Annotated in this window: 52 protein-coding genes (1 of these 52 running past the window's edge); 29 read left to right on the forward strand and 23 right to left on the reverse strand. The window is 70.3% G+C overall.

Annotated features, from left to right (window positions below; all coding sequences use genetic code 11):
* From flhF to G6N75_RS05535, 7 genes are all read left to right on the forward strand, one after another.
* On the forward strand, nt 1–1,018 hold a 1,018-nt coding region (gene flhF, locus G6N75_RS05505; protein WP_165347355.1), incomplete at its 5' end, for a flagellar biosynthesis protein FlhF.
* Nucleotides 1,005–1,895: a MinD/ParA family protein gene (locus tag G6N75_RS05510; protein WP_165347356.1), complete on the forward strand. Its 891-nt coding sequence runs from the start codon at nt 1,005–1,007 to the stop codon at nt 1,893–1,895. The genes flhF and G6N75_RS05510, both read left to right, overlap by 14 nt.
* Before the next feature lie 2 nt (nt 1,896–1,897).
* Nucleotides 1,898–2,623 (forward strand): RNA polymerase sigma factor FliA, encoded by a 726-nt coding sequence (locus tag G6N75_RS05515; RefSeq protein ID WP_165347357.1) that lies wholly within the window; start codon nt 1,898–1,900, stop codon nt 2,621–2,623.
* A 68-nt stretch (nt 2,624–2,691) separates the two neighbouring features.
* Nucleotides 2,692–3,486 (forward strand): flagellar motor protein, encoded by a 795-nt coding sequence (locus G6N75_RS05520; RefSeq protein ID WP_165347358.1) that lies wholly within the window; start codon nt 2,692–2,694, stop codon nt 3,484–3,486.
* A 4-nt stretch (nt 3,487–3,490) separates the two neighbouring features.
* Complete coding sequence (gene motD / locus G6N75_RS05525; protein WP_165347359.1) at nt 3,491–4,387, forward strand: flagellar motor protein MotD; 897 nt, start codon at nt 3,491–3,493, stop codon at nt 4,385–4,387.
* 199 nt (nt 4,388–4,586) lie between these two features.
* Nucleotides 4,587–4,997: a DUF2802 domain-containing protein gene (locus G6N75_RS05530; protein WP_165347360.1), complete on the forward strand. Its 411-nt coding sequence runs from the start codon at nt 4,587–4,589 to the stop codon at nt 4,995–4,997.
* A 39-nt stretch (nt 4,998–5,036) separates the two neighbouring features.
* Nucleotides 5,037–6,914: a tetratricopeptide repeat-containing sulfotransferase family protein gene (locus tag G6N75_RS05535; RefSeq protein ID WP_165347361.1), complete on the forward strand. Its 1,878-nt coding sequence runs from the start codon at nt 5,037–5,039 to the stop codon at nt 6,912–6,914.
* 70 nt (nt 6,915–6,984) lie between these two features.
* Here the strand turns inward: G6N75_RS05535 and G6N75_RS05540 are convergent, their stop codons facing one another.
* Nucleotides 6,985–7,641, reverse strand: a complete 657-nt coding sequence (locus G6N75_RS05540; protein WP_165347362.1) for a hypothetical protein — start codon at nt 7,639–7,641, stop codon at nt 6,985–6,987.
* A 105-nt stretch (nt 7,642–7,746) separates the two neighbouring features.
* Nucleotides 7,747–8,316, reverse strand: a complete 570-nt coding sequence (locus G6N75_RS05545) for a hypothetical protein (protein ID WP_165347363.1) — start codon at nt 8,314–8,316, stop codon at nt 7,747–7,749.
* A gap of 100 nt (nt 8,317–8,416) precedes the next feature.
* On the opposite strand from G6N75_RS05545, the gene G6N75_RS05550 reads away from it, so the two are divergent.
* The 4 genes from G6N75_RS05550 (at nt 8,417) to hemN (ending at nt 14,491) form a co-directional block, all read left to right on the forward strand.
* Nucleotides 8,417–9,448, forward strand: coding sequence for a class I SAM-dependent methyltransferase (locus G6N75_RS05550; RefSeq protein WP_165347364.1), 1,032 nt, complete (start codon nt 8,417–8,419; stop codon nt 9,446–9,448).
* A gap of 397 nt (nt 9,449–9,845) precedes the next feature.
* Nucleotides 9,846–12,506 carry a TonB-dependent receptor gene (locus tag G6N75_RS05555; protein WP_165347365.1) on the forward strand — a complete coding sequence of 887 codons (2,661 nt, stop codon included), beginning with the start codon at nt 9,846–9,848 and terminating at the stop codon, nt 12,504–12,506.
* A gap of 91 nt (nt 12,507–12,597) precedes the next feature.
* Nucleotides 12,598–12,981, forward strand: coding sequence for a hypothetical protein (locus G6N75_RS05560; protein WP_165347366.1), 384 nt, complete (start codon nt 12,598–12,600; stop codon nt 12,979–12,981).
* 112 nt (nt 12,982–13,093) lie between these two features.
* Nucleotides 13,094–14,491, forward strand: coding sequence for an oxygen-independent coproporphyrinogen III oxidase (gene hemN, locus G6N75_RS05565; RefSeq protein WP_165347367.1), 1,398 nt, complete (start codon nt 13,094–13,096; stop codon nt 14,489–14,491).
* Here hemN and G6N75_RS15250 read toward each other — a convergent pair.
* The 3 genes from G6N75_RS15250 to glgA all read right to left on the reverse strand — a co-directional run bounded on the left by G6N75_RS15250 (nt 14,488) and on the right by glgA (nt 17,404).
* Nucleotides 14,488–14,988 carry a DUF192 domain-containing protein gene (locus G6N75_RS15250; protein ID WP_206202952.1) on the reverse strand — a complete coding sequence of 167 codons (501 nt, stop codon included), beginning with the start codon at nt 14,986–14,988 and terminating at the stop codon, nt 14,488–14,490. The two genes, hemN and G6N75_RS15250, sit on opposite strands and share 4 nt — an antisense overlap.
* Nucleotide 14,989: 1 nt before the next feature.
* A complete protein-coding gene (locus G6N75_RS05575; RefSeq protein WP_165347368.1) occupies nt 14,990–15,532 on the reverse strand; it encodes a hypothetical protein in 543 nt (180 codons plus the stop codon).
* A gap of 390 nt (nt 15,533–15,922) precedes the next feature.
* The gene (gene glgA / locus G6N75_RS05580; protein WP_165347369.1) at nt 15,923–17,404 is read right to left on the reverse strand and encodes a glycogen synthase GlgA; all 1,482 of its coding nucleotides are present in this window, start codon (nt 17,402–17,404) and stop codon (nt 15,923–15,925) included.
* Between the two features lie 124 nt (nt 17,405–17,528).
* On the opposite strand from glgA, the gene glgC reads away from it, so the two are divergent.
* Genes glgC through G6N75_RS05595 form a run of 3 tightly spaced genes read left to right on the forward strand, consistent with a single transcriptional unit; the run spans nt 17,529 to nt 20,038 of the window.
* Nucleotides 17,529–18,785, forward strand: a complete 1,257-nt coding sequence (glgC, locus tag G6N75_RS05585; RefSeq protein ID WP_165347370.1) for a glucose-1-phosphate adenylyltransferase — start codon at nt 17,529–17,531, stop codon at nt 18,783–18,785.
* Nucleotides 18,785–19,603, forward strand: a complete 819-nt coding sequence (locus tag G6N75_RS05590; protein ID WP_165347371.1) for a dienelactone hydrolase family protein — start codon at nt 18,785–18,787, stop codon at nt 19,601–19,603. The genes glgC and G6N75_RS05590 overlap by 1 nt, the downstream gene beginning before the upstream one ends.
* Nucleotides 19,604–19,606: 3 nt before the next feature.
* Nucleotides 19,607–20,038, forward strand: a complete 432-nt coding sequence (locus G6N75_RS05595) for an MAPEG family protein (RefSeq protein ID WP_165347372.1) — start codon at nt 19,607–19,609, stop codon at nt 20,036–20,038.
* A gap of 9 nt (nt 20,039–20,047) precedes the next feature.
* On the opposite strand, the gene G6N75_RS05600 is transcribed toward G6N75_RS05595, so the two are convergent.
* Genes G6N75_RS05600 through G6N75_RS05615 form a run of 4 tightly spaced genes read right to left on the reverse strand, consistent with a single transcriptional unit; the run spans nt 20,048 to nt 24,160 of the window.
* Complete coding sequence (locus G6N75_RS05600; protein ID WP_206202953.1) at nt 20,048–20,743, reverse strand: N-formylglutamate amidohydrolase; 696 nt, start codon at nt 20,741–20,743, stop codon at nt 20,048–20,050.
* Nucleotides 20,740–21,972 (reverse strand): glutamate-cysteine ligase family protein, encoded by a 1,233-nt coding sequence (locus tag G6N75_RS05605; RefSeq protein WP_165347373.1) that lies wholly within the window; start codon nt 21,970–21,972, stop codon nt 20,740–20,742. Before G6N75_RS05605 ends, G6N75_RS05600 begins: the two co-directional genes overlap by 4 nt.
* Nucleotides 21,969–23,441 (reverse strand): RimK family protein, encoded by a 1,473-nt coding sequence (locus G6N75_RS05610; RefSeq protein WP_165347374.1) that lies wholly within the window; start codon nt 23,439–23,441, stop codon nt 21,969–21,971. Before G6N75_RS05610 ends, G6N75_RS05605 begins: the two co-directional genes overlap by 4 nt.
* Nucleotides 23,438–24,160 (reverse strand): hypothetical protein, encoded by a 723-nt coding sequence (locus G6N75_RS05615; RefSeq protein ID WP_206202954.1) that lies wholly within the window; start codon nt 24,158–24,160, stop codon nt 23,438–23,440. Before G6N75_RS05615 ends, G6N75_RS05610 begins: the two co-directional genes overlap by 4 nt.
* Before the next feature lie 109 nt (nt 24,161–24,269).
* Here G6N75_RS05615 and G6N75_RS05620 point away from each other — a divergent pair, with 109 nt between their 5' ends.
* From G6N75_RS05620 to G6N75_RS05635, 4 genes are all read left to right on the forward strand, one after another.
* Nucleotides 24,270–25,313: a hypothetical protein gene (locus tag G6N75_RS05620; protein WP_165347375.1), complete on the forward strand. Its 1,044-nt coding sequence runs from the start codon at nt 24,270–24,272 to the stop codon at nt 25,311–25,313.
* Between the two features lie 41 nt (nt 25,314–25,354).
* A complete protein-coding gene (locus G6N75_RS05625) occupies nt 25,355–26,377 on the forward strand; it encodes a hypothetical protein (RefSeq protein WP_165347376.1) in 1,023 nt (340 codons plus the stop codon).
* Entirely contained in the window at nt 26,374–27,225 is an 852-nt protein-coding gene (gene rlmJ, locus G6N75_RS05630; RefSeq protein ID WP_165347377.1) for a 23S rRNA (adenine(2030)-N(6))-methyltransferase RlmJ, read from the forward strand. The genes G6N75_RS05625 and rlmJ overlap by 4 nt, the downstream gene beginning before the upstream one ends.
* Nucleotides 27,226–27,305: 80 nt before the next feature.
* Nucleotides 27,306–27,869: a protein-tyrosine phosphatase family protein gene (locus G6N75_RS05635; RefSeq protein WP_165347378.1), complete on the forward strand. Its 564-nt coding sequence runs from the start codon at nt 27,306–27,308 to the stop codon at nt 27,867–27,869.
* 7 nt (nt 27,870–27,876) lie between these two features.
* Here the strand turns inward: G6N75_RS05635 and nhaC are convergent, their stop codons facing one another.
* Nucleotides 27,877–29,379, reverse strand: a complete 1,503-nt coding sequence (gene nhaC, locus G6N75_RS05640; protein WP_240900962.1) for a Na+/H+ antiporter NhaC — start codon at nt 29,377–29,379, stop codon at nt 27,877–27,879.
* A 227-nt stretch (nt 29,380–29,606) separates the two neighbouring features.
* On the opposite strand from nhaC, the gene G6N75_RS05645 reads away from it, so the two are divergent.
* Nucleotides 29,607–31,001, forward strand: coding sequence for a lysine 2,3-aminomutase (locus G6N75_RS05645; RefSeq protein WP_165347379.1), 1,395 nt, complete (start codon nt 29,607–29,609; stop codon nt 30,999–31,001).
* Between the two features lie 10 nt (nt 31,002–31,011).
* Here G6N75_RS05645 and G6N75_RS05650 read toward each other — a convergent pair whose 3' ends face one another.
* From G6N75_RS05650 to G6N75_RS05660, 3 genes are all read right to left on the reverse strand, one after another.
* Nucleotides 31,012–32,349, reverse strand: coding sequence for an AarF/ABC1/UbiB kinase family protein (locus G6N75_RS05650; RefSeq protein WP_165347380.1), 1,338 nt, complete (start codon nt 32,347–32,349; stop codon nt 31,012–31,014).
* Between the two features lie 456 nt (nt 32,350–32,805).
* Nucleotides 32,806–33,840: a GTPase gene (locus G6N75_RS05655; RefSeq protein WP_165347381.1), complete on the reverse strand. Its 1,035-nt coding sequence runs from the start codon at nt 33,838–33,840 to the stop codon at nt 32,806–32,808.
* Between the two features lie 9 nt (nt 33,841–33,849).
* Nucleotides 33,850–34,638 carry a DUF2189 domain-containing protein gene (locus tag G6N75_RS05660; RefSeq protein ID WP_165347382.1) on the reverse strand — a complete coding sequence of 263 codons (789 nt, stop codon included), beginning with the start codon at nt 34,636–34,638 and terminating at the stop codon, nt 33,850–33,852.
* Nucleotides 34,639–34,785: 147 nt separating this feature from the next.
* On the opposite strand from G6N75_RS05660, the gene G6N75_RS05665 reads away from it, so the two are divergent.
* Complete coding sequence (locus tag G6N75_RS05665; protein ID WP_165347383.1) at nt 34,786–36,966, forward strand: hypothetical protein; 2,181 nt, start codon at nt 34,786–34,788, stop codon at nt 36,964–36,966.
* Nucleotides 36,967–36,973: 7 nt separating this feature from the next.
* On the opposite strand, the gene G6N75_RS05670 is transcribed toward G6N75_RS05665, so the two are convergent.
* Nucleotides 36,974–38,485 (reverse strand): GGDEF domain-containing protein, encoded by a 1,512-nt coding sequence (locus G6N75_RS05670; protein ID WP_165347384.1) that lies wholly within the window; start codon nt 38,483–38,485, stop codon nt 36,974–36,976.
* Nucleotides 38,486–38,664: 179 nt separating this feature from the next.
* Between G6N75_RS05670 and G6N75_RS05675 the strand changes: the two genes are divergently transcribed.
* From G6N75_RS05675 to G6N75_RS05690, 4 genes are all read left to right on the forward strand, one after another.
* Nucleotides 38,665–39,249: a glycine zipper 2TM domain-containing protein gene (locus G6N75_RS05675; protein ID WP_240900963.1), complete on the forward strand. Its 585-nt coding sequence runs from the start codon at nt 38,665–38,667 to the stop codon at nt 39,247–39,249.
* Between the two features lie 69 nt (nt 39,250–39,318).
* The gene (locus G6N75_RS05680) at nt 39,319–39,642 is read left to right on the forward strand and encodes a PepSY domain-containing protein (RefSeq protein ID WP_240900964.1); all 324 of its coding nucleotides are present in this window, start codon (nt 39,319–39,321) and stop codon (nt 39,640–39,642) included.
* Nucleotides 39,643–39,687: 45 nt separating this feature from the next.
* Nucleotides 39,688–40,374, forward strand: a complete 687-nt coding sequence (locus G6N75_RS05685; protein WP_165347385.1) for a response regulator transcription factor — start codon at nt 39,688–39,690, stop codon at nt 40,372–40,374.
* Between the two features lie 53 nt (nt 40,375–40,427).
* Nucleotides 40,428–41,741 carry an ATP-binding protein gene (locus G6N75_RS05690; RefSeq protein WP_165347386.1) on the forward strand — a complete coding sequence of 438 codons (1,314 nt, stop codon included), beginning with the start codon at nt 40,428–40,430 and terminating at the stop codon, nt 41,739–41,741.
* A gap of 22 nt (nt 41,742–41,763) precedes the next feature.
* Here G6N75_RS05690 and G6N75_RS05695 read toward each other — a convergent pair whose 3' ends face one another.
* The 5 genes from G6N75_RS05695 to G6N75_RS05715 are packed head-to-tail and all read right to left on the reverse strand — an operon-like array spanning nt 41,764 to nt 46,736.
* On the reverse strand, nt 41,764–42,009 hold the full coding sequence (locus G6N75_RS05695; RefSeq protein ID WP_165347387.1) for a hypothetical protein: 246 nt from the start codon (nt 42,007–42,009) through the stop codon (nt 41,764–41,766).
* A 52-nt stretch (nt 42,010–42,061) separates the two neighbouring features.
* Complete coding sequence (locus G6N75_RS15445; RefSeq protein ID WP_165347388.1) at nt 42,062–42,724, reverse strand: DUF2064 domain-containing protein; 663 nt, start codon at nt 42,722–42,724, stop codon at nt 42,062–42,064.
* Nucleotides 42,721–43,422 carry a glycosyl transferase family 2 gene (locus G6N75_RS05705; protein ID WP_165347389.1) on the reverse strand — a complete coding sequence of 234 codons (702 nt, stop codon included), beginning with the start codon at nt 43,420–43,422 and terminating at the stop codon, nt 42,721–42,723. The genes G6N75_RS15445 and G6N75_RS05705 overlap by 4 nt, the downstream gene beginning before the upstream one ends.
* Nucleotides 43,407–45,557: an FAD-dependent oxidoreductase gene (locus tag G6N75_RS05710; RefSeq protein WP_165347390.1), complete on the reverse strand. Its 2,151-nt coding sequence runs from the start codon at nt 45,555–45,557 to the stop codon at nt 43,407–43,409. Before G6N75_RS05710 ends, G6N75_RS05705 begins: the two co-directional genes overlap by 16 nt.
* A gap of 57 nt (nt 45,558–45,614) precedes the next feature.
* Nucleotides 45,615–46,736, reverse strand: coding sequence for an HDOD domain-containing protein (locus G6N75_RS05715; RefSeq protein ID WP_165347391.1), 1,122 nt, complete (start codon nt 46,734–46,736; stop codon nt 45,615–45,617).
* A gap of 112 nt (nt 46,737–46,848) precedes the next feature.
* Here G6N75_RS05715 and G6N75_RS05720 point away from each other — a divergent pair, with 112 nt between their 5' ends.
* The gene (locus G6N75_RS05720) at nt 46,849–47,835 is read left to right on the forward strand and encodes a WYL domain-containing protein (RefSeq protein ID WP_165347392.1); all 987 of its coding nucleotides are present in this window, start codon (nt 46,849–46,851) and stop codon (nt 47,833–47,835) included.
* Nucleotides 47,836–47,935: 100 nt separating this feature from the next.
* A complete protein-coding gene (msrA, locus tag G6N75_RS05725; RefSeq protein ID WP_240900974.1) occupies nt 47,936–48,544 on the forward strand; it encodes a peptide-methionine (S)-S-oxide reductase MsrA in 609 nt (202 codons plus the stop codon).
* 12 nt (nt 48,545–48,556) lie between these two features.
* Here the strand turns inward: msrA and G6N75_RS05730 are convergent, their stop codons facing one another.
* The 3 genes from G6N75_RS05730 to G6N75_RS05740 form a co-directional block, all read right to left on the reverse strand.
* Nucleotides 48,557–49,270, reverse strand: coding sequence for a hypothetical protein (locus G6N75_RS05730; RefSeq protein WP_165347393.1), 714 nt, complete (start codon nt 49,268–49,270; stop codon nt 48,557–48,559).
* 114 nt (nt 49,271–49,384) lie between these two features.
* On the reverse strand, nt 49,385–51,262 hold the full coding sequence (locus G6N75_RS05735) for a hypothetical protein (protein ID WP_165347394.1): 1,878 nt from the start codon (nt 51,260–51,262) through the stop codon (nt 49,385–49,387).
* Between the two features lie 61 nt (nt 51,263–51,323).
* Nucleotides 51,324–52,700, reverse strand: a complete 1,377-nt coding sequence (locus tag G6N75_RS05740; RefSeq protein WP_165347395.1) for a sodium-dependent transporter — start codon at nt 52,698–52,700, stop codon at nt 51,324–51,326.
* A 146-nt stretch (nt 52,701–52,846) separates the two neighbouring features.
* Here G6N75_RS05740 and G6N75_RS05745 point away from each other — a divergent pair, with 146 nt between their 5' ends.
* Nucleotides 52,847–53,467, forward strand: coding sequence for an NAD(P)H-dependent oxidoreductase (locus G6N75_RS05745; RefSeq protein WP_165347396.1), 621 nt, complete (start codon nt 52,847–52,849; stop codon nt 53,465–53,467).
* A gap of 6 nt (nt 53,468–53,473) precedes the next feature.
* On the opposite strand, the gene G6N75_RS05750 is transcribed toward G6N75_RS05745, so the two are convergent.
* Nucleotides 53,474–54,034 carry a DUF882 domain-containing protein gene (locus G6N75_RS05750; protein WP_165347397.1) on the reverse strand — a complete coding sequence of 187 codons (561 nt, stop codon included), beginning with the start codon at nt 54,032–54,034 and terminating at the stop codon, nt 53,474–53,476.
* A gap of 130 nt (nt 54,035–54,164) precedes the next feature.
* Here G6N75_RS05750 and G6N75_RS05755 point away from each other — a divergent pair, with 130 nt between their 5' ends.
* Together G6N75_RS05755 and G6N75_RS05760 are read left to right on the forward strand one after the other, a co-directional pair.
* Nucleotides 54,165–55,721, forward strand: a complete 1,557-nt coding sequence (locus G6N75_RS05755; RefSeq protein WP_165347398.1) for a L,D-transpeptidase family protein — start codon at nt 54,165–54,167, stop codon at nt 55,719–55,721.
* Nucleotides 55,722–55,824: 103 nt separating this feature from the next.
* Nucleotides 55,825–56,144 carry the 5' portion of a 5'-nucleotidase C-terminal domain-containing protein gene (locus tag G6N75_RS05760; RefSeq protein ID WP_165347399.1) on the forward strand. It continues 1,432 nt past the right edge of the window, so 320 of the gene's 1,752 nt are visible here — the first part of the coding sequence; it begins with the start codon at nt 55,825–55,827; its stop codon lies beyond the right edge, outside the window.

The raw sequence follows: 56,144 nt of genomic DNA on the forward strand, positions 1-56,144 counted from the left end.
CGCTCCGGCCGCTCCGCCCCGGGTCCCCGAACCCGCGCCGCCGGCCGAGCGCCCGGCGCCGCCGCGGGTGGAGTGGGCGCAGGATCCCGCCCTGTCCGCGATGCGCGAGGAACTCAAGTCCCTGCGGGCCATCCTGCAGGACCAGATGGCCCGCCTGGCCACCTCGGACTACGACCGCCGCGAGCCGGTCCGGGCGGAGATCGTCCGGCGCCTGGCGCGGGCCGGCTTCGACGAGGCCGTGGCGCGCGGCATTGCCGCGGGCACCACGGACCTCGCCACCCTCGGCGAGGCCTGGCAGGAAGCCCTGTTCGGCCTGGCCCGGCGCCTGCCGGTGGTCGCGACCGACCCGCTCGAGCAGGCCCGGGCGATCGCCCTGGTCGGCGCCACGGGTGTCGGCAAGACCACCACCGCGGCCAAGCTGGCCGCGCGGGCCTGCCTCCGCTACGGCAGCAAGTCCGTGGCCCTCATCAGCACCGACGACTACCGGGTCGGCGCGCAGCGGCAGCTGGCCTCCTTCGGCCTGCTGCTCGGCGTGCCGGTGCGCCAGGCGCGCTCCAGCAGCGAGCTGGCCGATCACCTGGCCGAGTTCGGCAGCCGCCGCCTGGTGATCGTCGATACCGCCGGCCTGGGCCAGCACGACCTGCGCCTGCTCGAGGAGAGCCGCAGGCTCAGCGAGCTGGCCGACCTCGAGAGTTATCTCGTGATGTCCGCCAATGTGCAGCGGGAGGTGATGGAAGAAGTCGTCGATGCCTTCGGCCGCGAGCGGCTGGCCGGCTGCATCCTGACCAAGCTCGACGAGGCGGCTCGCCTCGGTCCCGCGCTGTCGACCCTGCTGGCGCGCCAACTCCCCGTGGCGTTCGTCAGCGAGGGCCAGCGCGTGCCGGAAGACCTCCGGCCGGCACGCGCCCGGGACCTGGTGAGCCAGGCGCTGGCGCCGCCGGCGCGCGGGGCCGGCCCGGCCAGGGCCAGGCAAGCGGCAGCCGGACCGGCCCTGGAGGTGCGCCATGCGTCAGCCTGAACTGGCCGGCCAGGCCCAGGGCCTGGCCCGTTTCCGTCGTCCCCGTCCGGTCCGCGTGCTGGCGGTCGCCAGCGGCAAGGGCGGGGTCGGCAAGACCAACGTCTCGGTAAACCTCGGCGTCGCCTTCGCCGCCATGCAGCGGCGCACCATGCTGCTGGACGCCGACCTCGGGCTGGCCAACGTGGACGTCCTGCTCGGCCTCGAGGTCCCGTACAACCTCTCGCACCTGCTCAGCGGCGAGCGCGAGCTGGAGGAGATCGTGGTTCCCGGGCCCGGCGGCCTGAGAATCGTGCCTGCCTCCTCCGGCGTGGCGCGCCTGGCCGATCTCACCCTTGCCGAGCACGCCGGCGTGATCGCGGCCTTCAGCAGCCTGGCGGAGCCGGTCGACATCCTGATCGTGGACGTGGCGGCCGGCATCAGCCCGTCCGTGCTGCAGTTCTGCGCCGCGGCCCAGGACGTGATGGTCGTGGTCTGTGACGAGCCTTCGTCCCTGACCGACGCCTATGCCCTGGTGAAGGTGCTGGCGCGGGACCACGGCGTGCGCCGCTTTCACACCATCACCAACCGGGTAGACTCCGCCGCCCACGGCCGGCGGCTCCACGGCAAGCTGCAGGCGGTCTGCGACCGCTTCCTGGACATCCCGCTCCAGCACCTCGGAGCAGTGCCCGAGGACCCCCTGCTGCGGCGGGCCGTGCAGATGCAGACGCCGGTCGTGTCGGCCTACCCGACCAGCCCGGCGGCGCGGGCATTCAAGGATCTGGCGCGCCTGGCCGATAACCTCCCCGAGCCCCGCGGCATGAGCGGCAGCATCGAGTTCTTTCTCGACCGGCTGGCCGATCCGGGCCAGCGGGAAGAAGCGTTCGAGGCGGCGGTCTGACCATGTACGGCGCCGCGCGACAACTGGATAGCGAGAGGCTGGTCGAGGAGCATCTCGGCCTGGTGAAGCGGATCGCCTGCCACCTGCTTGGCCGGCTGCCCGCGAACGTGCAACTGGAGGACCTGGTCCAGGCTGGAACGATCGGATTACTGGAAGCGGCGCGGCACTTCGATGCCGGCCAGGGCGCGAGTTTCGAGACCTATGCCGGGATCCGGATTCGCGGGGCGATGCTGGACGAAGTGCGACGCAACGACTGGACGCCCCGCTCGGTCCATCGCAACGGGCGCCGCGTTTCGGCGGCGATCAAGGCGGTAGAGAACGCGACCGGCCGGGAGGCGCAGCCCCGCGAGATCGCTGCCGCGCTGGAGGTGGATATCGATGAGTATCACGCGATGGCGCGGGACACGGTGGCGGCGCGGCTTTTCAGCCTCAGCGAGCTGGCCGAGGACGGGGGCGGCTTCGAGGAGCGCCTGCCGGGCGACGAGGTCGGACCGGCCGGGGCCTTCGATCGCGAGTCCTTCGGGCGCGACCTGGCCGTGGCCATCGACAGCCTGCCCGAACGCGAGCAGCTGGTGATGTCGCTGTATTACGAACAGGACCTGAACCTGCGGGAGATCGGCGCCGTGCTCGGCGTCACCGAGTCGCGAGTATGCCAGCTGCACGGCCAGGCCCTGGCCCGGGTGCGGGCGCGGCTGGCGAGCTGGGTCGAAGACGGGGGCCTGGGCTGAGCAGGCCGGGCCCCTAGGAACATGGCGAGGAGCGAGTGAGCGCAACCGGTCAATCTGTCGGTCAGGACGTGGAAGCACAGGGTGGCGAGGACGCGGCCCCGTCCGGTCGCGGCCGCCTCGATGTTCTCAGCGTCGCCGGGCTGGCGCTCGGCCTGGTCGCGATCCTCGGCGGCAGCATCCTCAAGGGCAGCGGGCTGGCCGCGCTGTGGAACGGCGCGGCCTTCGTCATCGTGATCGTCGGCACGTTCGCGGCCACCCTGCTGCACGTGCGCCTGGAGACCTTCAAGCACGCGATGAAGATGCTGGCCTGGATCTTCCAGCCGCCGCCGCACGATCCCGCCGAGGCGATCACCAAGATCGTCAACTGGAGCCAGGTGGCCCGCAAGGAGGGCCTGCTGGGACTCGAGAGCATGGCGGAAGAGGAAACCGACGCCTTCATGCAGAAAGGCCTGCAGCTGCTGGTCGACGGCAGCGAGCCGGAGACCCTGCGCAGCATCCTGGAAGTGGACATCGGCAGCCGCGAGGATTACGACACCCGCGGCGCCAAGGTGTTCGAAAGCATGGGCATCTACGCCCCGACGCTGGGCATCATCGGCGCCGTGCTCGGCCTGATGGCGGTGATGCAGAACCTCGCCGACCCGAGCAAGCTCGGCGCCGGCATCGCCGCGGCCTTCACCGCGACCATCTACGGCATCGCCAGCGCCAACCTGTTCTTCCTGCCGGTCGCCGCCAAGCTCAAGACGGCCGTGGCGGAGGGCACCACCTACCGCGAGATGCTGGTAGAGGGCATGGTCTCCATCGCGCAGGGCGAAAACCCGCGCAACATCGAGACCAAGCTCAAGGGCTACACGAGCGCTGGTTGATCCGGTGGCGCGCAAGAAGCACAAAGAGGAGCACGCCAACCACGAAGCCTGGGCCATTCCCTACGGCGACCTGGTCACGCTGCTGCTGGCCTTCTTCGTCGTGATGTACGCGGTCTCCTCGGTGAACGAGGGCAAGTACCGCGCGCTCTCCGATTCCCTCGTCGCCGCCTTCCGCGGCGCGCCGCGCACCATGGAGCCGGTCCAGGTGGGCGCTTTCCAGGTCCGCGCCGACCAGGAGCTCGAGACGGGCCTGCCGCGCACGCTGGTGCCGTTCGAGGTCGACGCGCCGACCAACATGGTCGGGACGGACATGGAAACCACCCGCTACGGCGAGACCGGCGTGGGCCCGGGCGACGGCACTGGCGCCGACGATGCGGCCTGGATCCTCATCGAGCGTCTCGAGGACGAGGTGCTGGCGGCGATGGCGCCGCTGATCGACGCCGACATGATCAAGGTCCGCCGGGTGTCGTACTGGCTCGAGGTCGAGATCAACACCAGTTTCCTCTTCGCCAGCGGCAGCGCCACGGTGGCGCCGGACGCCGTGCCGGCGATCCAGCGCCTGGCGGTCCTGCTCAAGGACGCCGGGGTGCGGCTGCAGGTGGAGGGCCACACCGACTCCGTGCCGATCAGCACGGCCCAGTTCCCGTCCAACTGGGAGCTGTCCGCCGGCCGCGCCGCCAGCGTCGTGCACCTGCTGGCGGGGTACGGGATCGACCCGTCGAGCATGGCGGCCGTGGGCTATGGCGAGTACCGGCCGGTCGCCAGCAACGAGACCCTCGAAGGCCGCCGCCAGAACCGGCGCGTGCTGATCATCGTGATGTCCGGCAAGAACGAGGACCGGGAGCTGGCGGGTGCCAGCGCGGGCGCCGACGCCGCGCCGTCCGCGGAGCCGGCCACGTGAGCGCTTTCGGCCCCCTCAAGCCGATCGAGCCGGTGTGGCCGCGGCGGCCGCCCGGGGAGCGGCGCGAACGGGACCAGGGCAGGTCGCGGACGCCGGAACCGCCCGCGGAGCGGGACCCCGCTGGAGGGGAACCCTCGACTGATGGACAATCGGGCGACGGGAAGCCGCCGGCCCGGGGCGGTATCGTGGATGAATACGCATGAACGATCACCAGGTATACGCCGCCGTGGCCGTGCTCGTGGTACTCGCCATGGCGCTGTGGCTGTCCTTGCGTGCGCTCCGCCGCATCGAGCAGGCCCACGCGCGCCAGGCGGATCTCGAGGCCGGCCTGGCCGCAGCCCGGGAGGCGCAGGCCGCCGCGGAGGCCGCCGCGCGCGAAGCGGCGGCGGAGTTCGCCCGGCGCCAGGCTGAGGCCGAGGCCCGGTTGGCGGGCATCGAGGAGCAGCTGGAACAGCTGCGGCTGATGGAGGAGGGCGACGGCGACTATGGCCGGGCCATCCGGATGGCGCGCCAGGGCGCGACTGCGGAGGACCTGGCCCGGGATTTCGGGCTCAACCGGGGCGAGGCGGAGCTGATCGTCTCCCTGCATGGCAGCCCCGGCGGGGCCTAGCGGGTCGGCCGCGCGGCGCCCGGACCCGGATTCGCAGCCATGATGAGCCTCCTGCAGAGCCGCTCGATCAAGAAGACCGGACGGCGGGTCGCCGTCGACCTGCAGAAGGCCGAGCGCGCCTTCAAGGACGGCCACCTCAGGGAAGCCGAGCAGCTCTGCGGCGAGATCCTGGAAGAAAGCCCGGGCAACTGCCAGGCGCGGCTGCTGCTGGCCGAGCTCTGTTACCGCGAGGAACGCTTCGAGGAGGCGGAGAGCTGGGTCAGCCGGGCCCGCGAGATCGAGCCGGACAACCCCCGCGGGCTGAACCTGCAGGGCCGGCTGCTGCTGCGCGCCGGCGACCTGCCGGGCGCCGCGACCGCGTTTCGCCAGGCGACCGAGGGCGCGCCCGACTATGCCGACGCGCGGGCGAACCTCGGCCATGTGCTGCGCGAGACAGGCCGGATCGAGGAGGCGGAGCAGTGCTTCCTGCAGGCTATCGAGCACGACCAGGAACACGGGCTGGCCAATCTCTCGCTCGGGCGGATGTATTACGAGCAGCGGCGCCCGGGCCATGCCGTGGGCTACCTCCAGGCCGGCATCCAGCGCGAACTGTCCCACCGCGAGGGCCAGCACACGCTTGCCGTGGCGCTGTGGGAGCTGGGTCGTTACGACGAGTCGATCACGGCCTTCCGCCGCCTGGTGGCTGCGGGGGACGAGGATCCTGACGTCTACTGCGGGCTGGCCCGCGCGCTGGCGGCGATGGGCGAGCTGGACCAGGCGCTGGCTGCCTACGAAGCCGCGCTCGAGTTCGATCCGGGGCATGCCGCAGCGGCGGCCGGGCTGACCGACGTCCTGCTGGCGCTGGGGCAGGCCGCGGCGGCCCTGGCGTTCGTCCGGCCCCGGGGCGAGGACGGCGCCTCCGCGCCCTGCCTGCAGGTGGCCTGTGCCCGCGCCCTGCGCGCGACCGGGCGCCCGGCCGAAGCGCTGTTGCAGCTGGCGGCCCTGGTCAAGCGGTTCCCTCCCGGCGAGGCGCTGGCGCCGGCCCATCGGCTGCTGGGCGAACTGCTGGATGCGCGCGGGGAGTACGAACGGGCCTTCGCCCAGCTGCGCCAGGCCCACCGGCTCGGCCCGGCCCGCTTCGACGCGGCCGCCCACGAGGCCCTGGTGCAACGCCTGATCGACACTTTCGACCGCGACTTGCTGGACAGCCTGCCGCGGGGCTCCGCTTCAAGCGTGCCGGTGTTCGTCCTCGGCCTGCCGGGCGCCGGCACGGGACGGGTGGCGCGGCTGATCGCCGGCCATGAGCATGCCGCCAGCGCGGGCGCCCTGCCGCACATCGACCTTGGCGCGGGCCGGCTGGAACGCTACAACAGCGCCGGCCTGGCCTACCCCGAGTGCCTGCAGCTGATGAGCGAGCGGGAATTGCGCGAGCTGTCGGCCACCCAGCTCGCTCGCCTGTTCGTGGCAGGCGAGGGTGCGCGCCGGATCGTGGACTCGATGTGGCTGAATTTCCTGCACGTCGGCCTCATCGAGCTGATGTTCCCCCAAGCGCGCCTGATCCACTGTCGCCGCGATCCGGTCGATGTCGGCCTGGGCTGCTACTTCCGCGCCTTCGAGGGGGTGCCGGCGAGGTTCTCCGGGGAGCTGGAAGACTTCGGGGCTTACCACGCTTCCTACCTGCGCCTGATGGCGCACTGGCGCGACACCACGCGCCTCCCGCTGCTCGAAGTCGACTACGACACCTTGTGCCGCGACCCGGCCGCCGAGGGGCTGCGCATCATGGAGTTCCTCGGTCTCGACCCGGCCGGGCTCGGCGCCCCGGCGCCGGACCCCGGTGCGGCTGCCGAGGGCCGGCCGGGCTGGCATCGGGCCTACGCTGAGTGGCTGGAGCCGCTGCGCCGCAGCCTCGCGACCGCCGGCGGCACGGACCCGGCCTGAGCCTGGATGAAAGAAGGGGCGACGGCCCGCCAGGGTCGTCGCCCCTCTCCGGTTCCCCCGTCAGGCCCGCTCAGCTGGTGGTGGTCTTCTTCTTGCTGACGGCCTTTTTCTTGCTCGCAGCTTTCTTCTTGCTGGCTGTTTTCTTTTTGGTCGCAGGCCGCTTCTTCGCGGTGGTCTTCTTCTTCGCCACCGGCTTCTTCTTGCTCGCGGCCTTCTTTTTCGCCGCCGGCTTCTTCTTGCTTGCAGCTTTCTTCTTCGCGGCGGCCTTTTTCTTGGTCGCCGGCTTGCGGGCCGCGGCCTTGCGCTTGCGCGCGGGCTTCTTCTTCGGCGCCGTGCCGGTGCGCTTCGACCATTCTTTCTCGACCGCGGCGACGGCCTTGTCGATGCCGCTGACCCGGCGGAAATAGTCATAGGCCTTGGTGGCCTCGGTGCGCAGCCACTTCTGGTCCTTGGTGACGGCGTCCAGCTCCTTGCGGGCGTCCGTCAGCATTCTTTCAAGCCGCTTGGCCTGGGTGGCGGCGGCCTTCGAGCCCTCGTCGACGGCCTTCTGGGCCTGCTCCTGCAGGCGCCGGGCCAGGTCGTTGACCCGTTCCGCCGTCTTGTTGGCGCGTGCCGTCAGCTTGTCGAGCTCGCGCCGCAACCCATCATAGGTGCGCTGCGCGGCGTTGATCAGTTCCTGCCGTGCGTCCTGGAAGGTTTTCTCGATTTCGCTCAGCTGTCTGTCCATCAGTTTTTCCTTCACGTGCGTGCCCAGGCGCGCAGCGCGCCCTTCTCCGCGCACTATAGTGCAGCGGGGGGAGCTGTTCCAAAGAAAACGCGCTTCGGATTTCCGCTACTTGATGCGCTGGACCCGTACCGTCCGGTTGAGGCCTTCGGGCTGCAGCGAGAAACTGCCGAGAAAACCGCGGGTGATGATGACGGCCCGGTCCTGGCCGCTGTACTCGTAACGCCCCGTGCCGGTCTGCTGCCAGACCTGGCCGTTGTCGAGCTCGAAAACAGTGTCGCCGGTCCAGCCTTGGAAACCGCCGACGACGCCGGCCTTGATCGACGCGGTCTCTGCCGCGCGCTCCTGCTCCAGGCCGAATTCCTCTTCGGGGGTCGGCGCCGGGGCCGCCGGGGCCGCGGCTGCAGCGGCCGGCGCACCCCGCTCGCCCGCGGCCTCCGGCAGGGCCAGCCCGAACTCGATGACCGCGACCGCCATCCGGTCGTAACAGGCCAGGCGTTCCGTGGGATCGCGCAGCTCCAGGCACTCGATGAACCCGCGCGTCGCGTCCCGGGCTTGTCCTGCCTCCTGGGCCGGCGCGACGGCGGGCAGGAGCAGCGCCGCCAGGCACCACCACGCGCGGCGCCCCGCAACACGAATCGGCAGGTGGACGGAAGACAGCGGGGACTCCATGGGCATGGGGCTTCTCCGTGGCGCCGTGGAACGGGCGCTGCGCTCGGGCTGGACAGTCGATTACCGGTTATTCTACTTGAGGGCCGGCAAGGTGCAGAGTAACAGCATGGGGCAGCAATCCGCGGGCGGTACGCGCACGCGCCTGGATGCCGAGGAGTGGAGCCGGTTCTGGGAGCGCGGGACCGTCACGACCTTCGAAGGCCACTTCCGGGGCAATTACGACGCCGAGATCCGCGACTTCTGGCGGGCCGCCTTTGCGCCGCTGCCCGCCGGGGCGGCCGTGGTGGACCTGGCGACCGGCAACGGCGCTGTGGCCCTGCTGGCCGCGGAATTCGCCCGTGCCGAGTCCCGGCCCCTGCAGGTCGTCGGTCTCGACAGCGCCGCGATCGACGCGCAGCGGCTCGAGGCGGCGCGCCCCGAACTCGCCGCCGACCTGGCGGCCGTAACCCTGCAGGGCGGGGTGCGGCTCGAGGCCACCGGACTCGAACCGGCGAGCGTCGACCTGGTGACCAGCCAGTACGGTTTCGAATACGGCGACACTGCCGCCGGCAGCAGGGAGATCGCCCGCATCCTGCGGCCCGGCGGCCGCGTCGCCATGGTGATCCATCACGACGGCTCGGCCATCCTGTCGCAGGCGCGCGAGGGGCTGGCCCAGGTCCGCATGTGCCTCGAGGAGGAGCGCTTCCTCTACCTGGGACGGCGGATGATCAAGCTGTTCCGGGGACTCAAGCCCGGCCCGCAGCGGGGCGGCGTGCAGTGGACGCCGGGGGCAATCCGGCTGCGCGAGGAATTGATGGCGGCGGCGGCGCGGCTGCAGCAGCACGCCCGCCGACCGGAAGTCCGCCGCGCGGACGCCGGCTTCCTGGAGTTCATCGTGCCGGCAGTGCTCAAGCTGCTGGAGCAGAGCCGCGCGCTGTCGCCGGCCGCGCTGGAGCAGGCCTGGGGCGAGATCGAGGGCGAGGCCGAAGCCTACCGCCTGCGCATGGCGGACCTGGTCTCGGCGGCCTGCAGCGAGCGGGACATGGCGCGCATCGGCACGGAATTCGCGGCGGCCGGGCTGGAGGACGCGGCCTGGGTGCCGCTGCTCTACCGGGGTGAGTTGCTGCTCGGCTGGACGCTGGCGGCGCGCAAGCCCTGACCCCCTGCTGTTGCCTGGGCGCAACAACCTGGCGCCGCCGGCTGTTGCTAAAACGACACAAAAATCGACCGGGGCGACGGCCGCCGGACCGGCTCGCAGGCGGCCGGCGCGGCCCCGCGCAAAGACAATGAATTTGGACAGAATCCAGATCCGCGCATCGAGCCGCCGGTCATTTCGCCTGGGTTTCGGAACCTGCGTTAAACCGAAATAAAATCGCCGGCGGGTGTTGGCATCGGGCAACAAATTGAGCTAGTCTCCGGCGACGGGTGTTCAGGCCGAGTGGCTTTTTCGCACATTGCGGCCGCCAGACACTTGCTAAGGGGAGTCCGTCTCACGGGTCTGTGCTCGGTCGCAGCGCGCGAGCGGAAGCTTTGGAAACCTAGGAGGAAACCTTCCGATGAGAAACAACCAGCTCAGGCTTGCGGTGCGCTACGCGCTCGCGGCCGGCGCCCTGGCCACTACCGCCACCGCGCCGACTGCGTTTGCGCAGGAAGAGGAAGCCGCCGATCTGGAACGCGTCCAGGTCACCGGCTCGCGCATTAAGCGCACAGACATTGAGGGCGCCCTGCCCGTAACCGTCATCGATCGCGAGACGATCGAACTTTCCGGCGAGGCGTCCGTCGCGGACCTGCTTCGCAACCAGCCGATCAACAGCGCCGGTTCCTTCCGGCCGCAGTCCGGCAGCTCGGCCCAGTCCTTCGGCGGCATCTCGCTGCGCGCCCTGGGCGAAGGCCGCACGCTGGTGCTGATCGACGGCCGTCGGGCGCCGATCGCGCCGAACGTCGGCCAGGGCCAGGACCTGAACGCCATCCCGCTCGCCGCGGTTGAGCGCATCGAAATCCTGTCCGACGGCGCCTCGGCCATCTACGGTTCGGACGCCATCGGCGGCGTGGTGAACATCATCACCCGCAAGGACTTCACCGGCGCCCAGGTCACCGTCGGCGTGGGCAACCCGACCCGCGAGGGCGGCGACACCGAGGACGCTTCCGCGATCTTCGGCGCCGCCAGCGCCAACGGCCAGGTCATGGCCGGCTTCAACTACTCGAAGCGCGACATCGTCTTCCAGCGTGACCGCGAGTGGTCCGCCGGCGGCGCGTCGATTTTCTCGAACAACTTCCTGGGCTCGGATCCGTTCCGCTGGATCGGCCCGGATGACGGCCCCAACCTCGCCGGCCCGGCCGTGCCCGGCGGTTGCGCCGACCCCGGGTACTTCGTGGACGGCGGCTTCTGTTTCTACGACTTCACGCTGCAGGCCGCCGACGAGGCCGAGGTCGAGAACCAGTCGATCTTCAGCCGCGCCCGCTACGACATCAACATGGACTGGAGTGTCATCGGCAACTTCAGCGTGAATCGCGTGAAGTCCTTCGGCCGTTACGCACCCGTCCCGTCCTCGCCGTGGCTGGTGGGCGGCTTCGGCAACATCCTGCTGCCAATCGGCTCCCCGAACCATCCGGCGACTGCGCCGGCCGACGGCGGCCTGAACCCCGACTGGGCGGACTACCAGGGCGTCGCCGACGAGCTGCTGCTGCTGCGGCACCGCTTCGCGGCCAACGGCCCTCGCGATACCACCGTCGACGCTCCGACCTATACCTTCGAACTCGGGTTCGAAGGCCGGGTCGCCGACTGGGATCTCGAGGGTGGCATCCGCCGCGTCGATTCGCAGTACTTCGAACTGGGCCGGAACTACATCGTCTCGGCCCTGGCGCAGCCGCAGATCACCTCGGGTGCCTATAACATCTACGATCCGACCGGCAACTCGCAGGATGTGCTGCAGTCCTTCACGGCGACCATCAACCGGGACGCCCGGTTCGTGTCCCGCGAGGCCTACGCCCTGGCGTCGACCGACCTGTTCGAGATGGCGGCCGGCCCGGTGGGCTTCGCCTTCGGCGCCGAGTATCGCGACGAGGACTACAAGGACATCTACGACGACCTGCAGGCCAACGGCAACATCACCGGTTCCGCCGGCAACTCGGCCTTCGGCTCCCGTGACCAGTGGGCGGCCTTCTTCGAGACCCTGGTGCCGATCACCGACGACCTCGAGGTCACGATCGCCGGTCGTCATGACGACTACAGCGATTTCGGCAGCGAGTTCTCGCCGAAGCTGGCCTTCCGCTGGCAGCCGTTGGACGAGGTCACGGTCCGTGGCTCCTGGGGCCAGGGCTTCCGCGCCCCGACCCTGGACGTCCTGTCCCAGCAGCCGTCCTTCTCGGCTGACGCCGTCCGTGATCCTCAGACCTGTATCGCCTTCGGCCAGGCGGCCGACTGCCAGACCCAGATCACCGGTTTCGTCATTGCGAACCCGAACATCGGTCCCGAGCAGTCCGACCAGTACAGCTTCGGCGTGGCTTTCGAGCCGCTCGACTGGCTGAACGGCTCCGTGGACTACTGGGTCATCGAAGTCGAGGACCGGGTAGCCGCCATCGGCGCGCAGACGATCATCAACTGCCTCGCCGGCACCACCCAGAACTGCCCGCCGGGGCTGAGCGACCTGTCGGCGCTCGGCACTTCGCCGCCGTACCCGGATGCGGGCCTCGGCATCGCGCGCAACCCCGACGGTTCGATCCGCTTCCTGCAGCGCGGCTTCGCCTCGCTGGGTACGATCGACGTCTCCGGCCTGGACTTCAACCTGCAGACGAACTTCGACTTCGGTACGTACGGTCGCCTGACCAACGAGCTGCTGGCGAACTACCTGCTGAACTACGAGGTTGACAGCGGCGCCGACATCACCGGCGACGTTGGCCTGCCCGAGTGGCGTGCCATCCTGCGGAACGTCTGGACCTGGGGCGACTTCAACGTCGCATACAACATCAACTACATCGGCGGCCAGGATACGGCCCTCTCGTCGTCTCCGGACTTCGAGGACGGCCTGCCGTCCTGGACCACCCACGACATCCAGGTGAACTACTTCACCCCGTGGGACGGCCGAGTCACGGTTGGTGTGGACAACATCGGCGACCGGGATCCGGTCGTGGATCCGGGCGAGGGCCGGGGTTACAACAACTCGCTGTACGACGCCTACGGTCGTATCGTGTACTTCCGGTACATGCAGAACTTCTAAGTCCTGCCGGACCTGGAGTTCCAGCAGCCGGGGGCCCGCAAGGGCCCCCGGTTTTTTTGGCGCCGCGCCCGCGGACCGGTAGAATCGCGCCATGAAGACCTTGCGCCTGTACTGCCTCCTGCGCCGTCTCGGCCTCGCCGTCGCGGTGCTGGTCCTCGGTGGCGGCTGTGCGGCGGTGGAGGACCGGACCGACTATCATCGCCACTCCATGAGCGACCTGCGCGAGGACTGGCAGCGGCCCGGCATCTTTCTCTTCGAGACCACCACCTCCAGCCTCTATCCGGCCGACAGCGACGAGGCGGAGGCGAAGCGAATGGAGTGGCTGGCCGGCTGGATGAAACGCCTCGGCTATTGCCCGGGAGGCTGGGAGGTGGCGGACCGCTACCCGGTGCCGCCGGCGGAGCAGCGCGGCGCGCGCCACGACCTGCGCTACGACGTGCGCTGCACGGCCGCCCCCGCGGGCGGGGCCAATTGAGGCAAACCACGATTCCCCGCGCCGGCGCGATCAGGAATCATTCCCAGTCCATGGCGGCCGGAAGATGGCGGAACGCACCGCCGGCGCCCGATAACAGAACATGCGGTGACCCATGACGACCAAGACGGCAGAGTTCGATCTCGACCTGATCAAGCGCTATGACGGCCGCGGGCCGCGCTACACCTCTTATCCGACCGCCGTGCAGTTTCACGACGGCTTCGGCGAGGAGGATTACACGCGGCTCGCGCTGGCCAGCAACGCCGGCGACCCGGTGGCCCACCCGCTGTCGATCTACGTGCACGTGCCCTTCTGCCATTCGCTCTGCTACTACTGCGGGTGCCACAAGATCATCACCCGCCACCAGCACAGCGCCGATCCCTACGTCGAGCACCTGGTGGAGGAGATGCGCCTCCAGGGGCGGCTGTTCGACCCGCGCCGGCGCGTGGACCAGCTGCACTTCGGCGGCGGCACGCCGACCTTCCTGAACGACGCGCAGTTCACCAAGGTGATGGAAGGCCTGTTCAACAACTTCGGCCTCCACCACGGCGAGGAGCGCGAGTACTCGATCGAGATCGACCCGCGCAGCGTGGACGAGAGCACCATCCCGCGGCTGGCCGAGCTGGGCTTCAACCGGCTCTCGCTGGGCATCCAGGACTTCGACCCGGACGTCCAGCAGGCGGTCAACCGGCTGCAGGACGAGGACTGGACGCTGTTCCTGATCCGCCAGGCGCGCGAGCACGGTTTCCGCGGCGTGTCGGTCGACCTGATCTACGGGCTGCCGAAGCAGACGGCCGACAGCTTCACCCACACGCTGGAGTCGGTGGTGCAGGCGAAGCCGGACCGGATCGCGGCCTACAGCTACGCCCACCTGCCGGAAATGTTCCGCGCCCAGCGCCTGATCCGCAACGAGGACATGCCCTCGGCTGCAGAGAAGCTGGCGCTGCTGACGCGCACCGTGGAGTTCCTCACGGAGCGCGGCTACGAGTACATCGGCATGGACCATTTCGCCCTGCCGGAGGACGACCTGGTCAAGGCGCGTAACAACGGCACCCTGCACCGCAACTTCCAGGGCTACTCCACCCACTCCGAGCTCGATCTCATCGGGCTGGGCGTGAGCGCCATCGGCAAGGTCGGCCACAGCTACTCCCAGAGCATCAAGCTGCGCCACGACTACTACGACGCCATCGACGCGGGCCACATCCCGGTGCTGCGCGGCGTGGAGCTTACGCCGGACGACGTGCTGCGCCGCGAGGTCATCCACGCCCTGATGTGCGGCGGCGTGGCCGACATGCGGCAGATCGAGGCCCGCCACGGCATCGACTTCCCCGCGTACTTCGCGCGCGAGGTGGGCGAGATGAGGAAGCTGGCTGAGGACGGGCTGGTCGAGGTGGACGCGGACACCATTCGCGTCACGCCGAAGGGCCGCTTCCTGCTGCGGCCGATCGCGATGCCCTTCGACGCCTACCTGGCGGCGCGGCTGGCGGAGCAGCGCTTCTCCAAGGTGATCTAGGGGACTGTCCCGGGGACTGTCCCCAAAACCTCAAAAATGCGGTGCACCACCCGGTCGCCCGGCCGGATGCCGAGCGCCTCCGCGCGCCCGCCGCGGATCTCGAGCACGGCCCGCACCGGCTGTCCGGAGCGGATGAGGTCGGTGGAAAAGGGCCGGGTCTGCGCCGCGATGCGCACCACCTGCCCAGCCGGGTCGATGAACAGCATGTCGAGCGACAGCGGCGTGTTCTTCATCCACATCCCGACTTCGCGCGTCGTGCCGAAGTCGAACAGCATGCCGGCGTTCGGGTCCAGCGCAGTCACGTACATCAGGCCGCGCGCGCGCGTTGCCGCAGTGTCGGCCAGGTGCACCTCGAACATGTGCCGGGTGCCGTCGGCGACCTCGACCTCCACGCGTTCCAGCGGGAGGTCGTCGAGCGAAGCTGCGGCCAGGGTCATGGTATGCAGCGCCACGACCAGGGCGATCACGCACAGCGCGGGAAACAGGTAACGGCGCACGTCAGTCAGCCTCGTCTTCGAGCGGCCAGGCCGCGATACCGGTGAACTCGAAGGGACTGACGCGGATCTCGCCCTCGCGGGCCACGGCCTCGATCGGCGCCAGGCAGCGGCCGGCGCCACGGATGCGATACACGTCGGCCGACCCTGCGAGCACGGCGTTCTCTGCCACGTCCACCAGGCACGCATCGGCGCCCAGGGTGCCGAAGAACTCGGCCCGCCCCTCGCGCACGACGGTGAGGTTGGCCGGCAGTCCCTCGCCCGTGGCGCCGCGCTTCAGCCCGGTGATGCCGATGACGACGAGCAGCGACTCATCGGGCCGGTTGAACATCAGCCGCAGCGCGTCGCCGCCGGGGCGCGGGCCACCCGCGCACGTGGTGCCTTCGTTGTCCCAGTCGACCGTGGCAGCGAAGTGCCCGCTGATCGTCATCTGCAGCCGGCCGTCGCCGTCCGGTATGCAGCCGGCCCCCTCGTCGGCCGGGGCCGGGAGGGCGAGCAGCAGGGCCGGGACGACCCAGGCGAGGCGAGTGGCGGAGCGCATGTTCATGGGCCGGCACAGAGCAACGGGGAGGGCCGCGAGAATAGAGCTTTGTTGCGGTGTGTCAAGAGTGCATTTCGCCGATCCGGCCGCCTGGAAGCGCCGATTTTCCTTCCTGGTAGACGAACTAGAGTTCATAACCATATGTTTTTATTGATGTTGATTTCGAGCCGAAACAGCGGCCTAGGCATCGCCGCAGGATTCGGGCTATGCTTCGTCTCCGCGCCGCCACCCCCGCTCGGGGAGGCCACCGGTTCCAGGCAGGTCGGCCGCGGGCGTCCCGGGTCAAGGGTTCGCACTCAAGGCGATAAGCGCCGCCAGACTACGCGCATCGCGTGGCTCCAAGGTTGCCTTGTCTCCGTGGACCCGGAATGCCCTGGCCGATCTGCCGACCTGTCCTCAGTCTCCGTTCCGGCGCTGCGCGAGCGCCTCGCGGTAGACCTCGGCATAGCCCGCCGCCGGCCGGCCCCAGCCGAACTCGTGGCGCATCCCGTTGGCCTGCAGCCGCGCCCAGCCCGCCCGGTCGTCCCGGTACATGCTCACGGCGGCGTCGAGCGCCTGCGCCAGCGCCGGCCCGCTCGCATCGTCGAACAGGAAACCGGTGCCGCTGCCGTCCTGCACACTGGCGGCGGTGGCCTGGACGACGCTGTCGGCCAGCCCGCCGGTGCGGCGCACGACCGGGACGGTGCCGTACAGCTGGCTGTACATCTGGGTCAGGCCCGAAGGCTCGAACCGGGACGGCATGGCGAATACGTCCGCGCCGGCGATGAGCACATGCGACAGCGCCTCGTCGTAACCGAGGCACAACCCGACGCTGCCGGGATGCGCCGCCGACAGCTGCGCCAGGCTCGCTTCGAGTTCGCGCTCGCCGCCGCCCAGGAGCGCCCACTGGACCTGACGGGGAGCGAGGGCCTCCACCGCCTCCGGCAGCAGGTCCCAGCCCTTCTGGGAGGTCACGCGGCCCACCATCCCGATCAGCGGCAGGTCCGGCCCGCGGACCAGCCCGAAGCGGTCCTGGAGCTCGAGCTTGCAGCGCGCCTTGCCCGCCATCTCCGCGCTGGAGTAGCGGGCCGGCAGCAGCTGGTCCGTGGCGGGGTTCCAGGCCAGCTCGTCGACCCCGTTGAGGATGCCGGTCAGGGCGCCTGACCGGGCTTGCAGCACCCCGGCCATGCCCTGGCCGTACGTCTCGGTCACAACCTGCCGGGCATAAGTGGGACTGACCGTGGTCAGCCAGTCCGAGTACCAGAGACCTGCCTTCATGAAGCTGAGCTGGCCGTAGAACTCCAGCCCGTCCGGCTGCATGGCCGCCGCGGGCAGGCCGACCACGCCGGCAGTGGCGGCAGGGAAATTGCCCTGGTAGGCGAGGTTGTGGATGGTGAACACCGTGGCTGCCGTCACGGCCGGGTCGAAGCGCGCGTAGGCAGGCAGCAGGCCCGCATGCCAGTCGTGGCCGTGCAGGACGTCGGCGCGCCAGCCGTCCAGCCCCCGGGCGGTGCCGAACATGGCGCCGACCTTGCCCAGCAGGGCGAAGCGCAGCGCATTGTCCTCCCAGTCCCGGCCGTCCTCGTCACTGTAGGGGCCGCCGGGGCGGTCGTAGAGCGGGGCGCAGTGCAGCAGCCAGGTCGGGATTTCGTAGCCGGGCAGTCGGCCGCGCAGCAGGCGGGCGTGCGGCAGATCCGGCAGCACCTCGAAGGCGCGCCCGGCCGGCTTGCCGGCGAAAGCCTCCTCCACTTCCCGGTAGCCCGGCAGCAGCAGGCGCACGTCGTGGCCCGCATCGACCAGCGCGCGGGCCAGCGCGGGGACCACGTCGGCGAGGCCGCCGGTCTTGACCAGCGGCCACGTCTCGGCAACGACGAACAGGATCCTGAGTTGGGCAGGCATGGGGGCGGGGCACGCGGGAAACTCGCGCGAATGTAACACAGCGGCGCCTCGACCCGGACGGTGGCGGGAGGCCCTTGTACTGCTATCGTATGGACAGGACTTCCCGGCAGATTGGGGCAGCGTCATGAAGACACGAAGACCGGGCCGCTACGTCAGCAGCCTGACCCGCGACACCGTCGCGCTGATCCTCGCCGGCGGGCGCGGCACGCGGCTCAAGGCGCTGACGCTGAAACGCGCCAAGCCGGCGACGCCGTTCGGCGGCAAGTACCGCATTATCGACTTTCCGCTGTCGAACTGCGTCAATTCTGGCATCCGCCGCATCGCGGTGCTGACGCAGTACAAGGCGCACGACCTGATCGTCCACCTGCAGCGCGCCTGGGGTTACTTCCGCGGCGAATTCGGCGAGTTCGTCGAGACGCTGCCGGCGCAGCAGCAGATCGACTCCTCCTGGTACAAGGGCACCGCCGACGCGGTGTACCAGAATCTCGAGTACCTCCGCCGCCAGGAGCCCGAGCTGGTGCTGGTCCTCGCCGGCGACCACATCTACAAGATGGACTACGGCCTGATGCTGGCCGAGCACGCCGAACGCGGCGCGGACGTCACCGTCGGGACGGTCGAGGTCCCGGTGGAACGCGCGCGCGAGTTCGGCATCGTGACCATCGACGAGCAGAACCGGATCAACCGCTTCGTCGAAAAGCCCGAGCAGCCGGAGCCGATGCCGGGGCGCGAAGGCATCGCCCTGGCCTCCATGGGCATCTATGTGTTCAACGCCGACTTCCTGGAGCGCGTGCTGTGCGCCGACGCCGAGAACGGGGCGTCCGCCCACGACTTCGGGCGCAACATCGTGCCCGGCTGCATCGAAGCCGGGAACAACGTGCACGCCTACGTGTTCCAGGACGCCGAGACCAAGGTGCAGCTCTACTGGCGCGACGTCGGTAACGTCGACGCTTTTTACGATGCGAACATCGAGCTCACTTATGTCTCGCCGGAACTGAACCTGTACGACCGGGACTGGCCGATCTGGACCTACCAGGCCCAGCTGCCGCCGGCGAAGTTCATCCTGGACGACGACGAGCGGCGCGGCGAGGCAATCAACTCGATGGTGTCGGGCGGTTGCATCGTCTCGGGCGCGGTGATCCGCGAGTCCGTCCTGTTCAGCAACGTCCGCGTGGCGGAACAGACGACGGTGGAGCGATCCATTATCCTGCCCGACGTCGAGATCGGCCGGAAGTGCCGCATCGTCAAGACCATCATCGACGAGGATGCCGTCGTGCCCGACGGCACGATCATCGGCGTCGACCCGGACGAGGACCGGCGGCGCTTCTTCGTGACCAGGAACGGCGTCGTGCTGGTTACCGCTGACATGCTGGAGGTCCTGTGATGCTGAAGACACTGCTGACCGCGTTCCTGCTGCTTGGCGCCGCGACCGCGCTCGCGGCCGAGGCCGAGGAGAGCTACACCGACGCCATGGCCCGCGAGCACGCGGGCGACCAGCCGGTGGCCGGCGCGGCGGGCGGCACTGCCGCCGAGGGCGTGGTGGGCGAGGCGGTCGACTACGGTCCCGGCCGCGGCTACCTGGCGCGGCCGGCCGGCGCGCCGCGGGCCGGGCTGATCGTCATCCACGAGTGGTGGGGCCTGAACGACAACATCCGGGAGATGAGCAACCGCCTAGCGGCGGCCGGCTACCTCGCCCTGGCGGTGGACCTGTACGAGGGGGAAGTCGCCGCCGAGCCGGGCGAGGCGCGGGCGCTGATGCAGGGCCTGATGGAGGACGAGGAACGGGTGGCGCTGCACCTCGGCGCCGCCTTCGGCTGGCTGGAACGCGAGGGCGGCGTCGAACAGGTGGGCAGCATCGGCTGGTGCCTCGGCGGCGCCATGTCGTTGCGCACGGCCCTGATGCTGCCGGAGGAGCTGGACGCCGCCGTGATCTATTACGGCCGGCTGGTCACCGATCCCGCCGAGCTGGCGCCGCTCAGGATGCCCATCCTCGGCATCTTCGGCGGCCAGGACCGCGGCATCCCGGTGACGTCGGTGCGCGAGTTCGAGACCGTGCTCCAGGCACTGGGCAAGACCCACGAGATCGTGATCTACGAGGACGCGGACCACGCCTTCGCCAACCCCTCCGGCACGCGCTACCAGCCCGAGGCCGCGGCGGACGCCTGGGAACGGACCCTGGCGTTCCTGGCGGAGCACCTCTAGGCCATGAGCGCGACCGCGATGTTCTGGCCCATGCTCGGCATGGCGACGCTGACCGCCGTCGCCTGGGCGGTGATGGGGCGGCGCCGGCAGGCGGCCCTGCAAGGCAAGGAGATGCGGTTGGACGACTTCTCCGGCCGCGGCGAAGTGCCCATGACCGCGCCGGTGTCGGTCTCGACGCGGCATTTCGCCAACCATTTCGAGGTCCCTCTGCTGTTCCACGTCATCGGCGCGGTCCACCTGGCGCTCGGGGTGGCCAGCGTGTTCGCCGTGGCGGTGGGCTGGGGCTTCGTGCTGCTGCGCGCGCTGCACATGCGCGAGCATCTCGGCCGCAACCGGATCATGACCCGCTTCAACCTGTACGTGGCCAGCACCGCGCTGATGTGGCTGCTGTGGCTGCACCTGGCGGCCCAGCTGCTGCTCGGCGGCCGGGCCTAGGCTCCCGGCTCAGCGCGCCGGGAACGTCTGCACCAGGTCGCGCAGCAGGGCCTCGCGCCGGGCGGGGAACAGCGCCTGGTTGAGCTCCAGCTCGACGCCCGCGTAGCCCGGGCCGAAGCGGCGGCGCAGCGCGGTGGTGTGGCCGTCGGCGATGCCGCGATAGGGATAGTTGCGCCGCACCCGCCAGCCGCGCTGCCGCAGGCCCTGCAGCCAGTCGCGGCAGAAATCCACCTCGGCCTGCCGGCGCGGGTCGTACAGCAGCCCGATGTCGGCGTTGCGGACCTCGACCCCCAGCACCGGGGTGAAGCTGTGCACGGAGACGTGCCGCACTTCGGCGCCGGCCGCCAGCCAGCGCTCGATGGTGGCGACCACCGACTCGCGCCATGGCTGCCACCAGCGCGCGGCGATGTCGGCGCGCTCGCCTGGGGACAGTCCCCGGCTGCGGGCGGAGAAGGCCTGCGGGTGATGCAACGAGCGATTGAGGTCGACCAGCAGCCGGCTCGTCGTGGCAGCGAAGGCCGCGTCGCCGTGCGCCGCGGCCAGCGCATCGAAGGCCTCCAGTGCCCCCGGGTCCCAGCCGCGGTGGGAAGCGAGTTCCGCCGCGGCATCCTCGAAGACCGCCGCGAACTCCGCCGGAATTTCGCGCCCGCCGTGCTCGCAGGTGAACAGCCGGCGCAGCGGCGCCCCGCTCCGCGTCCTGGTCACAGCAGCCGGTTATCGGCCAGGCAGCCCGCCAGCTCCCGGTAGGCCGCGTGGAGCTGCGCCCGGTCCGGCGTCATGCCGACGGCGGCTAGCAGCCGTCGCGCCAGGGGCCCCCGCGCCAGAATCCGGCCCAGGGCGGACCTCGTAGCGAGATCGAAGTCGTCCCGGGCCTGTTCGCACACCCGGCGCCAGGCCTCGCCGGCCGTCATGCCGCGCTCCTTCAGGCCCAGCATGCGCAGGTAGTCCGGGTCGGCGATGCGCGCCTGGTCGCCGTCGCGGGCCACGGCCAGCAGGAGGTCCGCCAGCAGGTCCTCCGGCCATTCCTGCTGCACGGCGAGCGGTGCAGTGGTCTCGGCGGCCAGCCGCCGCAGCAGCGCCACGATCGCGGCCGCCACCGCCACGTCCGCGGCGGGACACTCCTGGATGTCCACCACGCGGATCTCGATGGCATTGCGGTCGAAGCGCGCGATGGCGCCGCGCGAGTTGAGGAACAGCGGATTCAGCACGCCGTCGGGGTCGTGGGGCCGGATGTCGGCGGCGATGCGCTCGAACAGCCCGCGGTAGGCCGCCTCGGTGAACAGGCGCTCCGGGATCACCCGGCCCGTGATCGAGGGGATGCGCCGCTGGTTGTGGCGGTAAGTCTCGAGACGGGCGTCCAGGTAGCCGGTGAAGCGCCCGTCGAGGAAGGGCGAGCTGGCCGCCAGCGCCGGGACCAGCGGCAGCACCAGCCGGACGGCGGCGTGCAGCCGGCCGAACTCCTCGTCGCCGGCGAAAGGCAGGTTGAGGTGCGTGCTCTGCAGGTTGGACCAGCCGTGGCCCTGGCAGCCGAAGATGCGGTCGTAAGTGTCGTAGATCTCGGCGCCGCCATGGGGCCAGATCCGGGTCTCCGTGGCCGGGTCCATCCAGGGATGCGCCCCGGTGCCGAGCAGCATGGCGTCGTGCCCGGCCAGCAGCGCGTTGGCGGCCTGCACGTCGGCATGGAAGGCCCGGTCCAGGCCCGCGAGCGTCGCGGCCGGCCCGTTGGTCTTGAGCTCGACGAGGTGCGAGACGATCTCGTTGGACCAGCCGATCGCACCCCGCTCGATGTCCTCGACCCAGTCGTCCGCGCCGGCCGCGGCGCGCAGCAGGACATCGGCGAGCGGGCGCACGGCCAGGGTGCCGCGATCGACGATCATGTACTCCAGCTCGAGGCCGAACACCTCGAACAGGCCCCAGCGGCGGCCGGCGCTCATCGCGCCTCGCCCTCGCGCCGCGCCTCTACGCGCCGCCGCAGGGAGGCGATCACGGCGTCGTACAGGCCGGGGCCCAGCACCTTGTCTTCCACGTCCGACTCGACGCTGGGATTGTCGTTGATCTCGATCACCACGGGCTTCCCATCGAGTTCCTTCAGGTCGACGCCGTAGAAACCGTCGCCCATCAGTCGTGCCGCCTTTACTGCCATCTGCACCACGGCTTGCGGCGCGTCCGCCACGGCGAGAGTCTCGTACTGGCCCGAGACGTCGCGACGGCGGCGACTGGCCCAGTTGTAGATCTGCCAGTGGCCCCGCGCCATGAAGTACTTGCACACGAAGAGCGGCTCGCCTTCGAGCACGCCGACGCGCCAGTCGAACTCCGTCGGCACGAATTCCTGGCCGATGACCAGGTCCGAGGCCTCCAGCATGCGGTCGGTCAGCTCGAGGTACTCGGCCTCGGTCGTGGCCTTGGCGACGCCCTGGGAAAAGGAGGAATCGGGCACTTTCAGCACGCAGGGCAGCCCGAGGCGGGCGAGCGCCGGGCGGCGCTGGCCGCGCTGGATGATCTCGGTGCGCGGCGTGGGAATGCCGGCGCCCTTCAGCACTTCGGCCAGGTAGACCTTGTTGGCGCAGCGCAGGATCGAGTCGGGGTCGTCGATGACCGCCAGGCCCTCCGCCTGGGCGCGGCGCGCGAAACGCCAGGTGTGGTGGTTGACGGCGGTGGTCTCGCGGATGAACAGGGCGTCGAACTCCGCCAGCCGCGGATAGTCGTCGCGGCCGATCAGTTCGACCCCGAAGCCCTGGCGCCGGGCCGCCTTGACGAAACGCTGCAGCGCCTGGCGGTCGGAGGGCGCTTCGCGCTCCGCCGGGTTCACGAGGATGGCGAGGTCGTAGCGCGAGCGGTCGCTGCGCTCCGGGGCATAGCGCTTGCGGCTGAAGTAGCGCTGCGCCGCCTGGTGCATGAAATCCAGGTGCTGGGGCGGGATCTCGTCCAGCGACAGCGCCCGCACGCCGCGCAGGTTCCACTTCTGGCCCCGCCCGAACTTGGCCCGCAGGAACGGCGCCGGGAACAGGCGGAACAGGGCGCGGGCGAGGGCCTGGTGCTGGGCCGCCAGGTTCTCGCCGAAGTAGATCGACAGCACGAAGTCGTCCGACTTGAGACGGCCCAGGCTCTTCTGCACCAGTTCCTCGACGTCGGTCGGAATGAAGCGGACGAAGCCGGGCGCGTTGAGGTCCTGGATGGTGCGCACGTCCGGGATCACCCGGTGCCCGCGCGCTTCCGCCAGCAGCGAGACATAGTAGCCGCGCGTCTGGTAGCCGTAGGAGCGCGCGAGGTTGAACACGCGCACGCCGCGGCCGGGCCAGGGCTCCGCCGGCGCCAGGTACTGGGAGACCGGGATGACCTCGCCGTCTTCGGCGCGAGACAGGGGCCAGTCGGCCGGGTTGTCGACCACGATGAGGCGTTTCATGGCAGCGGGGCTTCCCCGATCACGAGCAGGTTGGCGTCGTACGTCATGACGCCGAGCAGGATGGCGCGAATCAGCCGGTCCACGCCGACGTCGTAGTAATGGCTCTCCTCCGCCAGCGGATTGCCGATGAAGGGATCTGCCACGCGGACTTTGCGGCCTTCGCGGCCGCACAGCACCACGAAGTGGCCGGTGGGCTCGCCCCGCAGGTCATCGTAGACCGAGCGATCGTGCCGGTTGGTGTATTCGCGGCAGCTGTCATAGAGATAGGTGGCGCTCAGGCCGGTCAGGACCGGCAGGCCGGCGTCGAAAGCGTGGTCGAGGAGCCGGGGCCGCAGGTCGTCGAAAGCGATCTCGCCGCCCAGCTCGAGAAACCGGATATAAGCGCGGCTCGCCGCCCCGAATTTCTTGCCGTGCTTGTGCTGCAGCTGGGCCTCCAGCTTCGCTACCAGCCCGGCCGAGTCCAGGTCGCGCCAGGTCGGGTCGAAGATCTTGAGGTGATAGCTGTACAGGCGGGCCCGGTACCCGAGCCGCAGGGCATGGTTACCCAGCGAGACCGCCAGCGTGCCGCCCTCGGGCAGCCCGGGCACCTCGCGGATCAGCTGGGGCAACTCCATCCGCCGCCCGAGATGGCGGTACACCGCCTGCAGGCAAGTCGGGCCGCAACTGATGTCGTCGGGCTGCGGCTGCATGCGGATGTCGAGGTAGGGATGCGGGCTCACGGTGGCGCCAGGGCTCGGGAAACGGCGCTATCTCGCGCCTTTTTTTGTTGCCGGTCAAGCCGGGCCGGGTGCTGGCGGACGCCCGGCAATGGCAGGCAGAATGCCGCCCATGGAAAGGCCCGACGACAGCCCCGGCGCCGCGGCGCCCCCGGACTGGCGCCGCCTGGCGCCGCCGGCACTGGGCATCCTGGCGCTGGTGCTGTTCCTGGCGCTGGCGCGGCCGCCGGGGGACGCCTATGGCTGGCGCACGCTGTTCGAGCTCGGGCACATCCCGCTGTTCGGCTGCGCCGCCCTGCTGATGCTGCGCCTCGTCCAGGTACTGCGCGGCAGTACGGCGCCCGCGGCGGTCGATCTCCTCATCGCCCTGCTGGCCACGACGGTGCTCAGCCTCGCCACCGAGGCGCTGCAGGTGTTCCAGCCGGGCCGGGACGCCAACGTGACGGACGCCGCCAAGAACCTGGTGGGCGTCGTCTCTTTCCTGGCCATCGTCGCGGCCCTGCGACCCGCCCTCTGGCAGGGCCTGGGGAAGGACGGCCTGGTGGCGGCCAGGCTGGTGCTGGCCGGCGCGGTTCTCACCCTGTCGCTGGCGCTGGCGCCGCTTGCCGGGGTCGCCTGGCACTACGCGCAGCGGGCGGCGGCGCTCCCGGTGGTGGCGGACTTCACGCAGTCCTGGCAGCAGCCGTTCCTGAGCCTCGGCCGGTCGGAGCTCGAGCGTACGCTCGCCCCGGACGGCTGGCGCGAGATGGAGGGCAGGCAGGTCAGCCGTCTCACCTTTCTCGACGCGCCCTGGCCCGGGGTCACGGTGCGCGAGCCGTATCCGGACTGGTCCGGCTACCGGGCGCTGCAGTTCCAGGTCTGGTCGGCACTCGAGCAGCCGGTCGAGCTGGTGCTGCGGGTCGATGATACGCATCGCCGGCGGGCCCACGCGGACCGCTTCAACGGCAGCTTCATCGTGCTGCCGGGACTGAACGATTTCTCCGTGCCGCTGGACACCATCGCGAGCGGCCCGCGCGAGCGCGAGCTGGACCTGCAGAACATCAGCCAGTTCATCATTTTCAGCCGCCGTCCCGGCGAGCCCTTCTCGCTCTACCTCGGCCCGTTCCGTCTGACGGGCGAGGGCGAGAGGATTGCCGGGGCCGGCGCTGCGGATTAGGGTAGGCGCGAGCCGTTGGCCGCCCCTGCCGGAGCATTGCGTTGAATCCAGCCGAACCGACCCAGGTCCCCGATCGCGAGCCCGTGCGCGGGAGTCGCCGGGGACCCGGTGCGCGCCTCATGGTCCTCTACGGCGCCATCGTGCTTTCGCTGCTGACGGTGTTCGGCCTGACCAAGCCGCGCGGCCTGCTGGAAGAGACGCTGCAGGACCTGCGGGAGATCTTCTTCTTCGGCTTCGCCGCCCTCATCATCCTCGAGATGACGGCGCTGATCGGCCGGCGCTGGATCCGCAAGCGCTCCCTCTACTATGCCGTGGCGGTGGTCGCCGTGGCCGGGCTGCTGGCGGGCTACCAGCTCATCCTCGGCGGCGACCCCGAGTCCACCGTCACGCCGCTGCAGACGTTCGTCGGCGCCTTCGGCTTCCTCGCGCTCAGCGCCGCGCTCGACCGGGGCCTGAAACGCGAGCATGCCTGGTTGCGCGGCTGGCCGCGCCGCTCCATCGGCATCCTCGGGGCCCTGCTGGTCGCCGCCGTGCTCAGCCCGCTCGGCCCGGTGCTGGCGTCCTATGCCGGGCGTGCCGGCGCGTTCCCCGAGGTGGTGGACCTCGCCGCCATCTGGCAGGAGCCCTTCGTCGAGCTCCACGATGCCGAGCTCTTCGTGGGCAAGGGGCCCGAGAAGTGGCCGCTGCGCACCGGCAAGCGGGTCGCGCTGCTGCTGCTGGACGGCGCTCCGGGCGCGGGCGTCATGGTGCAGGAGCCGTTCAAGGACTGGACCGGCTTCGACGTGCTCAAGCTCAACCTGTTCTCCACCGCCGCCGAGCCGATCACCGTCAACCTCCGGCTCGAGGACAGCTCGCGGATACTGCCGCCGGAAGAGCGGATCACCTATCCGTTGCGGGTGATGCCCGGCGCGAACGATTTCTTCGTGCCGCTGGAAGCGTTCCGCACGGCCCCCTCCGGGCGCGAGATCGACCTGTCGACGGTGCGCCGGATGGGCTTGTTCCTGGCCGAGCCGAGCGAGCCGCTGCGCCTTTACGTGCACCGGATTCGTCTCGCCGAGCGATGAACTACCGGCATGCGTTCCACGCCGGCAACTTCGCAGACGTACTGAAGCATGCCGTGCTGGCGGCGCTGCTGCGGCACCTGCAGCGCCGGCCCAAGCCGCTGTGTTATCTCGAGACTCATGCCGGGGCCGGCCTGTTCCGGCTCGATGCTGCGGAGGCGCGCCGCTCCGGGGAGGCAGCGGGCGGTATCCGGCGCCTGCAGGGACTGGCGCCCGCGTCGCCGGCGCTGGCGGCCTACCTGGGCGTGGTGCGCAGGCTGCCGGGCAACGAGGACGGGATTCGCTGCTACCCGGGCTCGCCGCTGGTGGCGGCGAGCCTGCTGGGTGCCGCCGACCGGCTGGTGCTCACGGAACTGGTGCCGGCCGCGGCGGAGGCGCTCCGGCGACTGTTCCGGGGGGATGCCCGGGTGGCGGTCCATTGCCGGGACGGCTGGGAGGCCCTCGGCGCCCTGCTGCCGCCCGCGCCGCGCCGCGGCCTGCTGCTCATCGATCCGCCCTACGAGGCGGCCGACGATTTCGACCGCGTGGCGGGCGGGCTCGAGCAGGCCCATCGGCGTTGGCCGGTCGGGGTGCTGGCCGCCTGGTATCCGGTCAAGGACCGGCGCGCCCTGCGGGCTTTCATGCGCCAGGTGGCGGCCGCGCCGCTCGGCACCGGCGGGGTGCTCGCCGCCGAACTGTCGGTCCGGCCGGATGACAACCCGGCGGGCCTCAACGGCAGCGGCATGCTCCTCGTGGGGCCGCCCTGGGGCTTCGAGGAAGAGCTGCGACCGCTGCTGGACGAGGCCTGGGCGGCCATGCGCGAACCCGCGGCGCCACGGCCCCGCCTGGAGTGGCTGCGCCGGCCCGCCTGAGCCCGCCGTCGATACGAGAACTGCGTCACGTCCCGGCAACCTGGCGGTTGTTACGCTGCGAACGTCGGGAGGACCGCGTGATGAGTAACGTACAGCCGATCAACGAGAGCTACTGGGTCGAGCCCGGCCTGCTGCTGGCTGGCGAGCACCCGGGCCACTGGGAGGATGCGGTGATGCGCCGGCGCATGTCGCGCCTGCTCGATGCCGGCATCCGCCTGTTCGTCGACCTGACCGACCGGAGCGACCTCGGGCGCCCCTATCGCCCGATGCTGGACCGCATCTGCAGCGACCGCGGCATCATCGCGGAGTACGTGAACCTTCCGCTGCCCGTCGATACCGTGCCCGAGCGCGCCGATGCCATGGCGGACGTACTGACCGCCATCCGTGACGGCCTGGGCCGTGGCGCACGCGTGTACGTGCATTGCAGCGACGGCGTGCAGCGCACCGGCATGGTGATGGGCTGCTGGCTGGTCGAGCGCGGGCTGGAGCCGAAGGACGCCCTCGAGGAGCTCGGCCGTCGCTTCATGTCGATGGGCAAGTCGCAGATGTTCCGCAGCACGCCGACCGATGCCCCGCTGGTGGAGTGGGTGGAGAACTGGCAGCCGCAGCTGGACATGAAACAGCTGCGGACCTGGGCATCCTGAGCATTCTTCAGGCGCGGGCCGCGCTGTCGATTTCCGGCATCTCCTCGCCCTCCGGCGCCCGCTCGATGGTGATGCCGCGGAACGCCAGCAGCGCTGCGACGAAGGGATTCACCAGGTTGAGAAAGGCCCAGGGCAGGTAGGCCAGCGTAGCCACGCCCAGAGTCGTCGCCATGTAGGCGCCGCAGGTATTCCAGGGAATCAGTGCCGACGTCAGCGTCCCGCCGTCCTCGATGGTGCGGGAGAGGTTGCGCGCCTTGAGGCGGCGGCGCCGGAACTCCGCGCGGAACATGCGGCCGGGGACCACCAGCGCCATGTACTGGTCGCCGGTCACGATATTCGTGCCGAGGGCGGTGAGCAGCACCGAGGTGATCAGGGCGCCGGTGCTCTTCGCCGCGCGGATCACGCCCTGGATGATCCGCTGCAGCATGCCGGCGTGCTCCAGCACCGCACCGAAGGTCAGTGCCGAAATGATCAGCCAGACCGTGGTCAGCACGCTGCTCATGCCGCCGCGCGAGAGCAGGCTGTCCACCACTTCGTTCCCGGTGTCGGCCGCATAGCCGTCGATCAGCGCCATCCACGCGCCCTTCACCAGGGCCAGGCCGAAGCCGAGCTCGCCCGCGCCGCCGTAGGCCGCCACCAGGTCCGCCTGGAACAGCACTGCGAAGATCGCGCCCAGCAGGGCGCCGCACAGGATCACCGGCAGTGCGTGGAAGCGCGCGATGGCGAGCCCCAGCACGACGAACAGCGGGATCAGCGTCCACCAGCCGAGCCGGAAATTAGACTGCAGCACGCCGGCGACCTCGGCCAGGTCCGCTTCCTGGTCCGTGCCCGTGCCCAGCAGCGCCACCACGGTGAACCCGCCGAGGGCGATGAGAAAGGACGGCCCGGTCGTGTAGACCATGTGGCGGATGTGGGTGAAGAGCTCGGTGCCGGCGACGGCCGGCGCCAAATTGGTGGTGTCGGACAGCGGCGACATCTTGTCGCCGAAATAGGCGCCGGAGATGACCGCGCCGGCGGTGATCTCCGGCGACAGCCCGAGTCCCTGGGATACGCCCATCAGCCCGATGCCGATGGTGCCGGCCGTGGTCCAGCTGGAGCCGATGGATACCGACACCAGGGCGCAGATCAGGCAGGCCGTCGGGTAGAAGATCGTCGGCGACAGCAGCATGCTGCCGTAGTAGATCATCGCCGGCACCGTGCCGGACATGCTCCAGGTGCCGATCATGGCGCCGATGGCGAACAGGATCAGCAGGGCGCCCATGGCGGTGGAGATGCCCCGTACGATCGCCTCCAGGATCTCGCTCCAGCGCTCGCCATTGTAGATGGCGATCACGGCGGCGACGGCAGCGGCGATGGTCAGCGCGACCTGGTTGGCGCCTTGCGAGGAATCCGCGCCGAACAGCACGATCGACAGGGTCAGCAGCCCCGCCATCACCACGATCGGCGTCAGCGACTGCAGCAGGCTGGGCACGCGCACGGCCTTGCCGGCGGGGCGGGCGTCTGCGGTCAAACCGGGTGTCCTCGGTTGCTGGGCCAGCGCGCAGTATAGACGAGGGTGCGGTTTGACATGCCGGGAGGGGTGCGGCAAGGTGATGAGGCTTCGAGGCCCGTGTTGTTACCGGTCGCGCTTGCATCGCGAGCGCTTGACCCGACGGGCTGTCCGGATCCCTGATCCATGGCGCCCGGGCGTTGTTCGCCCACTGTGTCCGCGCCCCAAAATACAGCAGCTGACGCCTTATGTTCGACAACGAGACCATTGGCCGGGACGCCGCTGCGCGTCCCGAATCGGTATTCACGCCCCGCCCGGCGCCGAAGCCCCGTCGCTATCGCGCCGTGACGGCCGCACAGCTGGACCAGCCCCTGCTGCGGAACCGGCTGGACGAAGCCGCGCGCTTCGAAATGCGCGTGGTGGCGAGCGTGCTCCCGTTCCGCGTCAACGAATACGTGATCCGCGATCTCATCGACTGGTCCCGGGTGCCGGACGACCCGGTCTTCCGCCTCACTTTCCCGCATCGAGACATGCTCGAGCCGGAGGCTTTCGAGCGCCTCGCCGAGTTGCACCGCCGTGATGCCCCGAAGGCGGAGCTCGCCGGGCTGGTGCAGGAGATCCGCGCCGACCTGAATCCGCATCCGGCCCTGCAGATGGAGCTCAACCTGCCGCGGACCGACGCGGGCGAGCGCATCAACGGCCTGCAGCACAAGTACCGCGAGACCGTGCTGTTCTTCCCCAAGAACGGCCAGGTGTGCCACGCCTACTGCACCTTCTGTTTCCGCTGGGCCCAGTTCGTGGGCGACAAGGACCTGCGCATCGCGGCCTCGGATGCGCGCCTGCTGCTGGACTACCTGCGCGGCCACCGTGAGGTCACCGACCTGCTCATGACGGGCGGCGACCCGATGATCATGCGCACCGCCAACCTGGCGAACTATCTCGAGCCCCTGCTGGCGCCCGAGTACGACCACGTCCAGCATGTGCGGATCGGCACCAAGGCGCTGACCTTCTGGCCCTACCGCTTCGTCACCGATCCGGACGCCGACGAGTTGTTGCGGCTGATCGAGTCTCTCGTCGAAGCCGGCAAGCACGTCGCCCTGATGGCGCATTTCAACCATGGCCAGGAGATGCGCACGCCGATCGCCCGCGAGGCCGTCCGGCGGCTGCGCGACGCCGGCGCCGAGATCCGGACCCAGAGCCCGCTTCTGCGGCACATCAACGACTCCGCCGGGGCGTGGGCAGACATGTGGCGCGAGCAGGTGCGCCTCGGCATGATCCCGTACTACATGTTCGTCGAGCGCGATACCGGCGCCCGCCGCTATTTCGAGGTGCCGCTCGCGCGCGCCTGGTCGATCTACCGCGAGGCCATGCGCGGCCTCTCCGGCCTCGCCCGCACCGCCCGCGGCCCGTCGATGAGCGCCGGGCCGGGCAAGGTAGAGGTGCAGGGCGTGGCCGAGATCGCCGGCGAAAAGGTCTTCGTGCTGCGCTTCATCCAGGGCCGCAACCCCGACTGGGTGCAGCGTCCCTTCTTCGCGCGCTACGACGAGCAGGCGACCTGGCTGAACCACCTCGAGCCGTGGGGCGAGAGCGAGTTCTTCTTCGAGCCGGAGTACCGGCGCATGTGCGCCGCCGCCGGCGCCTGAAGCGCGCGCCTCAGATCTTCTCGAGCAGGTAGTCGCGCATCGCGATGCGCGCCCGGAGGCGCTGGCACAGCAGGAAGCTGCCGCCCAGCTTGCGGTGCAGGACCGCGGTCTCGGCCGGAGGATTACGGTACTCGCGCGAGCGGAACACGATGTCCAGCCCTGCCGCGGCCGCGCGCTTGGGCAGCGTGGAGGCGCCGAAGTCGTAGGCGCCGCCCTCGATCAGCGGCTCGCAGACCATCATGATCAGGTCCACCACCAGTTCCTTGTGGCGCGCGGAGTCGCTCGCCCGCAGGTAGCCGATCTCGATCGCATGACGCTCCACGCCCGCGCGGTCCTCGTCGAGAATCGCACGGGTGATACGCCGGTAGCGGTCGACGAAAGGCTGCGGGAATTCCACCGCGGCGCCCAGGTCCAGCAGCGCGATCCGGCCGTCCTCGTGGCGGTACAGGTAGTTGGCGAAGTTCGGGTCCGTCTGCATGAAGCGAAAGACGTAGAGTTCCTTGAAGGTCAGGTCCTGGATCGCCTCCGCAATGCCGTTGCGGGTCTCCTGCGGCACTACTTCGTGCACCAGCTGGTCCAGCGACTCGCCCTCGACCCAGTCCATGGCGAGGATGCGCCGGGTGCTGAAATCCCGGTGCACCCGCGGGACGACGAAGCGGTCATCGTCGGCGAGCAGCTTGCGGTAGCGCTCGAGGTTGGCCGCTTCGGTCTCGTAATCGGCTTCCTGGCGCAGCTGCTTCTTCGCCTCCTCGATGATGTCCGAGACGTCCAGCTCGCGCGGCAGCAGCCGCGCCATGTTGAGGAACATGGCCAGATTGTCCACGTCGCTGTCGATGCTCTTCGCCACGCCCGGGTACTGGATCTTGAGTGCGATGTCCTCGCCCTTGCGCGTGCGGGCGCGGTGCACCTGCCCGATCGAGGCCGACGCCGCGGGCTCGAAGTCGAGGTCCTCGAAGCGCGCCTCCCAGCCCTTGCCGTACTCGCGCCCGAGCAGGCGCTTGACCTGCGTCCGGGGCATCACGTCGGCCGACGCCCGCAGGACGGACAGCGCCTCCGCGAACTCCGGCGGCAGCACGTGGCTGCTCTCCATCGAGAGCAGCTGGCCGAGCTTCATCGCCGCTCCGCGCATGTGCGCCAGGCGCTTGGCGAGACGGGTGGCGTTGGCGCCCGACAGCAGTACCGAGGCCGCCTTGTCCGAGGCGCCTCCGGTCGCGCGGCGCAGGCCCTCGGTGAGGCCGCCGACGGCCATGGTCCCGGCCGTCAGGCCCATGCGAAACAGGCGCCCCGCGCGGGTGACGGGGACGCGGGATTCGCGGCGGCGGGGCGGGGTCTTGGGCTTGTCGCTCACGTCCGGCAGATTACCACGCGGCCGGCCCGGACTACCGAGGACCTGGCCGCGGGGTCGGCCTCTGCGCCCGTCAAGACCTGACCGCGGGACCGCGCCATGCATGGCACCCTTCGCTTGGAATTCTTATGCCGCTCAGGGCGCCATGCATGTCACGACCCCGCTGCCATCTCGAAGGCGCCAGGGACCGAGGCACACGGCCCGGACAGCAGCAGGCCCGTCTCACCCGGTATCAGCTCGGTCGGACGTCGCCCGAGCTCGGCGGCCGCTTCCGGCTACCGAGCTGAGCTGGCGAGTGCCAGAGCCAAGCGCGGAGTCCTGGTGCGCTGTCGGCGTCGGGTCCCTGAAGCATTGCAGCGGGGTCGGGTCCTGTAGGGTCCCCTGAGCGGCATCAGATTTCCAAGCGAAGGGGGCCCTACAGGGGCCGGCCCCGCGGTCAGGTCTTCCGACGCCAGGGGCTCAGCGCGCGTGCAGCTCGACGACGTCCCCGTCGGCCACCGGCTGGTCGGCGCCGACCTGCTGGCCGTCGAACACGTTCCGGCCCCACATCCGCGCGAAGCGGAAGCCCTCGGCGATGTCCTTGTGGACCAGGCGGGCGACGTCGAGCACGGTCTCGCCCGCGCGCACGGTGAACGGGCGATCGCGCTCCACGTCCTTGCCGGGCGCCTTGCTGTAGACCCGCACGATGCCGAGCGCCCGGAACAGCCAGGGCGCCAGCTCGCCGAGGCCCTGGCCGGTCTCGGCCGAGACCCGCAGGGACGGGAAGTGCAGGCCGAGGAGCTCCTCCAGGATGGCGATCTCTTCCGGGTCCCCGGCGAGGTCGCTCTTGTTGGCCACCAGCAGCGCGGGCAGCTCGATGCGGAAGGGGTCGCGCAGCTCTTCCTCGCCGGCCTGGCCCGGCGGCGTTGCGGCGGCGAGTCCGGGCCAGTCGGCGACCAGGCCGACTTTCTTGCGCTCCAGGGTGCGCAGGATGAAATCGACCTGCTCGACGCAGGCAGGGTCGGCAAGATCTACCACCAGCAGCACGGCGTCGCAGCTCTGCAGGCTGGAGCCGATCCACGGCGGGCTGTGCTCCGGCGACATGGAGGGCAGGTCCAGGAGCTGGAAGGCGATGTCTTCGCAGGGCAGCATCCCCGGCTCGGGAAACTGGGTGATGAAGGGCCCCGGTCCCGGCTGGGCGCGTGAGCCGGTGAGCCGCTGGTGCAGCGCCGACTTGCCGCTGTTGGGCGGGCCTACCAGGGCGACCTGGGCTGCGCCTTCTGGCCGGACGACCAGTGCGGGGCCGCTGCGCGCGCCCCCCTTCTTCGGGCCGGCGAGTTCCTCGGTGAGCTCCTTGATGCGGCTCTTGATATCGGCTTGCAGGTGCTCGGTGCCCTTGTGCTTCGGGATGGTCGAGAGCATCTGCTTCAGGCAGTCGAGCCGCTCCTTCGGCTCACGGGCGGCGCGATACGCTTCCTCCGCCTTCTTGTACTCGGGCGAGACGTTGGTGGGCATGCGCGGTGCTCAGGGCTCGTGGCGCGGCCAGGCCGAGCCGTCGATGGTTTCGCGGTAGGCATGCCAGGTGGCGTGGCCCAGCAGCGGGAACAGCACGGCGAGGCCGACGAAGGCGGTGGCGAAGCCGACGCCGGTCAGCACCACGATCAGCGCCAGCCAGACGGCCATCGCCGGCTTGTTGCGCAGGGCCGCATTGGCACTGCTGAGCACGGCGGTGATGGTGTCGACCTGGCGATCGACCAGCATCGGCAGCGAGAAGGCGCTGGCCGCGAAGGCGATGGCCGCGAAAATGGAGCCGACCGCCGAGCCGATGGCCAGGAAGCGGACCAGCTGCACCAGTTCGGGGCGCGACTCGATGGGGAAGAACACGTGCACCATGGAGCCGGCGCGCGCCCAGACCAGGAAGATGATGAGCAGCACCAGCGCGAACACCATGCTGTCGGCGAGGCGGCGGCGGGCGGTGCGGATGCTGATGTCGAAGGTCGGCACCCGGCCGAGCTCCAGCTGCCAGCTGATGGCGTAGAGGGCGATCGCGAGCAGCGGCCCGATGAACACGAAGCCCGAGAGCAGGGACAGCATCATGACCCAGCTGCCGAGCTGCAGCGCCAGCAGGCTCACGCCCCAGGACAGGCCGAGCACGACCAGGCCCCAGGCCAGGCTCTGGCCGGGGGCCGCCCGCAGGTCGCGCCAGCCGGCCGCCAGCCAGCGCAGCGGCGCGCCGGCCCCGATGCGGCGGCACGGCGCAACGAAGGGATAGGCCGGCTCTTCGCCGGCGCCCGGCGGTTGCTCGAGGGACATCGTGAAACCATTCTCCCGGTTGCCGCATCCTCTATACCATAAGCCGCGGAGAGCGTTCACGGCCGCGTTGGCGTTTCGGCCGGGTGGGCTGTACGCTTGGCCGCGAAACCGAACGGGATGTGGATCCGCCGGATCCGGGAACAGTGCATGGGTTCGTTTTTCGCCGAGCTGAAGCGCCGCAACGTCATCCGGATCGCCATGTTCTACGGCGCCGGGGCCTGGGTGATCCTGCAGGTGGCCGACGTCCTGCTCGGCATCGTCGAGGCGCCGGACGGCTCGTTGCGGCTGCTGGCCATCGTGCTCGGGCTCGGCTTTCCCTTCGCCCTCGTACTGGCATGGGCCTTCGAGATCACCCCGGAGGGCATCAAGCGCGACCGCGACGTTCGGGCGGAGGGCGGCGCGTCCGCCGAGGCCGGCCGCAAGCTCAATATCGCCACTATCGTCCTGCTGCTGCTGGCGATCGCGCTGCTGTCCTGGAACATCTTTGCCGGGCGGGACCCCGCTGAGATGGCCCGGGCCCCGGCCGCCGGCGACGCCGCCCGCCCGCAGGATTTGTCCATCGCCGTCCTGCCGTTCGTCAACATGTCGCAGGATCCGGCCAACGAATACTTCTCGGAAGGGCTCTCCGAGGAGCTGCTGAACGTGCTCGCCCGCATCGACGATTTCCGGGTCGCGGGCCGCACCTCGTCCTTCGCCTTCAAGGGCCAGGAGGAGGACCTGCGCACCATCGGCGAACGGCTCGGCGTGGCCAACATCCTCGAGGGCAGCGTGCGGCGCCAGGGCACACGGGTGCGCGTGACCGCCCAGCTGATCGACGCGAGCACCGGCTATCACCTCTGGTCCGACACCTACGATCGCCAGCTCGACGATATCTTCGCCATCCAGGACGACATTGCCACCGAGGTGGTGCGCGCCTTGCGCCAGACCCTGCTGCCGGGCGACGAGGCGGTGATTCGCCAGACGGCCAAGGGCGACGTGGAGGCCTACAACCATTACCTGCGCGGCCAGTTCCATGCCCGCCTGCGCACGCCCGAAGGACTGCGCCGGGCGCTGGAGGAGTTCCAGCAGGCGGTGCTGATCGATCCAGCTTACGCGCCGCCCTACGCAGGCATGGCGATGGTCTATGCACTGCTCGACAACTACAACTATCGCAGCCTGGAGGAGACCGGCCCGCTGGCCCATCGCGCGCTGGAGCGGGCACTGGAGATCGACCCGGCCAGCGACGAGGCCTGGGCCGTGCGCGGCCTGCTCCTCGGCCAGGGGGCGAACGCGGAGGCGCGCAGGGAGGAGGCACGCGCCGCGCTGGAGCGCGCCGTGCAGATCAACCCCAACAACGCGCTGGCGCACCTGTGGCTGAGCGGCACGCTGCTGCCCGACCTGGCCGCTGCCCAGGCTTCGCTGCGGCAGGCCTACGCAGTGGATCCGCTGTCACCGGTGATCGTGTACCGCCAGGTCATGTGGGCACTGCAGGGCGGGGACCAGGCGGTGATCGACCGCTACCTCGATGAATTGCGGGAGGTCGCCCCGGACTGGTTCATGACCTGGCTGGCGGTCGGCACGACGGCGGCCCAGACCGGCCGGATCGCGGACAGCGCGGTGGCCTTTGCCAGGGTGCGGGAGCTGAATCCGGACTATCTCGGCGCCCTGGGGCAGGAGGTCCTCGCCCTGGAGATGCTCGGGCAGGGCGAGCGGGCCGGCGAACTCCTGGCGGCTGCCGTGGATCGCCAGGGCGGCGAGTCGCTGCAGATCGCCCTCGCGGGTCATCGCGCGCGGCAGGCCATCCAGGCACAGGGGCTGGCGGCGGGCCTGGCCGTGTACCGGGCGGAGCTCGAGCGGATCGGGACGACCAACCCTGACGCCGTCGGGGACCTGGCGCTGCTGGAAGTGGCCGCGGGCGAACCGGTCGCCGCCGAGGAGCGGCTGCAGCCGCTGCTTCGCTACGCGCCCGGGGACCTGCCGGCCTGTGACCAGCAGACGCAGCTGACGGGCTGCATCGCGCTGGTCATGGCGCTGCACGAACAGGGGCGCGCGAGAGACACCCGCGTGGTCGCAGAACGCACCGAGGGGCTGATCATGTCGCTGCGCAGCCAGGGGTTCGAGAGCCCGGTCATGCTGCTGATCGAGAACTACCTCAGGCATCTCGACGGGGACGCGGGCAGCCTGGAGACGACGGTCGCGACGGCCATCGAGCACGGCTGGCGCGTGCCTCCGCCCGTGATCCGCTGGCTCTTCAGCCAGCATGTGGACGAGGAGGTCGTCGAGCGGCTGGTCGGGATGATGGAGGCGGCGCTGGCCGAACAGCGGGCGCGCTACGAAGAAATCAGCTGACGCGTTCTCAGCAGTCGGTCTTGGCGTGCGCGCAGACGCGATTGCGACCGGCGTTCTTGGCTTCGTAGAGGGCCTTGTCGGCGAGCCGCACCAGGTCCATGGCGCTCGCGGCCTGGTGTCCGGCGTCGTTGTGCGTGGCGACCCCGATCGAGACGGTGACCTGGAACTGCTCGTCGCCCGGGGCGTCGTGCGTATCGTTCGCCACGGCCTCGCGGAGGCGCTCGAACACGGCCCGCGCGGCGCCGGTCCCGGTTCCCGGCAGCAGCGCGACAAACTCCTCGCCGCCGTAGCGCATGATGAAGTCGTTCTGGCGCAGGTGGCGCGCCAGGGTCTTGGCAACGCGGGCCAGCACGCTGTCGCCCACCTGGTGGCCCCGCGTGTCGTTGATCCGCTTGAAATGATCCAGGTCGATGAAGCCGATGGAAAGGGGCCAGCCCTTGTCCGTCGCCAGCTCGAACTCGCCTTCCAGTACGTCGTCGAAGAAGCGCCGGTTGTGCAGCCCGGTCAGGGCATCGCGGGAGGCGGTCTCGCGCAGGTGTTGCGTGGTCCGTTCCATCTCGCGCAACTTGGTCTGCTCCGCGGCCACCTGCTGGATCAGGTGAAGATTGCGCTCGGCGAGCAGGTCGCGAGCCTGGTCGAGCACGCCGGCCGCCTTGCGGGGCGAGATCAGCTCGGTGTCGTACAGGGTGCCCACCTCGGGCAGCATCTGCGCAACTTCCTGCAGCACGCTCTCTACCGCGTCGTGTTCCATGCCTAGGAGCTGGCGGGCGTTGTCCGCGATCCGCTTGATGCCGGCCTCGCCCTCTTCGCCAATGAAGAGGTCGGCGATCTGCCCGCCCAGCAGCACGCAGTTGAGGAAGGTCCGCATTTCCGGCGGCACGGTCACGGCGCCCGGGTCGTGCACCGCCCGGGCCGAGATCGCGAGCCGCTCGGGCAGGCCCCAGTGGGCCATCAGCCAGGAGCCGGCCTCGCCATGGTCGCAGCCCAGCGCTTCGCGCTCGAGCCGCACCAGGTCCTCGTGATTCTGCGCCGAACTGATGACGGGCTCGTAGAGCTCGGGCAGCGCTGCGTCCAGCGCCAGGATGCCGAGATCCTGCAGCAGCGCGGCCAGGAACAGTTCTTCCAGGTCGGCCTGCCGCTGCCGCTGCCCGAGCGACTGCGCGGCCGAGGCGGAGATCAGGGCGCGGCGCCAGACGAAGCGCATGATCTGCTGGGCGTTCGAGTGGCCGGACAGCGTTTCCGCGAGCGAGAAGCTGAGCGCCAGCGTCATGGTGGCGTTGAGCCCGATGACGACCAGCGCCTGGCGCAGGTTCGTGCTGCGGCGGCGCTGGGCGTAGAGAGCAGAGTTGCTCGCCCGCAGGACCCGGCTGGCGAGTGCCGGGTCACGCGACAGCAGGCGGAGCAGGGCGGTGATGTCGACGTCGGGATCACGCCCCAGCTCGACGATCCGCATGGCAATCCCCGGCGGCGAGGGAAGGTTGGGACAGCACTGCAGGGCGTCGCGGATCTCGGGGTTCATGGCGCATGATTCTTCAAATAATCGCCTAATATCCAGTATCACCCGCCGCTTGGCAACGGCTCGAGCCTGCTCCATCCTCTCCCCGGGCGTTCAGCTTCAGTTCAGCCGCTGCGTCCTAGCCTGCAATCGAGGCTCCCGGCAGTCCGGCGCCGGGATCGTGAACGAGCAGGAGAGCAGTGATGAACGAAAGGCTGAAACTCAAGTTGGCGGTGGCGGGCCTGCTGGCCTGCGTGGCAGGCACGGCCGTGGCCGACCCGCGGCCGCGCTCCGGCGTGGAATACGCGCGGGTGGTGGACGTGACCCCGATCGTGCGCCAGGTCCGGGTCGAGACGCCCGCCCGCGAATGCTGGCAGGAGACCGAGTACCGCACGGTGCGGCACGAGGCGCGTTACTACGACGGCCGGCGGGCCGGCAGTGCGGTGCCGACCATCGCGGGCGGGATCCTGGGCGGCGTGATCGGCAGCCAGTTCGGCAGCGGCAGCGGCCGCGATGCCATGACGGCGGTAGGTGTCCTGGTCGGCGCCTCGGTCGCCTCCGAGGCAGCGCGGAACGAGGCCTACGGCGACCGCCAGGTCAGCTACGAGCGGCGCCCGGTGACGGTGGAGCGCTGCCAGACGACGGTCTCCTACCAGACCGAGGAGCGGATCGAGGGCTATCGCGTCACCTACGTCTATGCGGGACGGGAGTACCACACGACCATGGCGTCCCCGCCAGGGAATCGCATCCCGGTGCGGGTCACGGTGGTGCCCACGCGCCACCGCTGAGCCGGTCCTTGCATTCGCGCGGCGAGGCTTTCAACCTTGTGCGCAGCAACGCCAGCGAGTGACCTGCAGATGGACCAGTCCAGCACCCTTCGCCGCCGCCCCGGCCGCGCCTGCCTCGGCCTGGCGGCGGCGCTCTTGTGCGCCCTCGCGCCGGGGCTCGTCCCGGCCCAGGCCAGGCCGCCGGCCGATCCCGGCCTGCGGCTCGCCCAGGCGGACGAGCGGGTCAGTCTCGCCGCGGCCACGCGCATGGTGCAGCAGCGCTTCGGCGGGCAGGTGCTGCGGGCCGAGACCCGGCGGGACGACGGGCGCGTCGTGCACCGGATCCGGGTGCTGACCGAGGACGGGCGGGTCCGGACGGTGCAGGTCGACGCGGCGACCGGCCGGATGTACTGACGCCGCCGCGGCCCGCGGCCGGGGCGGCACTCGCGGAGGTGAACGATGCGCGCACTGCTGGTGGAGGATGACGAGACCCTGCGCCACGGCCTGGCGGCCGCGCTGCGCGCCGCCGGCTGGCAGGTGGACGAGGCTGCCGATGGCCGCGAGGGCCTGTACCTGGCGGAAGAGATGGCGCCCGACGTTGCGGTGGTCGATCTCGGCCTGCCCGGGCTGTCGGGCATGGAGCTGATCGGGGCGCTGCGCGGCCACGGCCGCGACCTGCCGGTGCTGATCCTGACCGCGCGCGACCGCTGGCAGGACAAGGTCGCCGGGCTGAAGGCCGGCGCCGACGACTACATGGTCAAGCCGTTCCATACCGAGGAGTTGCTGGCGCGCCTGGAAGCCCTGGTGCGACGCGCCGCCGGCTGGTCGCAGCCGGTGCTCGATTTCGGGGTCATCCGCTTCGAACCGGGCGCCCAGCGCGTGGAGCGCGACGGTGAGCCGGTCGAGCTGACCAGCTTCGAATACCGCCTGCTCGAGTGCCTCGTGCTGCGCGCCGGGCAGGTCGTCTCGCGCGCCGAACTCATCGACCGGCTGTACGAGCAGGATTACGACCGCGACAGCAATACCATCGAGGTGTTCGTCGGCCGGTTGCGCCGCAAGCTCGACCCCGACGGGACGCTGAAGCCGATCGAAACGCTGCGGGGCCGGGGCTATCGCTTCGCCCTCAAGCCCGCCGCCGCGGACTGAGCCCGAGGGTGATGCCGAACTCCCTGCGGTCGCGGGTCCTCCTGAGCCTTGCGGTGGCGCTGCTCGTATTCTTCGGGGCGACGGTCGCCGTGCTGGAGTGGAGCCTGGGCAACAGCCTGGCCCGGGCCCGCGACCAGGTCCTCGAGGCGCAGCTGCTGGCCATGATCGCGGTGGCGGAGCCCGGCGAGGCGGGCGCCGGGCTCGAGCTGCCGGAGCCGCCGGACGGGCGGATGCTCAGCCCCGGGTCCGGACTGTACGCCGAGATTCGCGACGCCGCGGGCCGGCCGGCGTGGCGCTCGCCGTCGGCGCTCGAGTTGGCGCTGGAGCTGCCGCCGCCGGGCGCGCCGGGTGTGCGCGACAGCTGGATCCAGCCGCAGCGCGGCGGTCCTGGCCTGGCGCTGAGCAGCATGGTGATCGACTGGGAGTTCGACGACGGGCGCGTCGAGTCCTATCGTTTCGTCGTGGCCCAGGGGCTGGAAACCTGGGCCGCGCAGCGCCGCGCCTTTCGTCTCGGGCTGGTCGGCTGGTTCGGCGCGCTGGCGGCGGCGACGCTGGCCCTGCTCGCCTTCGTGCTGCGGCGGGTGATGCGCCCCCTCGGCCGCATCGAGCAGGAGATCCGCGAGATGGAGGGCGCCGAGCGGGACCAGTTGTCCGCCGGCTGGCCGGAGGAACTGCGCGGCGTCGCGGATAATCTCAACGCGCTGCTGCGCCGCGAGCGCGACCGCCAGCGGCGCTACCAGGAAAGCCTGGGCAACCTGGCGCACAGCCTGAAGACGCCCCTGGCGGCCATCCGCACCGTGTTGCCGGAGGCGGGCGCCGCCGCCGCCCCGCAGGTGGCCACGGTGAGGAGCGAACTCGGGCGCATGGACCGGATCATCGGCTGGCAGCTGCGCCGCGCGGCTGCCGTCGGCGCGGCGGGCGTGGGGCTGGCGCCGGTACCGGTGGTTCCGGTGGTCCGGGACCTGGCTGCCATCCTCGACAAGGTCTACCGTGAGCGGGACGTGCGCTGCGACCTCGAGCTGCCGGAGAACCTGCGCTTTCGCGGCGACGAGGGCGACCTGCAGGAGATGCTGGGCAATGTCCTGGACAACGCCTGGAAATACGGCCGTCGGCGGGTCAGGATCAGCGGCGCGCGGCACGGCGTCGACGCCATTACGCTGCGGGTGGAAGACGACGGGCCGGGCCTGGCGCCGGCGCGGGCGGACGAAGTGATGGCGCGCGGCGCGCGCCTGGACGAGAGTCACCCCGGCCAGGGCATCGGGCTCGCGGTGGTGCGGGAGCTGGTGACCGCCTACGGCGGGCGGCTCACGGTCGCGGCGTCGGCGCTGGGCGGCGCCGCGGTGGAGCTGGAGTTGCCGGGGGGCTGACCGGGCGCGTCCGGGTCTTCGCTCAGGCCCTGGGCTTGCGGCTGGCGGCGCGCTTCGCCGGGGCTTTCCGGCCGCCGCGACCGGCCTCGTGCTCCTCGATCAGCTCGATGAGCTGGCGCCAGGAATAGCGGCGCGAGGGCTCGCGCGCGTTCTTGCGGAAGTAGTACAGGCTGCCGGCCGAGATCAGGAAGCGGCCGCGCAGGTTGTCCTCGCTGTCGGTCACCTTGACCACGATGTCCAGGCCGGCCTTGCGTGGGGTCTTAGCCATCCCTTGCTCCTTGTTGTTCTGGGCGACTGCGCCGACGATTCAACCAAATACTTTAACCGATGTGGCGCAGGCAGGCATCGGCAAGCGCCCGCTGTTCCGGGAGTGGCCGGTCCAGGGCTGCCAGTTCCGCGAGCATCGGCGCGAGGTCGCCGGCCGCGTCGACATCGGTCAGCGACGGCAGTTCCAGCCAGGCGCCGCTGCCGCTCATGGCCGCCCGGAAGCCGGCGGCGGTATCGGGCCGGCCGCAAGGCGCGGCCGTCCAGGCGGCCGGCGGCAGGACCCGGTTAGCGCCCAGCAGCCAGAAACCGCCGTCCCGCGCCGGTCCCAGCACCAGCCGGGGCGCCGGACCTGCCAGCCATTCCACGGCCCGGGCGAGCACGTCCGGATCCAGCTGCGGGGCGTCGGCCCCCAGCAGGAAGGCGCTGCCGTGACGCTCGGCCAGGGTCGTGTGCACGCGCCCCATGCGTTCGCCGAGCGTACCGGGTCCTTGCGGGACCCGGGGCAGGCCGGGCCAGGCCGCGGCCGCTTCGACGCCCGGCTCGGCGACCGCCCAGTAGCCGGCCAGGCCGGGCAGCTGTGCCAGGACCGCGGCGGTGGCGCGCGCCGCCAGCCGGTACCAGTCGGTCGCCGCCGGGACGCCGATGCCTGCCGCCAGCCGCGTCTTGAGCGGCGACAGCCCCGGCGTCTTCACGAAGATGGCCGCGGCGCAGCTCACCGCTCCGCCGTCCTGCGGCGCGCCAGCGCACGGAAGCGCCGGGCCTGCGAGATCGTCAGCCGGGCATGCCGGACGGTGGTCCGCAGCCAGCCCTGCTCGCCGTAGCGCCGGGCGCTGCTGTGGATGGGCGCGGCCAGGTCCACCAGCGGCACGCCACCCGCGCGCGCCATCCAGACCAGCGCATGGTCCTCGCCGCCGGCCAGCCCCTCGTCGAAGCCGCCCAGCGCCTCGAAAGTGGCTCGCCGCAGCAGGAAACCCTGGTCCCCGAAGGGCAGGCCGAGGAGGCGGCTGCGGAGACCGGCCCCGCAGGCATTTAGGCGGGCCGGCCAGGGCCCGTCGGCCAGGTAACGGAGCCGGAAGTAGCCCAGTCCGGCGCGGCCCGCGAAGTCCAGCGCTGCAGCCACGGTCCGCGGCGGCAGCCGCGAGTCGGCATGCAGGAACCACAGTGCCGGTCCCCGGGCGGCGCGGGCGCCGGCATTCTGCTGCCGCGCCCGGCCCGCCGGCGCCTCCAGCCAGCGGGCCGGCGCCCGCAGGCCGTGGGCCCGGGCCGAGAAGTCCGCGGGCGCTTCCCCGGTCGCGGCCACCAGGATGATCTCGGCCGTCTCGTCCAGGCCGCCCAGGTCCTGCAGCAGGCCCGGCCAGGCCCGGTCCCCGGGGCCCACCGGCACGATCACTGACAGTGTCAGTGCCGGCGCCATTTGAAGAAGCGCTCCGCCAGCCGCAAGGCCGTCGCCGGCGCATGGGCGCGCTTCCATGCGCCGGCCGCGTACTTGTTGGCTTCCATCAGGGTCGGGTAGACGTGAATGGTGCCCAGCAACTTGTTCAGGCCGAGGCCGTGCTTCATGGCCAGCACGAACTCGGCGACGAGGTTCCCAGCCTCCGGCCCGACGATGGTGGCACCGAGAATCCGGTCCTTGCCCGGCGGCGTCAGCACCTTGACGAAGCCCCGTGCGCTGCCGTCGGCGATCGCCCGGTCCAGCTCCCCGAGGTCGTACCGCGTGACTTCGTAATCGATGTGCCGGTCCCGGGCTTCGGCCTCCGACAGGCCGACCCGGGCCACCTCGGGGTCAGTGAAGATGGCCCAGGGGATCACACGGTAGTCAGCGCGGAACGACCAGAACGGCGCCAGCAGCGAGTTCACCGCCGCATACCAGGCCTGGTGGGAGGCGACATGGGTGAACTGGTAGGGCCCGGCGACGTCGCCGCAGGCATAGATGTTCGGGAAATTGCTGCGCATCACCGCGTCCACCGCCACCTGGCCGCGCTCGTCCAGGGCCACGCCGAGCTCCCCGAGGCCGAAACCGCTGGTGTTCGGCCGGCGGCCGAGGGCCACGAGCAGCCGGTCGAAGGGCAGGGCCGTCTCGGCGCCCTCGTGCTCGCACACCAGCCGCGGCCCGCCGTCCCCGTGCTCGACCCGCACCGCGCGGTGGGAAGCGGCCACCCGCAGCCCCTCGGCGCGCAGGCAGGACTCCAGCAGCCCGGCGGCATCCTCGTCCTCGCGCGGCAACAGGCGCGGCGCCATCTCCACCACCGTGACTTCGCTGCCGAAGCGGGCGAAACACTGCGCCAGCTCGACGCCGATCGGCCCGCCGCCGAGCACCACCAGGCGGCGCGGCAGCTCGCGCAGCTCCCAGAGGGTGTCGCTGGTCAGGTATCCGACCTGGCCCAGGCCGGGCAGCTCGGGCACCAGCGGCCGCGCGCCGGTGGCGATCACGATGTTGCGCGCCGTGATGCGGCGCCCGTCCACCTCGACCTCCCACGGCGAGGCCAGCCGGCCGGCGCCCTGCAGCACGTCGACGCCGAGCCCGGTGTAGCGTTCGACCGAGTCGTGCGGCTCAATCCGGCGGACCACGTCCTGCACTCGCTCCATCACCCGGGCGAAGTCGACCTCGACGTCCGGCGGCTCCAGGCCGTAGCGCTCTGCGGTGTGTATCTCGGCTACCAGCCGGGCCGAACGGATCAGCGCCTTGGAGGGCACGCAGCCCGTGTTCAGGCAGTCTCCGCCCATGCGGTCCCGCTCGATCAGCGCCACCCTGGCCTTCACTGCCGACCCGATGTAGGCCGTGACGAGTCCCGCCGAGCCGGCGCCCAGCACGGCGAGGTTGTAGTCGAAGCGCCGCGGACGGCGCCAGCCACGGTACACCCGCCGGCCCTGCAGCCAGCGGGCCAGCCAGCGGCTGACCAGCGGCAGCACGCCGATCAGCGCGAACGCGGCCAGCAGCCCGGGGGAGAACACGTCGCCGGGGGACTCGATCCGGGCCAGCTGCGTGCCGGCGTACACGTAGACTGCCGTGCCCGGCAGCATGCCCACCTGGCTGACCCAGAAATACGTACGGGTGCGCAGCGCCGTCAGCCCGGCCAGCAGGTTGATCACGAAAAACGGGAACAGCGGCACGAGGCGCAACATGAACAGGTAGAACGCGCCGTCGCGATGGATGCCCTCGTCGATGGCCTCGAGCCGCTTGCGGTAGCGGCGCCGCAGCGGCTCGCGCAGCAGGTAGCGCGCGACCAGGAAAGCGAGCGTCGCGCCGATGGTGCTGGCGAAGGAGGCGAGCACCACGCCGTGGATAAAGCCGAAGATGGCGCCGGCGGCGATCGTCATCACGGCCGCGCCCGGGATCGACAGGGCGACGACGCCGACGTAGAGCAGGCCGAACAGCAGCGAGGCCTGCAGCGGCCGCGCCGTGGTCCACGCCTGCAAGGCCGCCTGTTGCGCCTTCAGGCGTTCGAGAGTCAGCGCATCGGCAGCGTCCGTGAGCCACAGGACGGCCACTACGGCCACCACCAGGCCGGCCGCGATCCAGCGGCCGTAGCTCCTGCCATTGGTTTTCATCGCTTCTCCGGCGCAGCGGGCGGTCCAGTGAGATCAGACCGCGCCAAGGGGAGAAGGTTACACTGCGAGAGCTGCGGTCGCCGCTCCGGCGCCGGCGCAGAGGCGCTCGACACCCCTCTGCACGCCCGGCACGCGCAGCACCTGGTGCAGGCCGCTGCTGCCCACCTGCTGCAGCTGCAGCTGCACGGCGTGCAACTCGGGCGCCGTTTCGACCCATGCCGCGAGCTCTTCCGCGTTCGCCACCTCACCGAGCACGATCGGCTCCGCGAGCCGGCAGCTCGCATAACTCAGCGCCATCCGGCGCGCGCGCGCGGTCGCCGGTTCCTCCTGCGGCGCCACGAGCAGGTGGTTGACGTTGCCGATTTCCTCCGCCACCTCGGGCGGCAGGCGCCACATCTCCAGCATCACCTGCCCGATGACGCCGGCGTTGGTGCCCGTCTGCATCTGCTCGTTGCAGGTGCGCTCCAGCACCCCGAGCGGCCAGTGCTCGATGACCGATTTCTGCGACATCAGCCGCGGCATGGCGAAGTCGCCGAGGAAACCGAGCACGGCGTGGGTCGACGCCACCGCGACCTCGCCGACCGCGAGCGGCCGCGCCAGCAGGGTGACGAGCTCGGTCGCCACGATGCCCGCGTCGAGCAGGCGCGCCTGGTAGGCGCGGAGTTCCTCGTCATCGCTCGGGAACGCCTGCTCCATGGTGAACTGCAGGGCGAGGTTGCGCACCGAGTTCGTGCCCAGGTATGCCAGCGCGTGCGCCAGGCTCTGGATCGGCCGGGAGGTCATATAGAAGGCCGAATTGGCGCGCCCGATGATCCTGGCGGTCAGCATCGGCTCCGGCATCAGCAGGTCGGTCAGCTGGCGGGCCGAGGCGCTGGCCATGAAGGTGCTGGACATCAGCTTGTGGAGCGCGCGGGGCGGGAGCGGCATGCTGGACAGCGTGCGGATGATCGAGTGCCGCTCCGGCGGCGAGAGGTCCCGGAGGGTGGCGAGGTTGAGGTCGTACAGCAGCGTCGGGGACGCGAACTCCCCGGCCACGCTGGCTTCGTCCTGGGCGGTGTTCAGGGGCACGACCGGGGCCCGGGGGCGGGCACGCCGGGTCGGCGCCGGGCGCGGCGCGCGAAGCACATACCACAGGCATGCACCGAGACCTGCGAGCACGACGAGGAGCAGGATTTCCATTGCTGGGTTATCGGCCGGGGCCGGCCGAAGCTTGAGCCGGGCATGTTGCGCTGCAATACATCGCGGGCCCGCCGGCGGGCTATGATGCAGCGGAGCACGCCGAGCGAGGTCGATGGATCGTTCCGAGCGTTTCCACAAGATCATCCGCCTGCTGAAACAGCGGCGGGTCGTGTCGCGGGATGCCTTTCTCGAGGCGTTGCAGGTCTCGCGCGCCACTTTCAAGCGCGACCTCGAATACTTGCGGGACCGCATGGACGCGCCCATCGCCTGGGACGCCGAGGCCGGCGGCTATCGCCTGCGCAGCGACGACGGGGCCCACCAGAACTACGAACTGCCGGGGCTCTGGCTCAACGCCGGCGAGATCTACGCGCTGCTCGCCATGGAGCAGCTGCTGGAGGGATTGCAGCCCGGGCTGCTGGGTCCGCACGTGCGGCCGCTGCGCGACCGGATCCGGCGACTCATCGAGGTCGGCGAGCATTCCGCGGAGGAAGTCGGCGCCCGCATCCGGGTGCTGGAGGTGGGCAACCGCCCGGTCGAGCCGGAGTGTTTCCAGGTGCTCGCTTCCGCCGTGCTGTCGCGCAAGCGGCTGCGCATCCGCCACTACAGCCGGGTCCGCGACCAGACCACCGAGCGCACGGTTTCGCCGCAACGGCTGGTGCACTATCGCGACAACTGGTACCTGGACGCCTGGTGCCACGAGCGCCAGGCCCTGCGCACCTTCTCGGCCGACGCCGTGGTGGACGCGGAGATGCTCGAGCGCAGCGCCCGCGAGATCTCGGCAGCCCGGCTCGATCGCCACCTTGGCTCCGGCTTCGGCATTTTTTCGGGCACGCGCACGGAGACTGCCGTGCTGCAGTTCTCCCCGGACCGGGCGCGCTGGGTGGCGCGGGAGACCTGGCATCCGGAGCAGGACGGCCAGTTCCAGCTGGACGGCTCCTACCTGCTGAAGGTGCCCTACAGCGATCCGCGCGAGCTGGTAATGGATATCCTCAAGTACGGCCCGGACGTCGAGGTGCTGGCGCCCGAGCCGCTGGCCCGCATGGTGTCGGAGCGCCTCGCCGAGGCGCGCGCCCGCTATGATGCGCGCGGCGGGAGCTGAATCCCGCTGCAACGCCCGGCCGAAAAACTTGTCCATTCACTGTAGCTTCCCGCAGGAGATCCCAGAAGTGCTTGCCGCCCTGCTCGCCAAAAAGACCCGCATGATCAGTCCCGAGGACGCGCTGCCGGGCCGCACCGAGCCCATGGCGGTCCCGGACGCTCATTTCGTCAACGGGCGTCCGCTCGCACCGCCTTACCCCGCGGGCCTGGAGGTGGCGGAGTTCGGCCTGGGCTGCTTCTGGGGCGCGGAGCGGAAGTTCTGGCACACGCCGGGCGTCTGGGTCACGGCCGTCGGCTACGCCGGCGGCTATACGCCGAACCCGACCTACCAGGAGGTCTGCTCCGGCGGCACCGGCCATGCCGAGGTGGTGCGCGTGGTGTTCGATCCGCGGGAGACCAGTTACCGCGACCTGCTGAAGATCTTCTGGGAAATTCACGACCCGACCCAGGGCATGCGCCAGGGCGGGGACGTCGGCACCCAGTACCGCTCTGTCATTCACACTTTCAGCGACGAGCAGCAGCGGCTCGCCGAGGCAACCCGCGCCGTTTACCAGCAGGCCCTGCGCGAGACAGGACGGGGACCCATCACCACCGAGATCGGCCCGGCGCCCGAGTTCTATTACGCCGAGGACTACCACCAGCAGTACCTGGCGAAGAACCCCGGCGGCTACTGCGGGCTGGGTGGCACCGGGGTGTCCTGCCCCGGTTGATGCGGCCGCGGCCTAGCGGACCAGGCCGTCCTTGCGCAGGCGGTCAGCAATCGCTCCGGAAACCTCCGCCATTCCGCCCGCGCGCGATTCCAGGTCGTGTGCGGTCGTGGTCAGCTTGTAGACCATCGTGGCGCCTTCGGTCTCGAATAACCCGCTGTCCACTTCGACCGAGCCCTGCACGGTGGTGAGCGGTGGCGCGGTGCGGAACTCGCCGTACACCACCGGCACGCCGTAGACGCCGTAATTGCGGTAGGCGCCATACCTGCCGTAATAGCCGGGTGCGTAATCGAAGCCCGTGGCCTTGTAGTAGCCGTCGCCGCGCGTCTCGCTGCTGCCGCCTTCCTGGGCTCCGATCTCCGCAGCAACCAGGATGGTCGCAAGCACTGCATCCGCATTGTGTTCGACGATCGCGCGTTCGACGTTTTCACGCGTCAGCGGCTCCTTGCTCGACAGCACGCGGCAGCTGGTCAACGCGGTCGTCGACTCGCTGCGCATCTGGTTGGCGACGAAGCCCTCGAAGGCACAGCGCTGGTTGTAATCCGGGCTGACGCCCACCACCAGCACCCGCTTGTAGTGTTGGTCCCGCTGCGCGCCCTCCTGCCATTCGCCCTGCACCTTGACCGGTGCCTGGGCGCAGGCTGAGAGTGCGGTGGCGGCCGCGAGCAACAGCAGCGCCGCTGGGGTGGCGCGCCGGGTCATCCTTCCAGTCAGCAATATGGCTCGCATGGCGCGCTCCCCCGAAACCAGCGATTAGACCTGACTATTTTCCCGGCGTCACGTCTTTCACCGGCTCGGTGGGCAGGTCTTCGGCACTGAGCGCCTCGGGCGGTGCCCCCGGCTTCAATCCAGGGGCGGCGCCACCGGGAGGATCTTGGCAGGCGGCCAGGTGACGCCGGCTTCTTCCAGCCGCTGGCGAAACTGCGGTGTGGCCTCCAGGTCGAACGGTGCTCCGCACATGCATTCCAGGGTTACGGACGCCAGCATGAGGGCGCCCGAGGGCATGGCATCGATCCGGGCCGCGGCCGCGTTGGCGGCGGTGCGGTTTCCGACCATTGCCTGGGCCGTCACCTCGAGCATGAACTTCAGGCCGGGCGTAGCGGCTTCAAGCAGGCTGTCGACGCGCCGACGCGCGCCCTCGGCGTCACCTGAGGCCACTGCGAGGTTGATATGTGCGATGTCGCGATACCAGCCGCGCAACGCCGGTACACGGGCCCGCGCGTCGTCGAGTCGGCCCTGGGCAATGAGGGCGTTCACGCCAGTCAGGGCCAGGGTCGGCTCTTCGGGTACGCGCTCCAGCCCGGCCTCGGTCCAGTGCAGCGCCGCATCGTGGCGGCCGGCCCACAGCGCGGCTCGCGCAGCGTCGTAGTAGCTGAGGGTATTCAGCGGATCGCAGGCGATCATCCGTTCGGCCCGGGCGAGCTGTTGCTCGGCGAAGCCGAAGACGGGCGAGACCTCGAGCCACATCTGCGAGGCGCAGCCGGTATCTTCCAGGGCAGTGGCCATACGCGCGCGCACCGCATCCCACTGCGGCGCGACCAGCTCCCGGTCCACCTCGATCAGGGCTCGCTGGGCCGGGGTGCGGGCATGCTCGCTCGCCAGGCGCAGGTCACGCTGGTAATCGGCGAACGCGGCCTCGCGCTCCGCCGCGCTTGGTTCCTCCAGCGTCATGCGGTGGGCGTAGTAGTCGCTGCGCAGGAAATAGGCATGGGCGAAACCGGGCTCTAGCTCGACCGCGCGCGTGAAGTCGGCTGTGGCCTCGGCCAGCAGCTCCATGTCGATCGCCTGAGTATGCGATTCCACGAACGCCTGGAGGCCCTTCTGGTAAGCAATGAAGGCCTCGACGTTGCGCAGCCCGGCGTCGATCATGGCCTGGCGCTGCGCTTCGTCCATCACGACGCCCAGCGCGCGGGTGACGTTATCGGCAATCTCGGTCTGGACTTCGAACACGTCGTCGAGCTGCCGGTCGTAGGTCTCGGACCACAGGTGATAACCGTCGCTCGCCCGGATGAGCTGTGCGGTGATGCGGGCGCGATCACCGGCCCGCCGCACGCTGCCTTCGAGCACGTTGGCCACGTGCAGCGACTCGCCGATGGTGCGCACGTCCTGGTTCTGGCCCTTGAACTGGAACGACGAGGTCCGGGCCGTCACGCGCAGGTCGGGAACGCCGGCCAGGAAGTTCAGGATCTCTTCCGACAGGCCGTCGGCGAAATACTCGTTATCCTCGTCGCCGCTCATGTTGACGAACGGGAGCACCGCGATCGAGCGTGCGGGCGGTCCGGCCGCCGGAGCCGGTTCTGCCGCAGCCGGCGGTGTTTCGGGGGGCGGCGCCGGTGTCGGTTGCGCGGCCACGGCGGCGGTTTCGGGGTCCGGTGCCGGCAGGATCAGGCGGTCCGCGACGACCGTGGCGATGGCCGCCACCAGCAGCACGACGATCAGGACGTTCATCTTGTGGCCCGTATGGGCGCGGATGGGTTGGGTCCGGTCGATATCTTTCTCGCGCTTCAGCCCCTCGGGTGTCATCTCGTAGAGCCAGGCGAAGGCCAGGGCGGGGAGGAAAAACAGCGCAATCAGGCCGAGCAGGACCGGGAACGCCCATTCCGGGGCGCCGAGGTTGTCGAACAGCACGTCCGCGACTTGCAGCAGCAGCCACGCGGCCACTACGTAGAGCACGGCGACTCTTACGACGTTGCGCTGCTTGAGTTCCTCGAAGAAGGACATTGTCCCTCCCTGTGACGGCACGGCCCCGCCGCATCATGGGCGAAGGGGCGCGGGTTGTCGATCAGGTCAGGCTGGTGACCAGCACCCAGCCGACGCCCAGCGGCGCGATATAGCGCAGGGTGAAGCGCCAGGCCCGGAACCACCAGCCGTCGTCCACGCCGACCTCCGCGCGCGCGGTGTCGGACGAGAGAACCCAGCCGACGAACACCGCGATCAGCACGCCGCCCAGCGGCAGCAGCAGGTTCGAGGTGAAGTAGTCGATCAGGTCGAACACGGTCGATTCGCGGAAGCGCTCGAAGCGGCCAAGCGGGAACCAGCCGGCCCAGAGATTGAAAGAGAACACCGTGGCCAGGCCTACGAGCCAGGCCAGCGCGCCGGCGATCATGGCGGCCGGGCCGCGCTTCAGCCAGGCATGCTCCTCCGCCCAGGAGACCATGGGCTCGAGGATGGCGATCGACGAGGTCAGGGCCGAGACCAGCACCAGCACGAAGAACAGTGCGCCGAACAGTGCGCCGGCCGGCATCTGGCCGAAAGCGATCGGCAGGGTGACGAAGATCAGGCCCGGTCCCTCGGCCGGGTCCAGTGCGTTGGCGAACACCAGCGGGAAGATCGCCAGCCCCGAGAGCAGGGCCACGAAGGTGTCGGCGCCCGCGATGTAGACGGCGGACGAGCCCAGCCGGGTGTCGGGCCCGAGGTAGGCGCCGTAGGTGATCAGCAGGCCCATCGCCACGCTGACCGAGAAGAAGGCCTGGCCGATGGCCTGCAGGACCACGTCCGCGTTGATCTTGGAGAAGTCCGCCTGGAACAGGAAGGTGAGCGTGCGCGCGAGGTCGCCCTCGATGGCCGCGTACAGCACCAGCGCGATGAGCATCAGCAGCAGGCTCGGCATCAGGAAGCGCACCGCCCGCTCGATGCCGCGCTTCAGGCCGACGGCCACGATGCTCACCGTCAGCGCCATGAACAACGCATGCAGCAGCGCCAGGGTGCCGGGCGAGCCGAGCAGGGCGGCGAACTCGGCCGCGACCTGGTCCGGCGCCGCCTGGTGGAAATGGCCCAGCGCCAGCTTGGGCACGTAGGCCAGGGCCCAGCCGGCGATCACGCTGTAGAAGGAGAGAATCAGGAACACCGCCAGCAGGTTCATCCAGCCGACGAAGCGCCAGGCCGGGTTCGCGCCGGCTTCGCGCGCCAGGGCGAGGAAGCTGTTGGGCGGGCTCATCCGGCCGCGCCGGCCGATCATGAGCTCGGCGATGACTACCGGGACTGCGACCGCGGCCACCGCGGCGAGGTAGACGAGCACGAAAGCCGCGCCGCCGTTCACGCCGGCGGTGTAAGGGAACTTCCACAGGTTGCCGAGGCCGACCGCGGCGCCGACCGCGGCCATGATGAATACGAGTCGGGAGGACCAGTTCTCGTGCGGCCCGCCGGAGCCCTGTTGCATCGATGTCTCCCCCCTGAAAGCGTGACGCGTGCCCGGTCTGCGCCGGCTCCGAAGCCCGGATAATAGCGAAGACGGGGCTGCATCGTCGTCCGCGACCCTTTACCCTATGGCCCCGCCAGTCTTCCCCGGCCCGTGAGCGAACTCCCTTGCCGACCCTGTTGCACATCGATTCCAGCCCGCGGCTGGAGGAAAGCGTCACCCGGAACCTGAGCGCCTATTTCGTGCGGCGCTGGTGCGAGCGCGTGCCCGACGGCCTGGTGATCCGGCGCGACGTCGGCGTCGCCCCGCCGCCGCATCCGGACGCCCTGACGCTGGCGGCCGCGACCATGACCGAAGCCAGCCGCGATCCGCGGCAGCAGGCCGCGGCGGCGCTCTCGGACCGCATGCTGGAGGAGCTCGAGGCCGCCGACGTCATCCTGGTCGGGGCGCCGATGTACAACTTCTCGGTGACTTCGGGGCTGAAAGCCTGGTTCGACCTGGTCAGCCGGCCGGGCCGGACCTTCCGCTACGGCCCGAAAGGGCAGGAGGGACTGCTTCGGGGGAAGCAGGTGGTCGTGATCACCGCCCGCGGGGGCTTCTACCGGCCGGGGGCACCGGATGCCGCCGCGGAAGACCTGCAGGAAAAGCAGATCGAGAGTTTCTTTCGCTTCGTCGGGCTGGACGATATCCACTTCGTCCACGCCGAGGGCCAGGCCATCGACGCGTTGACCGCCGAAGGCGAGCGGGCGCGGGCCCGGACCGAGATCGACTGCCTGCTGGCGAGCTGAGGCCCGCTACCAGAAGCGGACGCGGCCGGAGTCCACGTGGATGAAATCCGAGTCGCGGTAGTAGCCGACGCCGCCGGCCTTGAGCTCCAGTGCCGCCTGGCGGAGCTGCCAGGTGTCCACGCCGCGGAGGCGCACGTCGATCGCCTTGCCTTCCATGTGCAGGCTGCGCTGCGCAACGCCGCCGGAATTGTTCCGCAGCATCTGGTTGGTCTTGGGTGAGCGGTAGGCGGAGATCACCTCGAACGGCCCGCGGCCGCCGGTCGCCTGTTTCAGCTGGTGCAGGATGTCGAGCGTCTTCGGGTCGATGGGGTGGCTCTCGCCGGTGCGGAAATCACGCAGGAAATGGCTCACCTCGGCCAGCGCGTCGGGCAGGTGCACGTTCCCCTCAGCATAGGTGACGCGTAGCTTTTCCCCGGTATGCGTATGATAGAAATCGAGGTCTCGCGGCCGGGCCGCAAAAGCCGCGACCGGCGTCATGAGCAGCGCACCGGCGCTGGCGCCGGCGAACACCAGGCGCCGGCGTGCCTGGCCGTGAGTGTCTAAGGTCTCGTCACACAGTTCGCACATGCATTCCTCTCCGTCACCGACTCCGCTGGTACTGGCCGGCAAAATATGTCTTCGCGCCACTGGTCTGGCACTGGCGGCGCTACTCTACCTTGTGCCCGGGGTGCCGATGCAAGCGGCGGCGGCCGATTCTGTGACGAAGGCCCTGCCCGGCGCCGTGCACCATATTGGTGCAACGCGGCAGGTGGCCGGCCAGCCGATCGCGGATCCCGGGCTGCTCGAAGCGCTCTATGCCCGGCGGGACTATCGGCCCGCCTGGGACCAGGCAGGCCGGCTCGAGGCGCTCCTCGGCAGCATTCGGGACAGCGCCCTGCACGGGCTCCATCCCGGCGATTACCATCTCGGGAGGCTCGAGGCGCTGAGCGCAGCCCGCAGCGAACTCTCCGACCGGATCGCGCTGGAGATCCTGGCCACCGACGCGGCGGCGCGCCTGGCCGGGCACCTTGCTTTCGGCAAGGTCGACCCCCAGAAGTTCCATCCCAGCTGGAACTTCGATCATCGCCTGGATGACGTGCAGCGGCTGGCGCTGCTCGCGGAACTGCTCGATGCGCCCGACGTTCGGCGCGCCCTCGCGGCGCTGGCGCCGGACAGCGACTATTACCGTGCCCTGCAGGCACACCTCGCGGACTACCGCGAGCTGGCGGCGCGGGGCGGCTGGCCGCAGGTGCCCCCGGGGCCCTCGCTGCACCCGGGCGACACTTCGCCGCGGGTGCCGCTGCTGCGCGCGCGCCTCGCGGCCGGCGGTGACCCGGGGGCCGTCCGGGTGCCCGCGGAGCCGATGTCGTTCGACGAGGAACTCGAGGCGGCGGTCCGGCGCTTCCAGGCGCGGCACGAACTCGAGGTGGACGGCATCGTCGGGCGGCGCACCCTGGCGGCGCTCAATGTGCCGGCAGACGCGCGCGTCGACCAGCTGCGGGTCAACCTGGAGCGCGTGCGCTGGGTATTCCGTGACCTGGAATCCCGTTTCCTCCTGGTCAACATCGCGCGCTTCCGGGTCCTGCTGCTGGAGGACCGCGAGATCCGCTGGAGTACCCGGGCGGTGGTCGGCCGCCCCTATCGGCAGACCCCGGTGTTCCGCGCCACCATGACGCATCTCGAACTCAACCCCGCCTGGACCGTGCCGCCGACCATTTTCGCCCAGGACCTGCTGCCTGATATCAGGCGCGACCCGGGCGTGCTGGCGCGCCGGCAGATGACGGTGTTCGACTGGGACGGCCGGCCCATCGATCCCTGGGCCGTGGACTGGCGGCAGGTCGACGGCCGGCATCCGCCCTATTTCGTCCGCCAGGCGCCGGGGCCGACGAACCCGCTGGGTCGGATCAAGTTTCTTTACCCGAATCCCCACCAGGTCTACATGCACGATACGCCACAGGGCGAGCTGTTCCGGCGCGCGCAACGCAGTTTCAGCTCGGGCTGCATCCGCCTCGAGCGCCCCTTCGAGCTCGCACAGCTGCTGCTGGAAGGGAACGAGGCCGAGCTCGCGCGGATGGCGGCGGCCGTGCGCAGCGGCGACACCACCACGATCGTGCTGCCGCGGCCGATCCCGGTGCTGACGCTCTACGGCACGGCCGTGCCGGACGCGGACGGGATTCATTTCACCGGCGACGTCTACGGGCGGGATCCGCCGGTCCTGCGAGCGCTGGACGCGCCATTCGCCGGCGCGGCGGCGGGTGCCGACAAATATCCGTAACCGGCGCGACCGGAAACTTAAAGACCGACGCCATCATTCCTTCACGGGCGGAGCCTAGCCTTCCGGGCCACCCATTCCCGGTGAACCGCAAAGGTACCCGTAGATGATGACGACCAACAGGCCGCTCTCGCGGCTCGCCGCCGCCAGTGCCCTGGCCCTCCTGCTCGGGGGTTGCCTGGGCAACGACAACGACGACTACACGCTCACGCTCCTGCATACCAATGACATGAGCGCGCGCTGGGAGCCGTTCGGCAGCGAGGGATCGCTGGGCGGCCTGGCCCGCCTGAAGACCGTCGTGGACGAGGTTCGCGCGGAGCGCGGTACGGAGAATATCCTGCTGGTCGACGCGGGCGATTACTTCCAGGGCACGTTGTTCTTCAATGCCTGGCGCGGCTCCGACGCGGTGATGGCCCTAAACACCAT

Source organism: Thioalkalivibrio sp. XN8 (genome assembly GCF_011058255.1).
Classification (GTDB): domain Bacteria; phylum Pseudomonadota; class Gammaproteobacteria; order Steroidobacterales; family XN24; genus XN24.

Coding starts and splice junctions, on each gene's coding strand:
- rlmJ (WP_165347377.1), top strand. CDS start 26,374: ATGAACTACCGGCATGCGTTCCACGCCGGCAACTTCGCAGACGTACTG.
- G6N75_RS05635 (WP_165347378.1), top strand. CDS start 27,306: ATGAGTAACGTACAGCCGATCAACGAGAGCTACTGGGTCGAGCCCGGC.
- G6N75_RS05680 (WP_240900964.1), top strand. CDS start 39,319: ATGGACCAGTCCAGCACCCTTCGCCGCCGCCCCGGCCGCGCCTGCCTC.
- G6N75_RS05610 (WP_165347374.1), bottom strand. CDS start 23,441: ATGAAACGCCTCATCGTGGTCGACAACCCGGCCGACTGGCCCCTGTCT.
- G6N75_RS05550 (WP_165347364.1), top strand. CDS start 8,417: ATGGGGCAGCAATCCGCGGGCGGTACGCGCACGCGCCTGGATGCCGAG.
- G6N75_RS05605 (WP_165347373.1), bottom strand. CDS start 21,972: ATGAGCGCCGGCCGCCGCTGGGGCCTGTTCGAGGTGTTCGGCCTCGAG.
- G6N75_RS05705 (WP_165347389.1), bottom strand. CDS start 43,422: ATGGCGCCGGCACTGACACTGTCAGTGATCGTGCCGGTGGGCCCCGGG.
- G6N75_RS05675 (WP_240900963.1), top strand. CDS start 38,665: ATGAACGAAAGGCTGAAACTCAAGTTGGCGGTGGCGGGCCTGCTGGCC.
- G6N75_RS05740 (WP_165347395.1), bottom strand. CDS start 52,700: ATGCAACAGGGCTCCGGCGGGCCGCACGAGAACTGGTCCTCCCGACTC.
- G6N75_RS05735 (WP_165347394.1), bottom strand. CDS start 51,262: ATGTCCTTCTTCGAGGAACTCAAGCAGCGCAACGTCGTAAGAGTCGCC.
- glgC (WP_165347370.1), top strand. CDS start 17,529: ATGAAGACACGAAGACCGGGCCGCTACGTCAGCAGCCTGACCCGCGAC.
- G6N75_RS05590 (WP_165347371.1), top strand. CDS start 18,785: ATGCTGAAGACACTGCTGACCGCGTTCCTGCTGCTTGGCGCCGCGACC.
- G6N75_RS05515 (WP_165347357.1), top strand. CDS start 1,898: ATGTACGGCGCCGCGCGACAACTGGATAGCGAGAGGCTGGTCGAGGAG.
- G6N75_RS05645 (WP_165347379.1), top strand. CDS start 29,607: ATGTTCGACAACGAGACCATTGGCCGGGACGCCGCTGCGCGTCCCGAA.
- G6N75_RS05685 (WP_165347385.1), top strand. CDS start 39,688: ATGCGCGCACTGCTGGTGGAGGATGACGAGACCCTGCGCCACGGCCTG.
- G6N75_RS05555 (WP_165347365.1), top strand. CDS start 9,846: ATGAGAAACAACCAGCTCAGGCTTGCGGTGCGCTACGCGCTCGCGGCC.
- G6N75_RS05540 (WP_165347362.1), bottom strand. CDS start 7,641: ATGGACAGACAGCTGAGCGAAATCGAGAAAACCTTCCAGGACGCACGG.
- hemN (WP_165347367.1), top strand. CDS start 13,094: ATGACGACCAAGACGGCAGAGTTCGATCTCGACCTGATCAAGCGCTAT.
- G6N75_RS05545 (WP_165347363.1), bottom strand. CDS start 8,316: ATGCCCATGGAGTCCCCGCTGTCTTCCGTCCACCTGCCGATTCGTGTT.
- G6N75_RS05575 (WP_165347368.1), bottom strand. CDS start 15,532: ATGAACATGCGCTCCGCCACTCGCCTCGCCTGGGTCGTCCCGGCCCTG.
- G6N75_RS05530 (WP_165347360.1), top strand. CDS start 4,587: ATGAACGATCACCAGGTATACGCCGCCGTGGCCGTGCTCGTGGTACTC.
- glgA (WP_165347369.1), bottom strand. CDS start 17,404: ATGCCTGCCCAACTCAGGATCCTGTTCGTCGTTGCCGAGACGTGGCCG.
- G6N75_RS05660 (WP_165347382.1), bottom strand. CDS start 34,638: ATGTCCCTCGAGCAACCGCCGGGCGCCGGCGAAGAGCCGGCCTATCCC.
- G6N75_RS05560 (WP_165347366.1), top strand. CDS start 12,598: ATGAAGACCTTGCGCCTGTACTGCCTCCTGCGCCGTCTCGGCCTCGCC.
- G6N75_RS05535 (WP_165347361.1), top strand. CDS start 5,037: ATGATGAGCCTCCTGCAGAGCCGCTCGATCAAGAAGACCGGACGGCGG.
- G6N75_RS05620 (WP_165347375.1), top strand. CDS start 24,270: ATGGAAAGGCCCGACGACAGCCCCGGCGCCGCGGCGCCCCCGGACTGG.
- G6N75_RS05510 (WP_165347356.1), top strand. CDS start 1,005: ATGCGTCAGCCTGAACTGGCCGGCCAGGCCCAGGGCCTGGCCCGTTTC.
- G6N75_RS05715 (WP_165347391.1), bottom strand. CDS start 46,736: ATGGAAATCCTGCTCCTCGTCGTGCTCGCAGGTCTCGGTGCATGCCTG.
- msrA (WP_240900974.1), top strand. CDS start 47,936: ATGATCAGTCCCGAGGACGCGCTGCCGGGCCGCACCGAGCCCATGGCG.
- G6N75_RS05730 (WP_165347393.1), bottom strand. CDS start 49,270: ATGCGAGCCATATTGCTGACTGGAAGGATGACCCGGCGCGCCACCCCA.
- G6N75_RS05665 (WP_165347383.1), top strand. CDS start 34,786: ATGGGTTCGTTTTTCGCCGAGCTGAAGCGCCGCAACGTCATCCGGATC.
- G6N75_RS05710 (WP_165347390.1), bottom strand. CDS start 45,557: ATGAAAACCAATGGCAGGAGCTACGGCCGCTGGATCGCGGCCGGCCTG.
- G6N75_RS05750 (WP_165347397.1), bottom strand. CDS start 54,034: ATGTGCGAACTGTGTGACGAGACCTTAGACACTCACGGCCAGGCACGC.
- G6N75_RS05595 (WP_165347372.1), top strand. CDS start 19,607: ATGAGCGCGACCGCGATGTTCTGGCCCATGCTCGGCATGGCGACGCTG.
- G6N75_RS05670 (WP_165347384.1), bottom strand. CDS start 38,485: ATGAACCCCGAGATCCGCGACGCCCTGCAGTGCTGTCCCAACCTTCCC.
- G6N75_RS05655 (WP_165347381.1), bottom strand. CDS start 33,840: ATGCCCACCAACGTCTCGCCCGAGTACAAGAAGGCGGAGGAAGCGTAT.
- G6N75_RS05720 (WP_165347392.1), top strand. CDS start 46,849: ATGGATCGTTCCGAGCGTTTCCACAAGATCATCCGCCTGCTGAAACAG.
- G6N75_RS05695 (WP_165347387.1), bottom strand. CDS start 42,009: ATGGCTAAGACCCCACGCAAGGCCGGCCTGGACATCGTGGTCAAGGTG.